At 68.7% G+C, this 57671-nt stretch carries 43 protein-coding genes (2 of these 43 only partly in view); 6 read left to right on the top strand and 37 right to left on the bottom strand.

Going from position 1 to position 57671, the window contains the following annotated elements:
* Together ACP699_RS14250 and ACP699_RS14245 are read left to right on the top strand one after the other, a co-directional pair.
* Positions 1-669, top strand: the 3' portion of a protein-coding gene (locus ACP699_RS14250; RefSeq protein ID WP_151486866.1) for a malate dehydrogenase. It extends 321 nt beyond the left edge of the window; only the last 669 of its 990 coding nucleotides appear in the window; its start codon lies off the left edge, out of view; it ends in the stop codon at positions 667-669.
* A gap of 54 nt (positions 670-723) precedes the next feature.
* Entirely contained in the window at positions 724-1200 is a 477-nt protein-coding gene (locus ACP699_RS14245) for a dehydrogenase (protein ID WP_055869643.1), read from the top strand.
* Positions 1201-1220: 20 nt separating this feature from the next.
* Here the strand turns inward: ACP699_RS14245 and ACP699_RS14240 are convergent, their stop codons facing one another.
* The 28 genes from ACP699_RS14240 to ACP699_RS14105 form a co-directional block, all read right to left on the bottom strand.
* A complete protein-coding gene (locus ACP699_RS14240; protein WP_426171937.1) occupies positions 1221-1862 on the bottom strand; it encodes a hypothetical protein in 642 nt (213 codons plus the stop codon).
* A gap of 33 nt (positions 1863-1895) precedes the next feature.
* Complete coding sequence (locus tag ACP699_RS14235; RefSeq protein ID WP_426171935.1) at positions 1896-3584, bottom strand: alpha/beta hydrolase; 1689 nt, start codon at positions 3582-3584, stop codon at positions 1896-1898.
* Positions 3565-3879: a hypothetical protein gene (locus ACP699_RS14230; RefSeq protein WP_055869634.1), complete on the bottom strand. Its 315-nt coding sequence runs from the start codon at positions 3877-3879 to the stop codon at positions 3565-3567. Before ACP699_RS14230 ends, ACP699_RS14235 begins: the two co-directional genes overlap by 20 nt.
* Before the next feature lie 167 nt (positions 3880-4046).
* Positions 4047-4334 carry a WXG100 family type VII secretion target gene (locus tag ACP699_RS14225; RefSeq protein WP_028501988.1) on the bottom strand — a complete coding sequence of 96 codons (288 nt, stop codon included), beginning with the start codon at positions 4332-4334 and terminating at the stop codon, positions 4047-4049.
* Positions 4335-4443: 109 nt separating this feature from the next.
* Entirely contained in the window at positions 4444-5121 is a 678-nt protein-coding gene (locus ACP699_RS14220) for a hypothetical protein (RefSeq protein WP_055869631.1), read from the bottom strand.
* Positions 5118-6005 (bottom strand): hypothetical protein, encoded by an 888-nt coding sequence (locus tag ACP699_RS14215; RefSeq protein WP_426171933.1) that lies wholly within the window; start codon positions 6003-6005, stop codon positions 5118-5120. The genes ACP699_RS14220 and ACP699_RS14215 overlap by 4 nt, the downstream gene beginning before the upstream one ends.
* Before the next feature lie 54 nt (positions 6006-6059).
* Complete coding sequence (locus tag ACP699_RS14210) at positions 6060-6659, bottom strand: hypothetical protein (RefSeq protein WP_055876746.1); 600 nt, start codon at positions 6657-6659, stop codon at positions 6060-6062.
* Positions 6656-7969: a putative T7SS-secreted protein gene (locus ACP699_RS14205; RefSeq protein ID WP_055876744.1), complete on the bottom strand. Its 1314-nt coding sequence runs from the start codon at positions 7967-7969 to the stop codon at positions 6656-6658. The genes ACP699_RS14210 and ACP699_RS14205 overlap by 4 nt, the downstream gene beginning before the upstream one ends.
* 14 nt (positions 7970-7983) lie before the next feature.
* A complete protein-coding gene (locus tag ACP699_RS14200) occupies positions 7984-8331 on the bottom strand; it encodes a hypothetical protein (RefSeq protein ID WP_055869619.1) in 348 nt (115 codons plus the stop codon).
* Between the two features lie 85 nt (positions 8332-8416).
* Complete coding sequence (locus tag ACP699_RS14195; RefSeq protein WP_288969796.1) at positions 8417-9316, bottom strand: hypothetical protein; 900 nt, start codon at positions 9314-9316, stop codon at positions 8417-8419.
* Positions 9317-9394: 78 nt separating this feature from the next.
* Positions 9395-9682, bottom strand: coding sequence for a WXG100 family type VII secretion target (locus tag ACP699_RS14190; protein ID WP_028501988.1), 288 nt, complete (start codon positions 9680-9682; stop codon positions 9395-9397).
* A gap of 125 nt (positions 9683-9807) precedes the next feature.
* Positions 9808-10683: a hypothetical protein gene (locus ACP699_RS14185; protein WP_426171927.1), complete on the bottom strand. Its 876-nt coding sequence runs from the start codon at positions 10681-10683 to the stop codon at positions 9808-9810.
* On the bottom strand, positions 10680-11297 hold the full coding sequence (locus ACP699_RS14180) for a hypothetical protein (protein ID WP_055869612.1): 618 nt from the start codon (positions 11295-11297) through the stop codon (positions 10680-10682). Before ACP699_RS14180 ends, ACP699_RS14185 begins: the two co-directional genes overlap by 4 nt.
* Positions 11284-11832 carry a hypothetical protein gene (locus tag ACP699_RS14175; protein WP_055876738.1) on the bottom strand — a complete coding sequence of 183 codons (549 nt, stop codon included), beginning with the start codon at positions 11830-11832 and terminating at the stop codon, positions 11284-11286. The genes ACP699_RS14180 and ACP699_RS14175 overlap by 14 nt, the downstream gene beginning before the upstream one ends.
* Positions 11832-13094: a hypothetical protein gene (locus ACP699_RS14170; RefSeq protein ID WP_055869606.1), complete on the bottom strand. Its 1263-nt coding sequence runs from the start codon at positions 13092-13094 to the stop codon at positions 11832-11834. The genes ACP699_RS14175 and ACP699_RS14170 overlap by 1 nt, the downstream gene beginning before the upstream one ends.
* Position 13095: 1 nt before the next feature.
* Positions 13096-13431, bottom strand: coding sequence for a hypothetical protein (locus ACP699_RS14165; protein WP_055869603.1), 336 nt, complete (start codon positions 13429-13431; stop codon positions 13096-13098).
* 124 nt (positions 13432-13555) lie between these two features.
* Positions 13556-18067: an FtsK/SpoIIIE domain-containing protein gene (locus ACP699_RS14160; RefSeq protein ID WP_426171923.1), complete on the bottom strand. Its 4512-nt coding sequence runs from the start codon at positions 18065-18067 to the stop codon at positions 13556-13558.
* 43 nt (positions 18068-18110) lie between these two features.
* Entirely contained in the window at positions 18111-19499 is a 1389-nt protein-coding gene (locus ACP699_RS14155; protein ID WP_426171921.1) for an RDD family protein, read from the bottom strand.
* A complete protein-coding gene (locus ACP699_RS14150) occupies positions 19496-20206 on the bottom strand; it encodes a hypothetical protein (RefSeq protein WP_241244620.1) in 711 nt (236 codons plus the stop codon). Before ACP699_RS14150 ends, ACP699_RS14155 begins: the two co-directional genes overlap by 4 nt.
* Positions 20207-20220: 14 nt before the next feature.
* Complete coding sequence (locus tag ACP699_RS14145) at positions 20221-21849, bottom strand: serine/threonine-protein kinase (protein WP_055869593.1); 1629 nt, start codon at positions 21847-21849, stop codon at positions 20221-20223.
* Positions 21846-23129 (bottom strand): FHA domain-containing protein, encoded by a 1284-nt coding sequence (locus ACP699_RS14140; protein WP_400644045.1) that lies wholly within the window; start codon positions 23127-23129, stop codon positions 21846-21848. Before ACP699_RS14140 ends, ACP699_RS14145 begins: the two co-directional genes overlap by 4 nt.
* The gene (locus tag ACP699_RS14135; RefSeq protein ID WP_055876714.1) at positions 23129-23944 is read right to left on the bottom strand and encodes a PP2C family protein-serine/threonine phosphatase; all 816 of its coding nucleotides are present in this window, start codon (positions 23942-23944) and stop codon (positions 23129-23131) included. Before ACP699_RS14135 ends, ACP699_RS14140 begins: the two co-directional genes overlap by 1 nt.
* Positions 23941-25245: an RDD family protein gene (locus ACP699_RS14130; RefSeq protein ID WP_426171918.1), complete on the bottom strand. Its 1305-nt coding sequence runs from the start codon at positions 25243-25245 to the stop codon at positions 23941-23943. Before ACP699_RS14130 ends, ACP699_RS14135 begins: the two co-directional genes overlap by 4 nt.
* Positions 25242-27638: a transglutaminaseTgpA domain-containing protein gene (locus tag ACP699_RS14125; protein WP_426171916.1), complete on the bottom strand. Its 2397-nt coding sequence runs from the start codon at positions 27636-27638 to the stop codon at positions 25242-25244. The genes ACP699_RS14130 and ACP699_RS14125 overlap by 4 nt, the downstream gene beginning before the upstream one ends.
* Positions 27635-28897, bottom strand: coding sequence for a DUF58 domain-containing protein (locus tag ACP699_RS14120; RefSeq protein ID WP_055869583.1), 1263 nt, complete (start codon positions 28895-28897; stop codon positions 27635-27637). The genes ACP699_RS14125 and ACP699_RS14120 overlap by 4 nt, the downstream gene beginning before the upstream one ends.
* Positions 28897-29868 (bottom strand): AAA family ATPase, encoded by a 972-nt coding sequence (locus ACP699_RS14115; protein ID WP_055869575.1) that lies wholly within the window; start codon positions 29866-29868, stop codon positions 28897-28899. The genes ACP699_RS14120 and ACP699_RS14115 overlap by 1 nt, the downstream gene beginning before the upstream one ends.
* 46 nt (positions 29869-29914) lie before the next feature.
* Positions 29915-35998, bottom strand: coding sequence for an Ig-like domain-containing protein (locus tag ACP699_RS14110; protein WP_426171913.1), 6084 nt, complete (start codon positions 35996-35998; stop codon positions 29915-29917).
* 129 nt (positions 35999-36127) lie between these two features.
* Positions 36128-36697, bottom strand: coding sequence for a DNA-3-methyladenine glycosylase I (locus ACP699_RS14105; RefSeq protein WP_055869567.1), 570 nt, complete (start codon positions 36695-36697; stop codon positions 36128-36130).
* Positions 36698-36816: 119 nt separating this feature from the next.
* Here ACP699_RS14105 and ACP699_RS14100 point away from each other — a divergent pair, with 119 nt between their 5' ends.
* A complete protein-coding gene (locus ACP699_RS14100; protein ID WP_055877871.1) occupies positions 36817-38283 on the top strand; it encodes an alanine/glycine:cation symporter family protein in 1467 nt (488 codons plus the stop codon).
* Positions 38284-38304: 21 nt separating this feature from the next.
* On the opposite strand, the gene ACP699_RS14095 is transcribed toward ACP699_RS14100, so the two are convergent.
* Complete coding sequence (locus tag ACP699_RS14095) at positions 38305-39351, bottom strand: NAD(P)-dependent alcohol dehydrogenase (protein ID WP_141386547.1); 1047 nt, start codon at positions 39349-39351, stop codon at positions 38305-38307.
* A 125-nt stretch (positions 39352-39476) separates the two neighbouring features.
* Between ACP699_RS14095 and ACP699_RS14090 the strand changes: the two genes are divergently transcribed.
* On the top strand, positions 39477-39923 hold the full coding sequence (locus ACP699_RS14090) for a hypothetical protein (protein ID WP_055869560.1): 447 nt from the start codon (positions 39477-39479) through the stop codon (positions 39921-39923).
* Positions 39924-40052: 129 nt separating this feature from the next.
* Here ACP699_RS14090 and ACP699_RS14085 read toward each other — a convergent pair whose 3' ends face one another.
* The 6 genes from ACP699_RS14085 to ACP699_RS14060 form a co-directional block, all read right to left on the bottom strand.
* A complete protein-coding gene (locus ACP699_RS14085; RefSeq protein WP_055869557.1) occupies positions 40053-42119 on the bottom strand; it encodes an acyl-CoA dehydrogenase in 2067 nt (688 codons plus the stop codon).
* 120 nt (positions 42120-42239) lie between these two features.
* On the bottom strand, positions 42240-43475 hold the full coding sequence (locus ACP699_RS14080) for an HTTM domain-containing protein (RefSeq protein WP_426171909.1): 1236 nt from the start codon (positions 43473-43475) through the stop codon (positions 42240-42242).
* Positions 43472-44293, bottom strand: coding sequence for a DUF5819 family protein (locus tag ACP699_RS14075; protein WP_426171907.1), 822 nt, complete (start codon positions 44291-44293; stop codon positions 43472-43474). The genes ACP699_RS14080 and ACP699_RS14075 overlap by 4 nt, the downstream gene beginning before the upstream one ends.
* 78 nt (positions 44294-44371) lie before the next feature.
* Complete coding sequence (locus tag ACP699_RS14070) at positions 44372-49582, bottom strand: choice-of-anchor G family protein (protein ID WP_426171905.1); 5211 nt, start codon at positions 49580-49582, stop codon at positions 44372-44374.
* A gap of 270 nt (positions 49583-49852) precedes the next feature.
* Positions 49853-51622 (bottom strand): glycoside hydrolase family 3 protein, encoded by a 1770-nt coding sequence (locus ACP699_RS14065; RefSeq protein ID WP_426171903.1) that lies wholly within the window; start codon positions 51620-51622, stop codon positions 49853-49855.
* The gene (locus ACP699_RS14060) at positions 51619-52917 is read right to left on the bottom strand and encodes an MFS transporter (RefSeq protein WP_017831396.1); all 1299 of its coding nucleotides are present in this window, start codon (positions 52915-52917) and stop codon (positions 51619-51621) included. Before ACP699_RS14060 ends, ACP699_RS14065 begins: the two co-directional genes overlap by 4 nt.
* A gap of 133 nt (positions 52918-53050) precedes the next feature.
* Between ACP699_RS14060 and ACP699_RS14055 the strand changes: the two genes are divergently transcribed.
* Positions 53051-54325 (top strand): TetR/AcrR family transcriptional regulator, encoded by a 1275-nt coding sequence (locus ACP699_RS14055; RefSeq protein WP_426171900.1) that lies wholly within the window; start codon positions 53051-53053, stop codon positions 54323-54325.
* 39 nt (positions 54326-54364) lie between these two features.
* On the opposite strand, the gene recQ is transcribed toward ACP699_RS14055, so the two are convergent.
* Both recQ and ACP699_RS14045 read right to left on the bottom strand, forming a co-directional pair.
* Positions 54365-56413, bottom strand: coding sequence for a DNA helicase RecQ (gene recQ, locus ACP699_RS14050; RefSeq protein WP_426171898.1), 2049 nt, complete (start codon positions 56411-56413; stop codon positions 54365-54367).
* 62 nt (positions 56414-56475) lie between these two features.
* On the bottom strand, positions 56476-56985 hold the full coding sequence (locus ACP699_RS14045) for a MarR family winged helix-turn-helix transcriptional regulator (protein ID WP_055876677.1): 510 nt from the start codon (positions 56983-56985) through the stop codon (positions 56476-56478).
* A gap of 59 nt (positions 56986-57044) precedes the next feature.
* Between ACP699_RS14045 and ACP699_RS14040 the strand changes: the two genes are divergently transcribed.
* Positions 57045-57671, top strand: the beginning of a protein-coding gene (locus ACP699_RS14040) for an MFS transporter (RefSeq protein ID WP_017831392.1). 816 nt of this gene lie beyond the right edge of the window; 627 of the gene's 1443 nt are visible here — the first part of the coding sequence; its start codon is at positions 57045-57047; the stop codon falls past the right edge of the window.

Raw genomic sequence — 57671 nt, 5'->3', positions numbered from 1 at the left:
GGCCCGCAGGGGGCTGCCATCGCCGCCAATGCCGCAGCAGGCGTACGCGTCACGGTGGTCGGCAACCCCGCCAACACGAACGCCCTGATCGCGGCGGCTGCGGCCGACGGTGTGCCTGCGGAGCGCTTCACCGCGCTGACGCGGCTGGACGAGAACCGCGCGCGGGCCCAGCTCGCACACACACTCGGCGCTCCGGTGCACACCGTTCGCCGCGTGCCCATCTGGGGCAATCACTCGGCGACGCAGTTCCCCGACATCTCGCACGCGACCGTCGGCGGGCGACCGGTCGCAGAAGCGCTCGAGCAGATCGTGGGCGACGTTCCCGCCTGGCTCGACCAGACGTTCATCCCGCGGGTCGCCAAGCGCGGCGCCGAGATCATCGAGGTCCGCGGCTCGTCGTCCGTGGCATCGGCCGCGAGTGCCACCATCGACCACGTACGCGACTGGGTGCAGGGCACCGACGACTGGACCTCGGCCGGCGTCGTCTCGCACGGCGAGTACGGGGTCCCTGAGGGCCTGATCTCGTCGTTCCCGGTGCGCTCCGTCGACGGCGAGTGGCAGATCGTCGACGGGCTCGAGGTGAGCGACTGGGCGCGCACCAGGATCGACGCCTCCGTGGCGGAACTGCTCCAGGAGCGAGAGACGGTTCAGGCGCTCGGTCTCTTGTGAATCCGGTCGCCGCGGCGTCCGACGACAGGGCAGAATGGATGCCGGAGGTGCGCGATGAGCGAGACGATTGATCCCACGAAGACCACGGCATCGGTCGACGAGGCTCTGACGAGCCCCCTGCACCTGCCGCACGATGCTGCGACGTGCCCGAAGTGCTTCACCGAGCTGCAGCAGAACCGCAACTTCTGGACGGCGCGTCCCGACGGATCGCGTCTGGTCGGCCTCGTCGTCGCCCGCGAGGGGATGCCGTCGGTCGTCGAGCAGCGCGAAGACCTCACCCGTTTCGGTGTCCCGATCGAGGGATTCCGCCACCCTGCGCCCGACATCCTGGAGAGCTGGAACGACCGCCTCGCGCGTCTCATCTCGACCCTGCGCACGGGTGATGTGGTCGTGGTCGCGAACATCAAGGCACTCGGCCTCGACGCCGACGAGGGCGCCCGCACCGCGTCGGAGCTCCGTCGGCACGGCATCATCGTGAAGGTGCTCAGCCACGACGCGCGGCATCTGGCCGACGCGGCCGCCGCTCACTGACCGGGGCGACTCCTCCGACGCTACGGCGTCGGTGTGGGCGTCGGGCCGAACGCCGGCTCGCCTGGTGTCACACCGAAGAAGAGCGGATCGCTCGGCGACTCCTCACGCGGCAGGTACCCGTCCGAAAGGTTCGCATCACCGAAAATCAGGTCACCGAGCTCGTAGCGGTCACCGGACCAGCACTTGGTCGTCGCCGTCACGAGCACGTTGCCGTTCGTGATGAACGTCACCGTCAACAACGAGAAGTCGCCCTGCTCGCGCACGATCACATCACTCGACTGAATCTCGCCCGACCCCAAGTCCATGCCGTCGAGCTCATAGCCCGCATCCATGAGGTACTTCTGCACAGCGGCGCTTCGCTCGGCATGCTGCTCCGGGCCCACTTTCGTCGACCTGGCGAGAGAGAATTTGTAAGAACCGTCCGGGCACCCCGCCCCCGAAGGCTCCATGCCGAATGAGCCGCCCGGAGCCTCCCACGGGCCGTCGAAGATCAGCGCCTGGACGCCGTTCGTGACTTCGCGATAGTCAAGGTAGTGCTGCTTCGCCTGGGCGACGAGCTCGTCGCCGGTCGGGGTCGCCATGCCGTCTCCTTCATTCGTGCACCCGGTAAGGCCCAACGCGAGCACCGCCATCGCCGCGGTGATCCGCCAGCGCTTCGCCATCCGCCCGCCCCTTGCTGCCGTTGCCACCACGACTCAGTTCCACGCCTGGCCGTTGGCCACGATGTAGGCAATGTTACGGAAGGATTCCGAATCGCGAGCGAGGTATCCGTTGCCTTCTTCCCACCAGCCCCAGATACTGTTGCCGCCGTCGTGCGCCGCGTGGCCCGGGGTTCCGAGGCCGTCCTCGGTGCCGCCGCCCACCTTCGGCACGGAGCCGCCGTCACTTTCGAAGCTGATCGCTCCCGGCAGCTCTTCGGGGTTGGTGCCGTGTCCGAAGGAGCTGTGCTCACCATAGCGGGCGACCAGATCGCCGGGAGCCCGCGACGCGTAGACCTGCGTGCCGGAATAGTCCATCGGATCATTTCCGGTCCACGTCTGGTGGTAGCCGTCCGGCACCCCCGCCGAGCCGACCGCGATCAGATTGTCGACACCGAGGTTGTCGGGGGATCCACCCACCGCCAGGAAAGCGGTCGTGCTGCCGTACGAGTGCCCGATGACGGAGGTCGTGACGCTCGACGACACCTCGTTGTCGAGCCCTCGCAGCGTGGCGCTGAGAGTGGCGGCCCCCTCAGTAGCGCTGCCCATCGTGTGCTCGGTAAGGAGGTTGGGCGAGTCGTATCCGTACCAGGCGATCGTTGCCGACCTGGTCCCGTCGTTGTACCCGTCGGCGAAGAAGTTCAGGTCGCGTGCGCTCTGCCCCCATGCCTCGAGGTCTCCAAGGCCCGAGAACATCCCGCCGACGAGCACGTTCACGTTGGTGACGCCTTTGAGCGGGTCGACGGGGTCACCGTTCTCATCCTGAATGGTCACGCCGTACATGACAGCGGCGGTGGCTTGCGGCTGCTCGAAGGGGTTGAACATCAGCAACTGCCCCTGGAACCGGTTGATCTCGATCCCGAGGTTCTCGAACTGCGTGTCCAGCGGCTCGCCGTAGGGTCCGGCGTCGATCACTCGTTCATATGCCGCCCTGTTGGCGAGCATGCGATCGAGGTAGGGCACACCTTCGAGGTTCCCGATGAAGCCCGGGTACGTGAGACGGAGCGCATCGCGCTGCGCATCGGTGAGACTGTCCCAGATCTCCGTGACCTCGGCAGGGGTATCGGCGTTCGCCAGCGCGTCGATCGCCGAGAGGGTCGAGTCGCTGAGGGTCGAGCCGTCCGAACGGACGAGTCCGGCGATCGCTGCACCATACGCCTCGTCCCAAAGCGCGTATGCAGCTTCCCAGCTCTCCCAGAGGCCTTCGAGGGCGCTGCGTGTCGTGGCGAGCGAGCTCTGCGCGTCGGTGACGTCCTGTTCCGCGGTCGAACGCGTGCTCGCGTCGTCGTCGGGGGTGCACATCTGCTGCTGGGATCGTGCATTCTCGAGATCGGCGACCGCCGCCTCGTTCGCCGCATGCGCGGTCTCGATGTCGTCGATCAGGTCGTTCGCGGTTCTGGCATGCGTCGCGACAGCCTCACCGTAGGCCCGCACGACGTCGGCGATGCGCCCGAGTGTGGCGATGGTCGGGTTCATCCGAGTGGCGAGCAGCCCCGATTCGCGCTGCACGAGAGTGATGCTCTGGCCCCGCCCCTCGAGGCCACCGTCGATGTTGCGCAGCACGATCTGCGCGTTCCCTCCGGCGTCTGTGAGCTTTCCGAGATCGGCATGGATCCCTTCGAGCTGCCCACTGTCATACTCGATCTCCTCGAGCGTCCACCCGCGGTTAGGAGAGGTCAGCGACATAGTCGACATCCCATCCGCTACCCAGTGAGACGTCGAGGTCTTCGAATGACTCGTTGATGCTCGTCAGCCGATCGGTGATGCCGATCCCCGCGAGATGCTGCGCCCGCGCCTCGAGCATCGCCTGTCCGAGCGCGTTCTCGAGCATGACCCGCAGGCCCGTGCGCCCCGCGGGATTGCCGACGCCCGTGTCGCGCGCGGCGATGTCGTTCGCGTACATGACGTAGTCACCGACCGAGAAGCTGATCTGCAGGACGGCGCCTTCGAGTGCGCGCTTGTCGATCTCGACGTCTGACATGGCTTCCCCCCGGTTCTGCCGTGATCCACCATAGTTGGACGCTCGTACGGCACCGATGGGGAGAACTGCCCATCGGTGGTGATCCGGAGCTCGAGGGCACGAAGAAGGGGCCGACGGCGAACCGTCGACCCCTCCTCGAGACTGTTGTGTCAGCTGGCGCCGCGGTGTCAGCTGCCGGCGAGCTGCTGATCCAGGTCCTGGATCGCCCGCATCATGCCCAGCAGCGACTCCGACATGTCATTGATACCGTCGACCGCGGTCTTCAGACCCGTCGTCAGCTCCGTGTACCCCTCACCGAACTTCCCCGACGCATGCTGCGTCTTGAAGTCCTCACCCAGAAGAGTGTCCACCTGACCCTTCAACGTGTCCAACTGACCCTGAATGTCATCACGAGCCTGCGACAGCGACGACGCCACCTGCTCCATCTCTGCATAAGACGCACCGAAATCGGCCATCGTCCACACCTCCGCAAATCGAAAGAACCGGACCCCTCCGGCCCGAATAAGACCACCCTACGGGGCAGCCGCAAACACCGTCGATGGGGACAAGTCCCCATCGACCGCCTCAACTGCCGGGAGTGGGCGTCTGCCCTGCCATGTCCGGGACCGCGGGCTCCTCGGCCAGCTGCTCCCACGCGAAGGTCGAGATCATGGCGTCGCTCAGCAGCTCGATGCCGTCGAGCACCTCGGCGGGGATCACGTCTCCGTCAGGGATCACGATGGTCGACGTGAACACGAGCGCCTTGCGACGCAGCGTCCCCGGTACCGGAATGATGTACGTCACCGTTCGGCCGCCGACCCCGTCGATCGCGGGCGCACCCGCGGGGCGCTTGGCCTCGGTGGACCAGCGGACGATGTGCTTGAGGTTCTCGTCGAGGAACACCGCGCCACGCGCGCGGAATGCCTCGGTCACCCAGGCGTCGAGGTTCTCGCCGTCGGGCGCATCGAGGGCAGAGGCCGTGATCGACAACGGCAGCAGCTCCTCCATCGGCACGTCCTCCTGCCGATAGATCGCGAACACCTTGGTGCGCCGCATGCCCTGGTTGGCTTGCGCCATCATCGTGCGGAACTCGGCGTCCAGATCGGGGCGCCCGGCCTGCATGAAGATCGCACTCGCCTTGCGCACGTCCTCCTGCTGCCCCGCGTTCGTCGGGAGGTGTGTCGTCCACCCCGGGGGCAGCACGAGACGGAAGGCGGGGATGCCGAAGCGGAATTCCACGCCGAGGTCGTTCATCTCGTTCATCGCGTCTGCGCTCTCTTCGTCATGCGTTCCTTGACTTCTGGATTGCCCTCTCCCAGAGCAACCGCACTCAGCCGGGCGCTCCCCCATCCGGTGCGCTTCCAACGCTTGGCGTCGCCAGCAGGAAACGGTCTCGGGTCGAGGGCTGCGAGGGTAGCCAACTCCTGCCAGGACTTGTCGTCACCCTGCGCCTTCACTTCGCGATGGGCACGGTTCGCTTTCGCGATGCGACCGGAGGCCTTGCGTCGGAGGCTCGCGGCCAGATCGGAGAACCCCTCCATCGGCGAGTTCCTCATGTCGGCGATCCTGTCGAGCAGCGGGTCGAAGATCGCATCGAGTTCACGCGCGAGCTGCGGGGAGCGTTCGAGGAGCCGCTGCTCCTCGAACAGCCAGGCGTCGTTGACACTCATCGCACAGACGAGACACAATCTGCGCGGCACCGCACGAGTCTTCGCGTATCCACAGGTGCACCGGTCGGCCACACGCGCCAGAGCCTCTTCGAGGGACGACGCCTGAGCGGGTTCATCCGGGACGGGTTCCATCGCATCGAGCAGCAACAACGCGCCCGGCACGCCCACCTCGCGCAACAGATCGTTGCGAGCCCCGGCCGGGCGTCGTTCGACCTTCTGCCGCCACGGGCCTGCATCGTCCTCTGCCAGCAGCCCGCGCACACGCAGGGCATAGTCGACGAGAGAGCGCCGCTGCAGTGCGTGCACCTCCCGATTGAACCGTTCCACATCACTGCGCCGCATCGACTCATGCACGCCCATGACCTCAGCGATCGATGCTCGGCCGACTCGCACCGCGTCTTCGTGGATCGTCGCCACTGCCTCGTTGCGGGCGAGCAGTGCTACCTCGTCGGCTTCGAGTGTCGTCTCTCTCTTCATCCCCGCTCCTTCGACGGCATCGTGGCTCCAGTCTGCGTCATCGGCGTGGCCGACTCATCCTCGTACGCTCGCGCTCGGTGCGGGAGGGGGCAGGATGATGCCCGAGATCAGCCGGATGAGCTGCTGCTCGAACAGCACGAAAGCCGGCAGGGCGGTGCCGATCGTGTCGACGAGGATCGCCCACGATCCGTTGTTCAGACGCACCGTCCATTGCTCTACGAGAGTCGAGCCCTCGCCGTCGGCGACGCCGTTGCGACGAAACAGATAGCCGGCGCCATGCGTCTCCGTGCGCAGCGGCGTCGCGTCAGCAGCCGTGGAAAGACTCGCGCCATCGAAGAGCTCCTCTGTGGTGCCGGCGTCTTCCGAACGGGCGACGGAGATCGAGACGAGCAGGTCGCTGTAGATGCCGCGCGGAGCGAACCAGAGCTGAGTCTGCGACGGCCGCGCCTGGGCTACCAGCGCCTCGGCTGTCGCTCGAATGGCCGGCAGCTGATCCGGTCCGAAGATCGCCTGATCAGCAAAATGCTCGAGACAGGCTCGCACCCAGCGTTCAGGCGTTGCCGGATCGCGGGCCAGGTCGCTCGCGCCGGGAAGAGGAATGAACCAAGAGGCGTCGTAGTCGAGATCCCATGTGAAGGCTGCGGCCACGGTCATCGCGTGACGCCGTTGACCAGCCCTGCCGGCGAGAGTCCGCCGGACGGCGACCCGTTGCTGCCGACAGCGACGGTGCGGTCGGCCCATTTATAGCTGTTCCAGATGGCCTCCCATGTGGAATTCGACGGGGCATCGGCAATGGCCTGAAGTCCCTTGGGCAGGCTGTCGGTGAGGACCTGCTGGAACCTCGGCCCGGTCGAGGCCACGGCATCGCTGAACGCCACGCTGAACGAGCGGTTGGGTCCGAAGAGGAACCTCTCGGCCAGGCCGCTCTGCCAGTTCACGCCGTGCTGGCGAATACCGGAAACGCGGGATGCATAGTTGCCGAAGTTGTTGGCGACAGCACCGGACCACGGACTCGCGGTGCCACCGAGGCCACGCAGTCTCGTCATCTGCTGCACGGGATTGCGGAACTGCGCGACGAACTCATCGACGAACTTCGCGTTCCCCTTGAAGATCTTGCCGAGCTTCCCGATCGGGAGGATCCCGATGATCGACATCGCGAGATCGCCCCAGCCCTTGCGCCCATCGAACATCAGGGCGACCGTGAGTGCGAGTGCGATGACGCCGACCACCAGAGCAGCGATAGCGAAGAAGGGCCCGCCGATGATGAGTCCGAGCACGGCGATGGCGAGGCCGATCCAGCTCACCCACTCGGCCACCACGGCGAGGACACCGGCGATGTTCTCCCAGGTGGAGTCCTCGCCGATCTTGTTCGCGTCGGTGAGCCCCGAGACGGCGGTCTCATAGGCCGTGTGCCAGGTGTCGTACTCGCCGTCGAACGCGTCGAGGTTGTCGTTGTGGGTGGTCTCCGCGGTGTTGAGGGTCGATGCCGCGCCGGAGGCGGCGTTCGCGAGATTCGTGCCGGCCGTCGTGCTCGCCGATGTGTCTTCGGGTGCCGGTGGGTTCAGCCGCGTCGACGTGTTGTGCGCCTGGAGCGCATCGGCGGCGTCGGCGGCATTCGACTGCGCGGTCTGCAGCTCGGTGAGGCTGGTCTGGCAGTCGGCCACGATGGTGCGCATGCGGCTCTGCGCGGTCTCGAGCGCCGCGGCGTAGTTGTTCAGCGTGGTCCCTGCCGGCTTGTAGCGGCGACCCGCCTCGTCGAGATCCTTGTGGACGTCGTCGACGACATCCTTGATCTTGTCCATCGCGTAGCCCTCGCCTTCGATGGAGCCGTCCTTGATCCCCTTGAGCGTCGCGGCGGCACTGACCATGCTGTCACCGAGCTCGACGATCTTCGTCCCCCTGTCGGCGATCGCCACGGCATCTCCGGCCACGACCTCGACGTCACGCCCCTTGTTCGTCTGCATCTGCTTCTCTCCCCCTAGACCGCGGCCGGCTGACGGCCGGCGCCCGGCGCGTTCCCCGAACCCGACTGCTCCATCGACGTCGCCATCTCGGTGTCGAGGCTCGTGACCTCGTCGACCGTGCCCTTGACGCGATCGGCGACCTCTTTGAGCTTGGTGAGCAGTTTGTCGCGGCTGTCGTTCCAGCTGCCCTCGAAGTCGTGGCAGCGATCCTTCAGACGTCCGTCGCCGTAGGGCCTGCCGACGGCGTTCTCGACGTCATCCTGCTTCGCCGCGGCCGACTCCAGCTCGGCCACGATCGCCGTGAGCTTCTCGCTGGTCGTCTGCAGATCACTGATCGGCACGAGCATGCGTTCGCCTGCCATGACCCCCTCCTTCTTTCCCGGACGCTATGACGTTACTGGGAAGCACCGCGCGACGCGATGGGGAGTAGTCCCCATCCGCGACACCTCAGACCTTCCAGCTGCTGTTCCTGCGCTTCTCCAGAATGCGCTCAGCGACCTTGATCACGTCGGCCATCGAGAGGAGCGAGAGTTCAGTGAGAGCCGCCGCACCGGGGCCGCGCTTCTGCGCCTTCGCAGCGGTGGTCCGAACCGCGGGGCGCGCGTCTCGGGAGAGCATCTCGACGAAGCTCGACCAACGCCGGAGGTCGAGTTTCGCCAGCTCGACGCGGTGCGCGCGGCGAAGACGTGAGAGTCGACGTCCGCCAGCTCTGCGCGTCGCGCTCGCCTCGTCGGCCGTGTAGTCGCCGCGACTCTGCGCCACTTTGGCCTGCTTCTGCGCAGTCACCTCGATGACTCGCGCAACCTCTTCCGCGTACGCAGGCATGGCCCGCAGGAGTCGCCGTTCCTCGGCCACCCAGCGCCGCAGGAGCACGTCACCGCACTCCGGACACAGCTTCTGCGGCATGACGCCATCGACCGCATAGCCGCATGCGCAGTCGATACCGCCGCGCTGCTGCGCCCGATGCGGACGTCCGCCGAGCTTCGCCCGCAGGAGCGAGGCTCCCACCGCGCTGCGCCCGAGCTCGTCCGCGAGGAATCCCTCGCCGCTCCTGCGCTGCATGTCGGCGACCAGCAGCTCCCAGCGCTCCTGGTCTGCCGGTCGGATCAGCGGGCGAGCGGAGGCCGCATATTCGTCCAACACCGCGGTGATCTCCGCCTCCTGAGCGGCGCGCTTCAACGCCGTCGCCGACGTCGCTCCCGGCCAGGACGGGAACGCGATGTGGGCCGCGAGTTCCCGCATCCGAGCGTCACCCGAGACTCCCGCCGCCTCATGCAGCGCGGCCAGGGGCGCATTCGCCTCCAGCACACCGCGTTCGAACTCCTCGACAGCCTCAGACGCACTCATGCTCCCAGAGTAAACGCCTGCGAACGACGAAGAGGGCCGACCGTCATGGTCGTCCCTCTTCGTGAAACCGTGCTGCTGTCAGCTGCCGGCGAGCTGCTGATCCAGGTCCTGGATCGCCCGCATCATGCCCAGCAGCGACTCCGACATGTCGTTGATACCGTCGACCGCGGTCTTCAGACCCGTCGTCAGCTCCGTGTACCCCTCACCGAACTTCCCCGACGCATGCTGCGTCTTGAAGTCCTCACCCAGAAGCGTGTCCACCTGACCCTTCAACGTGTCCAACTGACCCTGAATGTCATCACGAGCCTGCGACAGCGACGACGCCACCTGCTCCATCTCTGCATAAGACGCACCGAAATCGGCCATCGTCCACACCTCCGGAAATCGATTGAACCAGACCACTCCGGCCCGGATAACTCCACCCTACGGACAAACCATCAGGGCCGTCGATGGGGACAACTCCCCATCCCCACTGCAGCGCCCGACGAGCGTCAGGGGCGCGGGATGACGCCGGCGATGTCGATCTCGCCGTCATAGGCGAGCCACGTGAGCCATGCGGCCGGTGTCATCGTCCGCGCCTGGGCGACACTGCCGGCATCGACACCGCGCTCCGCCAGCTGATCGAGCCGCGCCAGCCAGTCGGCCTTCGTCGACGCGTCCTGTCGGGTGGACGATGCCGCCCATTCCGCCTCCCGACGCATCTCCCGAACGGAGTCCGTCTGCGGTCGCGACGGCCCGACAGATGCAGGAACCGCGGAGCGCCGGCGCACCAGGTCGCTGCGCACGGCGATGCCGATGATCAACAGCACGCTCACCGCGGTCATCGGCAGCCAGACCGCGAGGTCCTGCGGGGCGAAGCCACGCCCGTCACCGCCGCCGACCGCCAGGCGGAAGATCAGGATGCCCGCGCAGATCACGCCGACCAGCACCGCGAGGGTCTCGCCCGTCCGCGCGCTCTTCGGATCGGGCACGCGCAGCATCAGCACGATCAGCAGTACAGGGAGCGCGATCACGCCGGCGACGAGAGCAACCGAGAGCGCGGTGCTCGGGTCTGTGAACGAGTTCCTTCGATCAGCAGGTCCGAGCATCACGGCCTGCACCAGAGCGGCGACGAGTCCGATACCGAGCAGCACTCCCCAGATCACGCGATAGGCCGTGCCGGACTCGCGCTCCGGTGATGCCCCCGCCGCCGACACCGGTGGCGCACCCGCACTGGTCACGAACCGCGCGCGACGCAGATGCAGCTTCCAGAGCCGACTGAACAGCGCGGCCGCGGTCTGCGGATCCGCACGAAGCGCCTTCACGGCTTCCGTTCCGACCACCCGAACCGCGGCGTCGTCTCCGGAGAGACGGATCACAGGCTTCACTCGTCGGTATCCACGTCGTCGGCCACCCAGGTCACGGTTGATGCCATCGCATCGAAGATCATTCGCACGGCGACAGCGTACTCGTCGTCGTCCGCCGTCTCGGCACCGACGATCGTGCTGCCCGTGAGCATGAGCGCCTTCCGGCGGTTCGTGCCCGGCACCGAAATCACGTAGATGCTCTGCGCGCGATGCGTCTCATCGTCGAGTCCGGCCCTGCGGTCCCGCCAGTAGACGATCCGCCCCTCCGTGTCGAGCAGCTCGGCACCGTCGCGGATCCGCGACGTGACCCATGCGTCGAGAGGGCCGTCGGGCGAATCGATGAACGTCGCGATCATCGACAGCGCGAGCGGGTCCTTTCCTGGAGTCCTTTCCGAAGGGAGGAACACGTACTTCGCACCCGCTTCGGCCAGCCCCTTCATCGCACTGTTGAGCTGCGAGGTGAACATGCCGTCGAGGTCAGGCCGACCTGCTCGGGCGAAGGCCGGCCGGGTGCGCTGCTCGAGCTGTGCTCCCAGCTCCGGGGTCACCGGCCAACTCGCCCACTCCGCAGGGAGCAGGATCCGGAAGCGCGGCGTTCCCGAGGAGAGACCGAGCAGTTCCTCACGCAGCGACATGCTGACCCGATCCGATCGGTGCGACGACGATCCGCTCGATGAGCTCTTCGAACACCGGCATCCCCACACCGAGGTGGGGCAGACTCGGACTGGTCACGACGACCTCCAGCAGTGCGCCGTCGCGCAGCAGTTCGTAGTGCAGCGTTCCCAGGATGCCGACGTCCGGCACCTGGGTGATCGTGGAGATGACCCGACCCACTGCGGGATCGTGCTCGCGCAACGGCAGGACCTGCCGCGGAAGCGCGGCGGGTGCGAGCTCCGGCAGATCGTCGAGGGAGGCGAGATCGCTCTCCGTGGCGTAGATCGCCACGAGTGCGCGTCCTGGCAGGCCGTCAGGGCAGAACAGCAGCGTGGCGAACGCTGTCGGATCCGCGCTCGCGGTGAGGGAGATGAGTGCCTCGACGGTCTCCTCGGGGTCGCGCTCCGGCTCGGACTGCAGCGTCGCGACCTTCTCGCGCGCCCAGACTCCCGGATCCACGTCGGAGGGAACCGGCAGCAACCAGCGATCGTCGATGTCGACCTCGATGCTCCGCATCAGAATCCCCACCCGCTCGTCGTCCTGTCATAGGCGAAGCCCGCTCCGGCCTTACCCAGGTTGTCGAGGAAGTCGAGCGCGGCATTGCCGCCGGACAGCATGTCATCCATGACGCTGCCGTTCGGCGTGTTGCCGAGGAACGACCGAAGGTTGTTGAAGGCCGCGTTCGAGAGACCGGAGGCGCCGTCGCCGATCGCACCGGCCCACGAACCTTCGCTGCCGCGGAGCAGCCGGCTGAGCATCGACGGCGACTCGAGTCCGTTGAAGAAGTTCCGCATGACTGCGGTGCCGTTGCGGTTGACGGCACCACCGGCATGGAAGACCTGACCGAGGTTGCCTTCGGCGAGCACACCCGTCAATCTCGACCCGCCACGCCATCCGGCACCGACCATGTCGCCACCCATGCCGAGCAGCCCCCGACCGAGCGACGCCAGTCCCGGAGCAGCCTTGAAGCCCTTGACGAGCGCGAACGCCTTGCCGAACGGGAACACGCCGACGGCCGCCATCGCGATGTCCCATCCGTTGCCGCGGCCGCAGCTGACCTTCCACACCGTGACGGCGAGTGCGGCCAGGCCGATGATCGCCGCCGCGAGGATGAAAGGACCGCCGATGATGCACGCCGCCACCGCGAGCACGATGCCCGCGTAGGAGAGGATCGTGCCGAGAGCCTCCAGCCAGGGCAGCTGGTCATCCCACCACGAGTCCTTGACGCCCTCGTCGTTCGCGGTCTGAATGCCCGCCCTGGCCCGCTCGTAGGCCTCCCACCACGTGTCGTACACGCCCTCGTATTCGACGGCCTTGGCCTTCCAGGCATCGTGGTCGCCGTCGACGTCGGCGAGCGACGTGCGGTCATCCGTGGATTCGCCCTCTGCGGGCTCCGGGAGCTTCGAGTCGTCCTCGTAGCTGCCGGCGGTGGTCTGATAGGCGTTCCAGAGATCCTCGAGGTCGGGGATCAGCGTGCTCAGAGTCGACTTCACGCCTTCGAGTGTCCGTGCGTACTCGATGATGTGCGTGCCGCTCGGCTGGTAACGCTCGCCCGCCTTGCGCAGATCATCCTTGACGTCGGTGACGTCGCCCTTCAAGGCATCGAGGCTCTTCCCCCGGCACTCGGCGCCCAGGTCGATCGTGGCGAGCAGATCTGCGGCGGCCAGCATCTGGTCGCCGAGACTCTCGATCTCGATCCCACGGAGCTCGATCGCGGGGGCCTCCCCCTCGATCGGGATGATCTCGTACTGCTTGCCTGCGGTGGGTGTCCTGTCCATGTCAGCGTGCCCCGTTCGGTTCGACCTGCGGCGGGTTCTCGGTGGTGTCGAGGTTCTTCGCCGCCTCGAGGTCGAAGTCCGTCCACGCCGTGGCGAAGTCGACGACCCGCTCCTTCGCGCTCTCGAGCTTCGACTTCAGGGTGTCGCGCTTGTCGTTCCAGTCGCTTTCGAAGCGGCTGATCTCGCTGCGCAGGGCCGTCTCGCCGTGCGGGGCGCCGATCGCGGATTCCAGGGCGTCGCTGCGTGTACCGGCGCTCTCGAACTCCTTGATGATGTTGCCCAACGACGTGTTCAACTGCTCCAGCTGCGACATGGGGATGTTGATGTCAGTTCCCACGACGATACCTCCTCGATTCCACCGATCGACTTCTGACCACTGCGTGCGCGTCGGCTCTCATCACGACCCTCCCCACCCTAAGGAGAACCGGCGGGTTCCACGATGGGCACAACTCCCCATCGGGTCATGCCTTCCTCTCCGCCTCCACCAACGGCAGCTGGACCGTGACCTGACGGCCCGCCTGCACGAAGATCCCTCGCCCCTCCGGGAAGTCCGTGCGCTTGACCTTCGGGAACGGCACTTTGAACACGGCATCGCCGTCGAAGGCATCCGGTTTGAGGATGATGCCCTTGCGGCCGGCCTTGAAGTCCGCGATGAAACCGAACCCGCTGGTCACCTGAGTCACGTCGGCGTCGCCGATGAGAAGGTGGTCGCTGCGGTTGATCGCCTGGAACAGAGCCTTCATCTCGCGCTCCGCCGGGCTGTCCGCGAACTGCGGGACATCCTCGACGACGACGAGCAGACGCACGCCCAACGTCTCGTCGGTGGCGATCTCGGTGATCTCCTTGGCCAGTTCCTTGGCGTCCTCCGGGGTCACCGCACTGCGGGTCCACTCGACGTAGTCCTTGAGCTGCGCCCGCCGCCCGCCGAAGTGGAAGAGCTTGATCTGCGGGTCGAGCCGACGCATCGAGGTGATGATGGCCTTCAGGGCGTTGGTCTTGCCCGACGACGGCGGCCCGGCCACGACGAACGTGCCGACCGGGTCGAAGTCGCGCGCGGCCAGGGTGTCCTCCGCGACGCCGAGCACCGGGAACTCACCCAGACGATCGGGAAGGTCGCGCACCGACAGACGAGTGGGCAGGGCGCCGATCTCCGGCACCTCCCTCGCACCCGACGCGCGCAGCTGCTCCGCGAGCCGTTCCAGCAGCTTGGTCTGCTCGGCGACGTTCGGGGTGCCGCCGAGCGTCGCGATCTGGGTCTCCCGACCATCGACGATGGCGCGGCCGGGCGCCGAACGCTCGTCCAGCACGTCCTTGGGAGCGTTGAGCATCGCGTACCCGGATTCGTCGGAGAGCCGCAGGACCACGCGCCGCGACACGTTGGCGCTGACCGCGGTGGGCACGGAGCCCGAACGGTCGGCGCTCGCGATCACGTGCACGCCCAGCGGGCGCCCCTCCCCGAGGATGCGCATGAACGTCTGATAGAACGGCATGCGCGCGGTAGTGGACTCCCACTCGCTGCGGAACTGCGGGAAACCGTCGATCAGGAGCAGGATGCGCGCCTCGTCCTTACCGGTGATCTCGCGGTACTCGGTCAGGCTGGAGGCATTGGCGGCGCTGAAGCGCTTTCCACGGTCATCGAGCACCTTGGCGAGCGAGCGGAGAACGCGCTGCACACGCTCGGAATCGTCGCCCGAGATGATCGACCCGACATGCGGCAGCATCTCCAGGCTCTTGAGCGAGCCGGAACCGAAGTCGAGGCCGTACACCTCGACGTTCGAATGCGCGGAGTCGAACCCGGCGGCGATCGCGATCGTGCGCAGCACGGTCGACTTGCCCGATCCACTCGTGCCGTAGACGAGCAGCGACCCGTCCTTGTCGGGATGGAAGTAGGCCGGCTCCTGCAGCTGACGCTCCGGGACATCCATCTTGCCGAGCAGCACCTGTCCGTCGCCGAGCACGGGGAGGTCGCGCATGTCGACGGCGCCCTCCAGATCGTCGAGCCACGGGCGTCGGGGCGCCGGGATGCGCGCCTGTCGCGCCGCGTTCACGAGCGTCGCCACGATGCGCTTCTGGTCGTTGGGTCCGAGGTCTTCGTCGTGGGAGTCGGACTCCGGAGCCTGCTCGGCCTCCCAGGTCTGGATCGAGCCGAACCGGAGCTCGGCGACCTTGACCTCGGCGACCTGCACCTCATCGGTCGTCCACCCGCCCGCGTAGGCGGACTGGAAGGGCACGAGACGCCCGGGACCGGTCTTCGCGATACCGCGCCCGGGTAGCGACGGCGAGAACGTCGCCGCCACCGGATCATCGACGACGTCCTTGGAATCGGATTCGTCGGCCATACGCAGCGCGACGCGGAGGTTGGTGTTCGCGCGGAGGTTGTCCTTGATGACGCCGGCGGGGCGCTGCGTCGCCATGATCAGGTGGATGCCGAGGGAGCGACCGCGCTGAGCGATGTCGACGACGCCGTCCACGAACTCCGGCACCTCTCCGGCGAGCGCGGCGAACTCGTCGATCACGAGCACCAGCGCGGGCGGGGTCTCCGGGTCGCGGCGCTTCTCGAGCTCGAGCAGGTCCTTCGCCTTCTTGCGGTTGAAGAGGTGCTCGCGGTGATGCAGCTCCGCGCGCAAGCTAGTGAGCGCACGCCGCACGAGGTGCGGGCTGAGGTCGGTGACGAGCCCCACCGTGTGCGGGAGGTCGACGCAGTCGGCGAAGGCGGAACCGCCCTTGTAGTCGACGAAGAGGAATGTGACACGGTCAGGGCTGTGGGCGGCCGCCATGCCGAGCACCCACGCCTGCAGGAACTCGCTCTTGCCGGCACCGGTCGTGCCGCCGACGAGCGCATGCGGACCCTGCGTGCGCAGATCGAGGGTCATCGCATCGGTCTGCGACTGGCCGATGATGGCGCGCAGGTTCCCGGCCTTCTTGAGACGGGACTGGGGCGCGCCGGAGCGGTCGATGATGGTGTTGTTCTGCCGCCAGCGGTCGATCACGGCGTTCGCATCCTCAGCGACCTCGTTCCCCACGAGCGAGAGGAAGCTGACCGAGTTCGGGATGTCGGAGGAATCCTCGATCACGGTGCTCGAATCGACGACCGGAGCCAGACGCTTCGCGAACATCATCATGTACGCGTGCGAGACGCCCTCTACCTGCACCCCGTGGTAGTCCACGCCGCTGCGGACGGTGCCGACCACGGCGTCGCCGAGCCCGGCGCTCACATCCACGAAGGTGCGGCACGCCGCGGGCAGCGCTTCGACGACCGGGGCGACGAAGAGGGCGTAGACGCCGACGTCGGCACCACGCTCCAGGATCTGGGTCAGGCGGGCCCGGTCCACGGGGGCGTCATTGGTCACGATGACCAGGATCGCGGTCTGCCCGGGGAACGTGGCGTCCTCGGCCGCGCGCTTGACGTCGGTGCCGTAGCGCATCGGATCCCAGTCGGCGCCGTACGGAGGACGCGCCGACTTCGACTCCCGCGAGCGACGCAGCACGATCTCCTCGAGACCGCTGAGCAGGGCCGTGCCGGTCGAGGCGGAATCCGCGAGCGGCATCTCCTTGAACGGGTTGCGCTCGCTCGAGGTGTGCGGCAGCCACTTGAGCCAGTCGAGCTCGTTCGCCCACCCCGGCTCGGTGAGGGCGACCGTGACCAGTTCGTTCGGCGAGTGCGTTCCGAACAGCTGGACCGCGATGCCGCGCAGCGCATCGCTGGCGAGCGAGGTCGGCCCCGCGACACCGATGGACCCCACACTCTGCAGGGATTCCAGGATGGGTACGTCGGCGATCATCCGGTACCGCTCCTCGAGACGGTCGACACGTTCGACGTACTCGACGAGCGCCTCCGGAGTCTCGGTGCGCTTGATGCGGGTGCGCGCCTCGCTCTCGCACACCCCGAGCCGCATGGCGAGGAAGTTCCAGTGCTCCGGTCGGCGCGTCCACAGCAGGGGGCCGAGGCGCATCGCCTCGTCGAACACCACCGCGACGGCCGGCACCTCGTTCTGCCGCACCTCCCGCTCCTTCGGGTGCGAGTGGTAGAGCGTCTCCTCGAGTCGCTCGAACTGCTCCTCGAACGACTCCGCCTCCTTGCGCAGGCGCTGGCCGATGTTGGTCTTCTGCGAGATGAAGTTGCCGAACATCATCATCGGTGATGCGGCGGCGATCAACAGGGACGCGGGGCGCTGCGTGATGCTGAACATCGTGACGGCCAGCAGGATCGGCGCGACGAGCATGGGCCAGGGGAAGAGTCTCGACGGCTGGTCGCGCGGGTAACGCGGTTCGTCCAGCTCCTGACCTGTGAAGCGTTCCTCGACCCGGGGGCTGCGGTTGAACATCAATGCTCCCCCGCGCTCGAGCACGGGATCGCCCGACGCCGAACCGTCGAAGTCGCTGACCATGTGCACGACGAACTCGCAGTCGCCGAGCACGAACATCTGACCGGGAATGACCCGAAGGCGTTGGACCAGACCGCCGTCCACGAGGATGCCGTTGGCCGAGTTCAGGTCGACCAGCTCGACGAACGTGGTCGCGACCTCGATCCTGGCGTGGCGCTTGGAGACGAGCGGATCGGCGATGGTGACATCGTTGGCGGCGTCTCGCCCGATCAGGAAGTGCCCGATGGGCAGCGGGAACTCCTGACCGGCGGCGGGTCCGGCGACGACCGTGAGCACCGCGGCAGGACGCGCACCGGCGCCTCCCGTCGAGGCCCGGTGGGGTCCGACGTTGACCACCTCGGCGAGGAATCCGGAGCCGATCGGGGCGTCACCCACGAGCAGGTCGGGGTTGAGCATCGTGAGCTGCTCGCTGGTCGGCGGCGCCACGGAGAGGGTGAGCACATCGGCCGCTCCCGCCGCGATGCTGCGCGCCGGGTCGGTCGTGGCGATCTGTCGCGCGACATCGGCGATCGTCGCGGTCGAGTCCGCCATCACGACCACATCGGTCAGAGGTGCTGCAGGTCGACGCAGGGTCAGCTTGACTCTCATAGCTCGTCCTCACCGCGCCGAGGGCGCATCTCACTGCTCAGGGTCATACCCACTCCACCTGGAGGGACCTGTCGCCGAAGCGGACCGTGTCCCCGGTCTTCAGCTCGGCGGGGTGGCCGGCCGGCAGAGCGGTCTCGGCGCCGCCCCGCACGACCGCACTGCCGTTGGTCGACGCGCGGTCGACGACGAAGACGCCCCGTCGAGCGGGCATCACCGCGATGTGCGTCTTGGACACCGATCGCGTGTCGTCGACCACCGGAACCAGGAGCGCCTCACCCTCGCCGGGAGCCGCGCTCGGGGACCGCCCGAACAGCGTCGTCCCGCGCACCTCGATGCGCTCCCCGGTGTCGAGCACCAGAATCGCGCGGACGCCCGCAGGAGCGACGACGGGCGCTGCCGGGGCGTCGGCCGGTGCCGGCGTCGCCGCAACAGGCCCAGCCGCTGGAACAGGCTCAGCCACCGGAACAGGCTCAGCCACCGGAACAGGCGGCATCGGCGAAGCCGCCGGAGGCGCCACGTACGCCGGGGCCGGGTCCGATGCCGGAGCAGGAGCAGGAGCCGGAGCCGGAGCCGGAGCGAACGATGCCGGCCCCGGGGCTCCCGTCGCCAGCGACGGCGGCGTCGACGAGACCAAGGCCCCCGGAGCAGGAGCCTGCGCCGGCTCGACCGCCGGCCCCGACGCGGCGCGGTGCGCACCGATGACACCGCCGGAGAGACGCGCACTGGGGACGTACTCGGCCGGTGCATCGCGATGCACCGGGGTCGCCAGTGACGGCAGCGGGGCCTTCTCCTCGTGTTCGGGCGTCTTCACGCGCTTGCGCGCGATGCGCATGCGCTTCTGGTCATAGGGGTTCAGTCCGCCGCGCACGTCGACGAACCAGGTCGCCGCGGCGAGGTCGAGCCATCCGCGTCCTCGCCGCTCGATGTCGAAGAGCGGGGAGAGCATGATCACCAGCACCGGGCCGATGAGCGGCACGATGAACGAGGCGTAGGCGACGAGGTAGCGGACCACGGCGCCGCGCCAGAAGCCGGGGCGTTCGAGGGTGCGCACGTTCACGGAGCGGATCCCGCAGATCGCCTTGCCGAGCGTCACACCTTTGCGGCCGTGCAGCACGAGCTGGACCACGACGTAGGCGATCATCAGGCCTTGCGAGACGGCCGCCGCGACGATGAGCCACACCAGGTCACCGCGGGCGAAGAACTTCTCGGGGTCGAACTGCCCGGCCACCGCCTGGGCGAGAACCGGGGTGAGCGCGATGATGGCCGGGAGCGCGATGAGCACGGCCACCGTCCACTCGATCACCGCGGCGAGCACGCGCGCCCCGCGCCCTGCTGCCCGCAGGCCCAGCGACTCCGCATACGCGGGATCGGGACGCCCGTGCGCGTCGAGTCCTTCGACCTCCGGTGCGTGGTCGTCGATCTCCCAGATCACTCCTGCTCTCCCTCGACTTCATCGACGGTGTGCGCGGTGTCGAGAAGGGGCAGGTCGCTCTTGCCGACCAGGCGCGACGCGATCACGTGCTCGACCAGACGCGCACGTCGGTTGGTCGCGAAGCTGCGCTGACCGCCGCGCATACCGGGCACACCGATCCGGTCGAACTTGTCGCACACGTTGTCGAGCTTGCGGTTGAACCGGGTGACGGTCCATCCGAGTCTCTCCGCCGCCTTCGCCGAGGTCGGGATCTCACTCATGCCGGTGCCGTCCCTGCGCAGCTGCGGCTCGGCCAGCGCGAGGATGAGGAGCTTCTGGCTGAGGGTCAACGGGACGTCGCCGATGGTGGAGGCGCCACCGTCGTCGTGCTCGCGCCTGGTCGCGCGGAACGCCGGCTCTGCCGCGTGCAGCGTGAGCTCGTACGTCGTCGGACCCGCACTGAACACGACCGTGGTCGTCTCGAAGACCACGGGAAGACGTGCGCCGGGAGCAAGCCACGCCTGCACGCCGCCCGCCGAGTCGGTGACGGTCGCCGTGAGCCGCGTGCCGACGTTCGACAGCCACCACAGCCCGTCGGCGTCGGTGATCTCCAGGAAGTGGCGGTGCAGGAACAGGTTGTCATCCAGCTCGAGGTCGCCCTCGCGGCCGACGATGAACCGTCCGCCCGGACGGACGGGGAAGTACTCCCCCGCGAACTCGACGGTCACTCCGCCTTCGCCACTCACTCGACGCACCCCCGCACGGTCTCGGACGCGCGACCGTCGTCACGTCGCAGCATCACGTCGATGCAGACGGTGCCCGCACCGGCGGTGACCGCCGCGGTCGGGTCCGGCGTCTGCTGCGGAGCGACCTCGCCGGAGACGACCACCGGCGTCCAGATGTACGAGTCGCCGTCGAGCGGGCTCGGGTTCGTCCAGGTGAAGACCACCTGATCGCCCTGCCGCGTCCCGGCGAGCTCGGTCACCTTCGGCACGACATCCGTTCCGACATCCTTCGGATCGACGGCCTCCGCCGTCTCTTGCGGTTCAGGAGTGATTCCCGCGACCAGGAGGTTCAGGCCGACGATCCCACCGATCACGAGCACCACGCCCGCTGCGGCGAGCGCGATCCACAGGCCCTTGCGGCTGCGAGCCGGCTCGGCGGCGACCGGGGCAGGGGCGGGGGTGCCCGGAACCGACGGCGGCGGCACGGCGGCATCGGGCGCGACCACCATCGGTGCGCGGGCGATGGTCCGGTCATCGGCGCCCGGCGCCATCGGAGCGGCGGGAGCCGGGGTCGGCGCACGCAGCTGTGTCTGCTCGACGGACGATTCCTCGGCGACCGGCGCGTCGAAGCGCGGCATCCCCGGCAACATGGCCGGAGGGTCCTTCCGCTGCGTCGTCGCCGACGGACGGGTGAACGACGCCATGTCGGGATCGATGCTGACGATCTCCCGCACCCGGGTGAGACCGTCGCCGTCGTCATCCAGGTCTTCCGCGGGCGGGTGGTCGTCGACGATGTCGATCGGCGTCACCGAATGCGAGAGCTCGATCTGCACCTTCTGCAGCGCTCGCGCGAACGCCACCGCACTCGGGAAACGGTCGTCGGGGTTCTTCGCCATCGAGCGCTCGAGCAGCCGTTGCAGACTCTCCGGGGAGTCCGGCCGCTTCAGCGAGGGGAGCGCAGCGCGCTCGATGCGCTCGATGAGGTCGGCGCTGGAGTTGCGCTCTCCCGGTCGCTCGAACGGCGATCGTCCGGCGAGCAGTGTGTACAGCGTCGCCCCGAGTGCCCACACATCCGTGCGGGGTCCGCTCTGCGGCGGCTCGGCGAACGACTCAGGAGGCGACCACGGGATCGACATCCCCGACGCCTCGCCGGTGGCCCCCGTCGTCGACGCGATGCCGAAGTCGGTGAGCGCCGGCCGGTTGTATTCGGTGACGAGGATGTTGGCGGGTTTGATGTCGCGATGCAGCACGCCGGCACGGTGGGCCGTCTCGACGGCGCCGGCCACCTGCACGCCGACCCGGAGTGCCTCGGCGACCGAGAACGGGTCCTTCCGTGCACGGAGCTGGAGGTTGGGCCGCGGGCAGTACTCCATCACGAGATAGGGGCGGCCGTCGCCGGCGACCCCCGCCTGGTAGATCGTGACGATCGCGGGATGCGTGGACAGCATCGCCATGACGTTCGCCTCATCGGCGAACTCCTGCGCCGCACCGCTCGAGATGCGATCGGCGAGCAGGACCTTCACCGCGACTCGGCGCCGAGGCATCTCCTGCTCGTACAGGAAGACATCGGCGAAGCCACCGGTGCCCAGCGGCTCCACATACGTGAAGCCGGGGAGATCCGGCGGCGGTGAGGGGCGACGCGTCACGGGAGGTCCTCGAAGGCCACGGTGACGCCGTCGCCCAGGTCGACCACGTCGCCGGAGAGCACCAGCGTCTGCTCGCCCGGGTGCAGCCGCACGGGGTCGGCCCCCGGACGCAGCAGAGTGGACCCGTTCGTGGTGTGCAGGTCGATGACCACGACGGTGTCGCCTTCGGGTCTGACCTCGAGGTGGCTGCGCGAGATGTCCTGCTGGGGACTCTCGACCGCGATCAGGTGCGGAAGGTTCGCACCGCTCGCACGGGTCGACCGCGGACGGCGTCCGATGATCACGGTGCGGTCGAGGGCGGTCACCTGCCCCGTGGAGAGCCGGATACGACCGACGGACACCGTGGTCGGCGCCGGAGCGACTTCGAGCACCTCGGTCGGCGCGTCGTTCGCGACCGGCGGCTCCTGGCGGAGAGCACGGAGGTCTGCGGCCGAGATCGTCGCACCGTCATGGTCGCCCTCCACGACGACCGGGGCGACCGGTGCCGCCGCCGGTGCCGCTGCGCCGACGGAATGCACGGTGGCTCCCCACAGCTGGTCGAAGTCGTCATCGACGGGCGGAGCGAGCGTCACCTCCGTCGGCGGCAGGAAGGCGTCGTCGATGACGGGGAGCGGCTCCTCCGGCTCCGGCTCCACATCCGACTGCGGCTCGGGCTCGGGCTCCGGCTCCGGTGCCGCGACGGGCTCCGGGATCGGGACGACGACAGGCTCCGGTGCAGCGACAGGCTCCGGTGCAGCGACAGGCTCCGGCACCGCGACGGGCTCAGATGCGGGTGCGTCCGCTGCCGCGTCTCCGACGACCGGTGCCGGACCGAGCGCGGAGGTCAGCGGATCGGCGTCGCTCGGTTCGAGCTCGGCGCTCACCGCCGCGGCCCGCACGATGCCGCCCTGCACGGGCAGACCCACGGCGTCGGCGGGAGCCTCGACCGTGATGTCGATCTTCGTGGCACCGCCGAGGAATCGCTCGTTCCAGGTCGTGACCTCGGCGCCCGAGAGCTCGAGCGACTCCGTCCCGGTCTCCACCTGCGCGGAGACCGCCCCCCGCAGGGCGATGCGCACATCGGCGCCTTCGGCGACGGCTGCGACGAACGACGGCAGCGATGTGAACGACCCGCCCGCGTGCGTGGTGAGCACGTCGACGACGGTCGCGAGGGTCTTGTCCTCCGGCAGACGCTCCCACAGCCGGGCGACGACATCGCCGGGGACGTCGGGCGGCAGGGCGACGAGCGCTCCCGGGATGACGATCAGGTACCACTGTCCCGGTCGGTAGATGGTCTGCATCAGCGAACCCCTCCTGCTGCGGCTTCTCGTGGACGTGTGTCCTGGTCGATGTCCGTATCGGTGGCCATGAGCGTCCCCGGACGTGAGGCGACGGAGACGGCGTCGATGACGAGGACCGTGATGTTGTCCCTGCCCCCGGCGCTGACAGCCTCGTCGATGAGCACATCTGCGGCTCGCTGGGGGTCCGACTCGGCTTTCAGAACCTCGCGGATGCGCGCGTCCGGCACCTCGGAGGTGAGTCCGTCGGAGCACACCAGGATGCGGTCGCCCAGTTCGGCGGGGAACATCCAATAGTCGGCGTCGCCGGTGCTGCTCGCCCCGATCGCGCGCGTGATGATGTTGCGGCGCCGATCGGAGACGGCGTCTTCGGTCGTGAGCTCACCCGACTCGATCAGTTCCTGCACCACGGAGTGGTCGACGCTGATCTGCTCGAGCTCGCCGTCGGCGAAACGGTAGGTGCGCGAGTCTCCGATGTTGAGCGCGAGCCAGTAGCCCATGCCGTCGACCGAGGCGATGACCACACCGCTCAGCGTCGTGCCGGCACGGCCGTTGCCGGAGGTGGACAGCTCCTCCACGCTCTCCCTGGACAGGGACAGTGCATGGCGCACATCGTCGAGGGCGAGAGAAGAGCGTCCGATGTACCGCGCGAACTCGGCGATCACTGCGGCGCTCGCGCGCTCCCCGGCCTCGTGCCCGCCCATCCCGTCGGCGACGACGAAGATAGGAGCGGCCGCGAGATGGGCGTCCTCATTCAGTGCACGCCGAAGACCCGGATGCGTCGCCGATCCGGTCGAGACGATGAGTCCCGGCCTCACGCGTATCCGCCGATCGTGACGATGCGGTCGCCGATCTCGATGGCATCGCCCAGACGCACCGGCACGCGCTGCCCGGCGGGGCAGGCGATCCGCTGGCCTTCGCGGACGATGGTCATGCCGTTCGTGGAGTGCCGATCCATCACCCAACCGCCCGAGGTCTCCGCCGCCGCCTCGAAGTGCGTCTTCGAGAGCGACAGCGTCTCGTCGCGCACCGGCACGAGCGTCGCTCCCTCTTCCGGTGCGGGGTTGCGGCCGAAGACCGTGCGTCGCGACACGGACACACGAGTGCCGTCGTCCCAGGTGAATACCAGACGGTGTCCGGGAACGCTGATCCTGGTGTCTTCGAGGTCGTCCTCATCGGCGGAGACCTGAGCACTCGAGGCGGCCGGAGCCGCGGACGCGAGCGGAGGTTCCGGGGTCGCGGGCGCAGCTGCGGGGGTCTCGACGGCGAGGGGCGTCGGCGGAACGGGCGGCGCCGGGCTGACGATCGGTGCCGCGGGAGGTGCTGCGACGGGAGGCGCCGGCTGCTGCTGGATCGTCGCGTCGAGTGCGGGCTCCGGCTCCAGCGACGGAGCGGGCCGTCCGGGCGCATCCTGTGTGATCCCGGGGACGAAGGCGATGAGCGATCCCGCTTCGGCGACCGGTGCCGCGGGTGCGGCCGGGCGCGGCGGGACGGAGGCCGGTGCCGCGGGTGCCGGGGGCAGGACCGGGGTCGCGGCCACTGCCTCCGTCGGCTGCGGGAGCCCCGGGATCGCCGGTGCGGGTGCGGGCGTCGAGTTCGCCGAAGCCGTGGTCGGAGCAGGTACCGCCGGCGCCGCGGGCGATGCGGCGGCAGACCCGACGGGTGCGGGCACCTTGGCGTCCAGCATCAGGGAGCCGGCGACCTTGTCGTGCCAGCCCTGGAACCGTCCGGAGCCGTCGAAGAGCGGCGTGAAATACCCCACCACCACGGAGGCGGCGAGGCCGAAGATGATGTTGCGCAGCAGCGCGCGCCCGAAGCCCAGCGGGCTCGCGTCGGCCGCAGAGACGAGCCGCAGCCCTTGGGCGCGCATGCCGATCGAGCCGTTACCTGCCTGCATCACCGTGTAGACGACGAACCAGCCCAGGAGCACCAGGCTCACCACGGGACCGCCGACCAGCAGGACCCCGATGCTGCCTTCGATGCTGCCGGTGAGAGAGGCGGCGATGAGGAGTCCGCCGCCGAGCACGATCGCGAGCCCGCCGGCGATCAGGGCATCGATGATGTAGGCGACGGCGCGACGGGCGACGGGCGCGATCTGGTCGGGCGCGGGCTGCGTCATGGGGTCTCGCTCTCGGAGGACGGGGGCGTCGTGCTGTTCTTGATGGTGCCAGGTTCGCTGCGAACGCGCACGGCCGCAGCTTCCTTCAGATTCTGGAATCCGTTCGAGATCGCGGTGCCGCCGATCAGCGAGCGGACGCTCAGTCGTGCCTTGAGGCGCTTCCAGAAGCCGGCGTCCTTCCCGAGGCCACCGACGATGTCATCGACCTCCTGCCAGAAGGACTCGACGTCCGCCGGGCTCGGCTCCGCGGGGCCGAACACCTCGGAGTCCGCGCGCTCGGCGAGGGTCGTGACCTGCGGCACCGTGAGCGAGGACGCCACGACGGCGGCCTCCTCGATGCGGGTACCGCCGGGCGGGATGCGGGCGCCGTAGTCGACCGCGCGGTCGGTCAGCTCGTCCCACCCCCCGCTGATGCGGTCTGCGGTGCGTGCGGCGGCGCGACGCGAGCGACGCTTCGCGGCCTTCCAGGCGCCGATCACGATGAAGGGCGAGGCGAGCAGGGCGATCACCCCGAGGGAGATGCCGCCGATCACCAGGATCGCCCCGATGATGCCCGCGATGTTCAGGCTCTCGTCTTCGGCCTCGCGGTCGTCGGGCAGGGTGGGCGGCAGGTCGACGGGCTCCTGCGGCGGAGGCGGAGGCTGCAGCACCTGCGGCTTCGGGTCGACCCGGGGCTTGGTGTTCTGGTCGTTGGGCACCTGGTCTTCGGGCGGAGTCGGGTTGAAGCTCACCCATCCGATGCCCTCGAAGTTGACCTCGACCCAGGCGTGCACGTCGTCGCCGGTCGCGGCGAACACGGCCTCGCCCTCCCGCGTCTCGTCGGGGTAATAGCCCATGACCACGCGAGCGGGGATGTCGATCTGGCCCGCGAGCAGTGCCATGGCGACGGCGTACTGCTCATCGTCACCGATCATCTGCTCGCCGCCGATGAGAGTCGAGATGCGCTCGGCCGTGTGCCCGGCACGGGAGATGACCTCCCCCTCCAGGCCGTGACTGAAGAAGCCGTCTTTGGCGAGCAGGTTCTCGAGAGCGCGCACACGCTCGATCGGCGTCTCGGCGCCCGCGACGGTCTCGGCCGCGAGGGCGGTGAGCTCCTCCGGCACGTTGCTCGGCTTCGGCATCGCGACCTTGCCGAACGGCACCTCGGCGAGCTGCTCGTCGTCGGGCACGTTCGGCAGCACGGCATCCACCGTGTACTCGTCGCCCGTGGTCAGCTTCGTCGTGGCGACGGCCGTGCCCGTCTCGGTGTTCACGTAGGTGCCGCGGCGCAGCTGTTCGGCGTCGTCGCCCGAGAAGCTGATCTCGGACAGCTCTCCCGCGGTCGGCACCCACACCCCGCGATACTCGTCGATCTCGATCTTGAGCGTCACCGGGACGCCCTCGGCATCGGGCGACATGTTCGAACGCAGCGGCGTGAAGGCGCTCGACGAGGTGGGGCCACCGTCGGTGACGTTGTAGACCATGCCGTCGAACTGGTCCATGACGGCGGTGCGGACACGCGCGCCCTTGGGCAGACCCTGCACCGTGAAGAGGGTCTCATCCGCCTCGTCGCGCACGTTCTTGCGGAAGGCCTGCAACGGGCTCGGATAGTCCCGGATGTCGAACGGCGGGATGATCACATCGCGGAACACGTGCCGTGGCTGCGCCGGGTTCGCTATCGCGCTCGTGGCGACTCCGGCTCCTCCGGCGATGGCCAGCACGGCGACACCCGCGAGCAGGCGGCGGGTGCGCATGTGCGACGCCCGCGACGGATCGACCTCGCTCACGGAGACGGCGGTGTTCTGCGGTGCCCAGAGCTGGCGCAGCGCGAGCCACGACATGCTCACGACGGCGAAGACGAGTCCCTGCACGAGAGGGAACGCGGGTTCGGGCGTCCCGAGCGCGATCACCAGCATGAGCAGGACGCCGGCGGGGATCAGCGCCCAGGCCACCTGCGAGAGGCGCAGCGCGAGGGAGGCGGTCACGGTGGTGATCACGAGGGCCAGCAGGAACGGGACGACGAGGTGTCCGTCGGCGGCCGCGACGGGGGCGACCGTGGTGAGCATCTGCTTCCAGGCGGTCACCGTGCCCAGCGCCAGCTTCTGCAGTGTCTCCAGTGTGGGGATGAATCCGAGGATCGAGGTCTGCGGCAGGGCGAAGGCGCCGCCGAACACGAAGTACGCGGCGACCGTGAGACCCGTGATGATCAGGATTCCCCAGCGGCGCCAGGTCGCGACCACCGCGATCGCGAGGCCGACCAGGATGCCGCCGGCGACGGCGGGCAGGAAGGACCCACCGGCGAACGTGGGCCAGAAGCCGATGAGCGCGGTGAGGACCAGGAGCGCCGTCGCTGTCAGGTCGAGGACCCAGCGGCGCAGGGGAAGATCGCCGAACGCGGCGGAGGATGCGGTCATGCGAGCACCTTCTGCAGGGCGAGCGGGATCTGTTCGAGTGCTCCGACCGTCACCACGTCGGCATCGCCGATGCGACGCAGAGCCGGGGCGGACGCGGTGGTGTCGGCGACGACCACGAGCACCCTGGCGCCGAACGGCAGGCGCGCACACGCGAGGCGGAGGTCGTCGGACTTCACGCGAGCCCCGCACACCAGCACGACCACGCTCGCCAGCGGCATGGTGGCCGACACGACGCCGGCGAGCTCGGCGATGCCGCCCTCCTTCGGCTTGCTGTTCTCGACGGCCGAGAGCGAGTCGAGCAGCTGCTTGCCGGTGCCGGCGGGCAGCTCCCGGCCCTGCACGCGCATGTCGACGCGCTGCGAGTCGCGGAGCGCGCGCAGGCCGATCGATCCCGCAGCCGAGACGCCGAGCTCGAAGTCGTCTTCGGTGGCGTAGTCGGCGAGAGAGCGCGAGAGACCGATCACGAAGTGCGAGCGCCGGGTCTCCTCGTACTGCCGCACCATCATCGTGCCGGTGCGGGCCGTCGAACGCCAGTGCACGTGACGCAGGTCATCGCCCGGCTGGTACTCCAGGAGAGCGTGGAAGGACACATCGTCGCGAGAGAGATCGGCGGCGGGCAGCCCCTCCAGGTCGCGCAGATAGCCGAGCGACTGGCCGTCGAACAGTACGGTGCGCGGATGCACGAAGAGGTCGACGGGATCATCCCGCCGGTGCGCCCGCTCGAACAGGCCGAGCGGGTCGCCGCGCACGACGCTGACCGGTCCCACCTTGACCACGCCGCGCTTCTGGGTGGGGATGGCGAAGAGCTCCTCCGCCTCCTCCCCCGGGGCGAGCCGCTGGATGCCGAACTCGCCGCGGCCGGAGCCGACCGGGAGCACGACGCGCGAGGGCAGGATCGCCCTGGTGCCGCGGTTGGCGAGGGTCAGGGCGCCGACAGCGCGCTCTCCCACGACAACGCGGGTGCGGGCGAGGTCGAGCGCCACGTCGTAGGCGGTGCGCCCGATCAGGAACAGCGCGCACAGGGCCACGGCGATCGCGATGACCACGGCCGCGATCGTGAACTCCGACCAGCCGGCGATCTGCCCGAGCACCCAGAAGCCGACGGCGAGGGCCATCAGCACCCAGGCCAGCGGACGGATCGCCGACGTGATCTTCCGGAGGCGCGTCAGGATGCGCGCGCCGATGACGGCCGCGATGTCACGCCAACCGGCGTCGCGCTCCGTCTGCGGCGGCGATGCCTGAAGGGCCTCCGCGGTCATCAGGCCGCCACTCGGGCCTGGGGTGCCGCCACCGCGTCGAGCACGCGGGCGATCACGGTGTCGCTGCTGGTGCCGGCGAACTCGGCCTCGGCGTCGAGCAGCAGACGGTGCTGCCACACCGGGCGGGCGAGAAGCTTGATGTCGTCGGGGAGCACGAAGTGGCGCCCCTGAGCGGCCGCCCACACCTTGGCCATGCGGACCATCGCGATCGCCCCGCGCACCGAGACACCGAGCCGGATAGCCCCGTCCTCGCGCGTGGCCTCGGCGAGCTCGGCCACATAGCGGAGCACGGCGGGCTCGACATGCACCGTCGCTGCGAGGTCGGCCATGTCGGCGACGGCGCTCGTCGTGATGATCGCGGACAGGCCGGCCGACGGGTTGCGGTCGGAGGCACCGGCGAGGATGCTCTCGGTCACGGCCAAGTCGGGGTAGCCGATCGACGTCTTGATCAGGAAGCGGTCGAGTTGGGCCTCGGGCAGCTTGTACGTGCCCGCCTGCTCGATGGGGTTCTGCGTCGCGATCACGAGGAACGGACGCCCGGCCTCGTGCGTGACGCCGTCGACCGTGACCCGCGATTCCTCCATGACCTCGAGCAGCGCCGACTGGGTCTTCGGCGACGCACGGTTGATCTCGTCGGCGAGCACGATCGATGCGAAGATCGGCCCCTTGTGGAACTCGAAGCGGTGCGACTGCTGGTCGTAGATCGTCACACCGGTGACATCGGACGGCAGCAGGTCGGGCGTGAACTGGATGCGTGCGCTGGTGCCCTGCACGGTCGCGGCCAGCGCCTTGGCGAGGCTGGTCTTGCCCGTTCCCGGTGCGTCCTCGAGGAGCACATGGCCCTCGGCGAGCATCGAGGCCAGCACGAGGCCGACGATCTCCTGCTTGCCCTGCACGGCCTTGTCGATGTTCTCGACGAGGCGCTGGAAAGTGCCCTGGAACCAGGCGGCCTGCTCGGGAGTCATTGTCATGAGTGTGTCGTTCCTTGTTCTTCGGATGTCGAGAAGAGAGAGCGCATCATTGCCAGACGCGGTGTTCGAAGGCGTTGCCGTTGACCATCACCCAGGCTTCGATCACGCCGCGGCGGTTGCCGAGATAGCAGCTCAGTCGACCGCCGTAGTTGCCGTTGCCGTCCATCGTGATCGAGTACGGACCGCCCCAGACCCCGCCGTAGGTCGGGTCGTTGTTGTTGCACCGCACCGAGATGGTCTGACCGGGATCGAAGTCCTGCGCGTTGAGGTAGAAGTACGCGCATGTGCCGTCGTTGCAGTTCGGCTGGCCGTTGGCATTGCCCGTGGAGGTGACCCAGGCCCGGGGGTTGGGCTTCGGTCCGGATGTTCCAGCCTCGGACCGGGTGATCTTCTGCCCCGCCTCATCCGTGACCTCGACATCGATCGTGTGGCGCTGGCTGTAGCCGTTGCCGACGGTGGTGCTTCCGGTCGCTCCGACGTTGGACCATCCACCGCCGTCGATGCGGATGCGCACCGTCTTGATGCCGCGCCCATTGGCCGAGACGTTCGCGTTCCAGCCGAACGTCACGCTCGTGGGGTTCTGCGCTGCGGTGACCGACGGCTGCTTCAGCGGACCGTACGGGTTGCCCGACATCTGGCCGGACGCGTCGCTGGCATACGTCTGCCCATCGACCGTCGAGACGGCGCGGACCCGCACGTTGTAGTTGGTGCCGTTCGAGAGTCCGGTGATGACGTTGTTGCCCGGCATCGCCGCCCAGTTGCCTCCGACGGAGTACTCGTATCGCACCTCGGTCGATCTGGCGCCATTCAGCGCGCCGGGAGACCAGGTGAGCGTGAGGGACCGGTCGCCCTCGGCGACGTTCGACAGAGAGGGCGCACCCGGCTTGTTCACGCCGCGGCGCGGTGCCGACATCGGGCTCCACTCGCCCCAACCTGCCTTGTTGTGCGCGCGGATGCGGTAGGTGTACGGCGTCTCGGATGTCGGCACCTTGACCGCCTGCTCCCTGGCTCCTGCTCCGGGGAAGACCGTGTTGCGGAGGGTTCCCCCCTCCCACACCTGCAGCTCGAAGGAGTCGATCGGGTCGCCGTTGGCGTTCCCCGGCATCCACTTCACCTGCATCTGAGCCTCGTTACCGACACCTGCGAGTTGCGTCACGGTGGGCGCGGCGGCGGGCATCGGCGGGCCCGCGGGGACCTCGGATGCCGACCAGGCGCTCCAGCTCGACGGCTCGGGTGCGCGGTTGTGGGCCTGCACGCGGATCTGGTAGTTCGAGCCGTTCTCGAGGCCGTCCCAGGTCATCGAGTTGCCCGTGGCCTGCTTCTGCGACACGCCGGACGGCGGAGCGGGCGAGATCTCGAGTGTGTAGCTCTCGACCGGGGATCCGGGCGTGGTCGGGGTGGCCCAGGAGACCTTGAGCGACTTGTCGCCGAAGGCGAGGGTCGGCGGGTTCGGGGTGTCGGGCCGAGCGTCCGGACGGGCGACCGCCGAGGTACCGGACGGCTTCGACTCGCCGACGCGGTTCGTCGCCGTGACCTGGAAGGTGTACTCGACGTTGTTGGTCAGCCCGTCGAGCGTGCAGGTCGTGGACCGGCACTCTTTCGAATACGGGTTGCCGCTGACCGATTTGACCGTGTACTTGGTGATCTCGGCACCGTTGTTCGACGGCGCTCCGTACGAGACCACAACGGTGCGATCCTGCACGCTCGAGACGAGCGGGGCTCCCGGTGCATCCGGAACGCCCTGCACCGTGACGATGATCTGTCCGTTGGCCTCGCGGTCGGCATCCTTCGTCGCATCCTGGATGCGGTAGCGCACGACCATGGTGCCGACGAAGCTCGCATCCGGGGTCACGACCACCTGATCGCCCTTGACCGTGGCGCCTCCGGAGCCCGATTCGGTCACGGCGGTCATGAGCTTGAGCGGCGTCTCGGGGAACGGGTTGTAGTCGTTCGCGAGCACGGGCACCGTGATGCTCTTGCCCTGGTCGGCTTCCGAGATCGTGTCGGTGTTGGCGGCGGGCAGCGGTCGGGTCGAGGCCCCGACGCGCACGGTCACCGTGCCGTCGACCGGCTCGGTCGTCCCGTCGGTGATCTCGAGCTTCAGCGTCGCGACGGTGCCCTTCTCGACGTCGGACGAAGCTTCCACGAGCAGGTCGGAGCCGTCGATCTTGGCCGTGATGCCCTTGCCGGCACCGCTGACGTACTTGTACTTGTGCGTGCCCTCGTCTTCGGGGTCGGGATCGGTCGTCAACGCGGCGAGGTCGAGCGTCGAGGCCTTCTCACCGGGGGCGACGATGACCTCTGCGCCGATGAACTCGGGCTGCTGGTTCTCGGGCGGCAGCACGTTGATCGGGATGCTGAGCGTGGCCTTGCGTCCCTCGGGGTCATCCGGGCCCGTGCCGTCGGTCACCTCGAAGGTCAGCGAGTCCTGTCCGAAGTACCCCTCGGCCGAGGTGTACACGAGCGTCGTCTCGTCCTTCACGAGGTCGTCGCCGTTCGCGTACACCGCGTTCACCTTGGCGTGCTCGGTGATCCGCGCGGTTCCTCCGCCGGCGACGGTGACGAACTTGGAGAGCGGGATCTCCTTGGTCTCCCCGCTCATGACTTCGAGCGGTTTGGTCGAGTCGAGGATCGGGCGCAGATCCGATTCGGCCGGGACGAAGATGAACGCCGATGCGGACAGATCGTCCTGATCGGTGAGGGTGTAGCGGATGAGCTGCAGGTTCTCGGTCACGGTGACGCGCACCTTGCCGTTCTCGAGCTGCGTCGCCCCCTCGCCGAGAGAGACCTTCAGGCGGTCGGTCGTACCGTCGGGGTCTTCATCGTTCTTGAGGATGTCGAGATCGGCGCTCATCGTGCCGTCGGTGAGATCGGTCGGGCGCACGCGATCGTCGCGAGCGACCGGCGCCTGCAACGGCACGTTCTCGTCGACGGTGATCTGCAGCGCCGCGGTGGCCTCTGCTCCGCGCGCATCGCGGATCGTGTACTGCAGCGACGTCTCGAGCTCACGGTTCGGCGCCTGAACCAGCACCCGGTCTCCCGAGACGCGGGCCGTGATGCCCGTGTCGGTCGGGACCTCCAGGCCGTCCTTGACGAGCGCGATCTTGTCGCCCTCGGGGTCGGAGTCGTTCGCCATCACCGGCACCGAGATCTCTCGACCCGGCCGCACGACCACGGCATCCTTGACGGCGAAGGGCCTCTGGTTGACCTGCTCGCCCGGGGCGATACCCACGCGGATCGTGGCGATGCCCTCCTTGCCGAGGCGGTCGCGCACGCGGTAGCGGAACACGTCGACACCCGAGGATCCGTCGAACGCCTCATAGGTGAAGTAGTTCTGCGCGGTCTCGGTGATGCGGCCCTTCGTGGGGCTGGAGGCGATGTCGATCAGCTCGACCGAGTCGCCGTCGGCGTCGATGCCGTCCAGCGGCACGGCGATGTTCGCCGTCGACCCGGCGAGCACGCGAGCCACGAGGTCCTGCGGGCGCGGCGCGGCGTTCGTCTCGGGGTCGACGGGCAGGATCTGGATCGTGACGTAGCCGGCGTCCTTCTGCTGGCGGGAGTCGACGGCCTCGTAGGTGAGGTACACCGTCTTCGCGACCGGGCCCGCCTTGAAGCGGATCGTGTCCTGCGAGACGAAGGCCTCGCCGTCCTCCGGATCGATGAGCGGCTCGACCAGCTCGGGGACGACGTGCATGACGTCGTCGTTCGGGTGCGTGTCGTTGTCGAGCACCGGGATGGTGACGACGTCGCCCGCCCGCACGATCGCGGTGTCGTCGTTCACGACCGGCTGGAGGAGCTGGTCGGGCGCGGGGATCGGGATCACCACGACCTCGCCCTCGGCCGACTTCGAGCCGTTCGAGATGCGGTACTTGATGCGGGCCTGATCGGTGAGCGAGCCCTGGTCGGTGATGCGGAGGGTCTCATGGTTGATGACCGACACCGAGACACCGGAGTCGTCCTCGATCGAGACGGACTGCACGACGAGGATGCCGCCGGCGGGGTCGACATCGTTCGCGAGCACGCCGAGGAGCACATCTCCGCCCGTGGGCAGCAGCGCGACGTCACGGACGGCGACCGGCGGCAGATCCGTCTCGCTCGCCTCCAGCACGTCGACGCGCACGATTCCCTGGCTGCTCTCGGGACCCGCGGTCGCGAGATACAGCACGTAGTAGGTGCCGGGGGCGTCGGCGGTGAAGGTGAAGGTCTTGTTGGGTCCGTCCGGCAGCACGGTCGCGCCGGGTACCTCGTTCACACGACCGAGGCGCAGCAGCTCTCGTCCCGAGCTGGTGTCGTTGGCGAGCGGGGCCACCGTCACCTGCTCGCCGACGCGGGTCACGACATGGTCGGCGTTGGTCTTGGGCTTGGTCGATCCTTCGGGCCGCACGTCGAGCGTCACGGTCGCTGTGGCGGTCTCGCCGTATCCGTCGGCGACCGTGACCTGCACCTCTTTGAGACCCTGCTGGCTCGCCGTGGCCTTGTACGTGATCTGGCCGTCGGTGCTGAAGTCGACCTCGTCGCCCGGCGCGGGCACCACGTCTTTGAGGTAGACGTCGTCGCCTTCCGGGTCGATCCAGTCGGGGAGGATGTTGTACGAGATCGTGCCGCCGGTCTCGACCGTCAGCGTCGTCCTGCGCTTGGGCGCCGGAGCGGTGTTGATGCTCTTGTCGTAGACGGTCAGTGTGACGGCCGCCGTGTCCTTGCCGCCGCGGCCGTCGTCGGCCTCATACGTGAACGTGGTCGACCCGGAGGCGCCTTCCTCCACCGCGATCTGCAACGATCCACCGTTCTGCACCTGCTGGATCGTCCCGACCGCGGGCTGGGCCTCGGCGAGCGCCGCCACCAGGACGTCGCCGTCGGGGTCGTTGTCGTTGTCGAGCACCGGGAGCATGGTCGTGACACCGGGGCGCACGCCGAACGTGTCATCCTCGGCGATCGGAGGAGTGTTCTCCTCCTTGCGTTCGGGGAGCGTGGTCTCGACGGTCTCCTCGGTGGAGTCGTCCTCGTTCTCGGTCTCGCCCTCCGGCGGGGTGAGGTCGTTCCAGTTGTCGACGCGCTGGAGGCTCTCGTTGGCCAGCCAGGCCGCGCCGCCGACGGCGTCGTTGAGGATGATGACGTCGCGGTTGACGCGGAACACGAGGCTCTTCGCGTCTTCGGCGCCGTCGACCTGGGCGTTGACGTCGTTGCCGGTGCCCGGGCACTCGCGGATGAACGTGGCGGTGCCCGCCCACGCGCCGTAGGTGCATCCGCGCAGCCAGACCGGAGCGGCCGCGGTGCCGGTGCCGCCGGCGTCGACCTCGGTCGGCTCGCCGCCGTCGAGGGGAACGCTCACCAGGGCGTTCGTGGTCGCGATCGCCACTGCGTCGGTGTTCTCGGACGCCTGCTGCAGGACCGCCTTGTCGGCGCCGGGGATCTCGGTGCGGATGCCACCGGGCGAGGTCACGACGCCTGCCGAGCGGTCGAGCACGACCGGCGTGCGGCCGACCGCCGTGATCGTCGGCTTCGCGGACGCGTCGAGCTCGCCGACGGATGCGGCCAAGGCGTCGAGGGCTTCGCCCTCGTTGTCCACGGGCACAGTGACGACCTCGCCGCGCTCCGGGGCGAGTCCGAACACCGTGCCGTCCTTGGCGACCGCGACATCGGCTCCGGCGCCGAGTTCTGCGGCGGGCTCGTTCACCTCTGCCTCGAACGACGAGACGCCCTGGGCGGGGACGACCCAGAGCTCGCCGGTCTTCTGATCGAGGATCGCGGCCGTGCGGTTGCCCAGCGCGACCTTCGCCGAGGAGGGGATGCCTGCGGAGTCGCCGAGAGATACGCGTGCGGGATCGACGGCGGTGAGGGTGGAGGCGTTCTCATCGACGACGAGGATGTTGCTCGTGTCCTGAAGGATGTCGTAGTTCTCGCCCGTGGTGCGCAGGCCACCGTCGAGGACCGTCGACTCGTTGTTGAAGTGCCCGACCAGCAGGCTCGACGTCTTCGTGATCCAGACGCCGCCGTCGTTCAGGTCGACCTTGGTGGTCGGGAAGCCCTCATAGGTGAAGGCCATCGTGGTGATAGCGATGACGCCGACGGTGACACCGGCGGCGGACGCCAGTGTTTTGGGCCGCGCGCGTATCCAAGACAACGCCTTCATTCCCGGTTCCCCCCCAGGTGACACTCTTCGTTAGCTCCTGGGCGGTCCCTCCGGGCCCACCGAGCACCCGTTCATCCTAACCGCGTCTCGGAATACCGCTCGATGGGGAGTTCTGCCCATCCGCGATGATCAGGCCCGCCAGCAGCCCGCGATGTGATCGTCGACCATGCCGCCCGATTGCATCAGGGCGTACATGGTGGTCGGCCCCACGAATCGGAACCCACGACGACGCAGTTCCTTGCTCAACGCCGTGGACTCCGGCGTGACGGCGGGGACGTCGGCGAAGGATGCGGGACGGGCGCCGGGGGCCGCCGGGGCGAACGACCACATCAGCTCGTCGAACTCCCCCTCGGCCATGCCGCGCACGATGCGGGCGTTGCCGATGGTCGCCTCGATCTTCGCGCGGTTGCGGATGATCCCGGCGTCGCCCATCAGGCGCTCGACATCGGACTCGTCGTACTCGGAGACGATCTCGGGCTCGAAACCCGCGAACACCTCGCGGAACCGCGGTCGCTTGCGCAGGATCGTGATCCAGGAGAGGCCTGCCTGGAACCCTTCGAGCGCCATCTTCTCGAACAGCGCGCGGTCGCCGTGCAGAGGCGTGCCCCACTCTTCATCGTGATAGCGACGGTACTCGTCGTCGTCGCCCACCCAGGCGCAGCGGTCGCGGGCATCGGGGCCCGTGAGAAGAGAGGTCATCCGGTCAGGCTATCCGCGGCGACCGACACCGAGCGCCGACACGGAGGCGGACGCGTCCCACCGGAATGCTGTGCGCGCGAAAGCTGGTGTCATCGGAGCAGTTCCACCAGACTGTGCGCATGGATTCTGTGAACGAGTGGCTGCTGACGTGGGGCGACAACCTGTGGACGTGGATCGTCCTCCCCCTGGTCGTCCTCCTCGGCCTGTACTTCACGATCCGCTCCGGCGTCGTGCAGTTCCGGTTGATCCCGGAGATGTTTCGCACGTTGACGGATCGCACCCCGCGCACCGAGAGCGGCGAGCCGCAATCCGTCTCGGCGTTCCAGGCGTTCACCATCTCCGCGGCCTCGCGCGTCGGCGTCGGCAACATCGCCGGTGTCGGCACGGCGATCGCGATCGGCGGACCCGGTGCGATCTTCTGGATGTGGCTGATGGCGTTCATCGGCGGGGCGTCCTCGTTCATCGAGTCCTCGCTCGCGCAGCTGTACAAGACGCGGGACAAGGACGGGTTCCTCGGAGGTCCGGCGTACTACATGCAGCGCGGACTCGGCGCGCGTTGGATGGGAGTCCTGTTCGCCGTCATCCTCATCGTGTGCTTCCCGATCGCGTTCAGCTCGCTGCAGGCCAACACCATCCAGGCCACCATCGCGGGGAGCCTGGGCGGCGGGGCCCCCGCATGGCTGCCGTGGGCCATCGGCGCGGCGCTCGCGGTCCTCATGGGCCTGGTGATCTTCGGAGGCGTGCGCCGCATCGCCTCCGTCACCCAGACCCTGGTCCCGGTCATGGCGCTGCTGTACCTGCTCCTCGGGCTCGTCATCGTGGTGATTCACATCGAGCGCCTCCCCGAGGTCTTCGCCATGATCTTCACGCAGGCGTTCGGGCCGAACGAGATCGTGGGCGCCGCGCTCGGCTACATCATCCTCACCGGCGTCAAGCGGGGCATGTTCTCCAACGAGGCCGGGCTCGGTTCCGCGCCCAACGCGGGCGCGAGTGCCGCGGTGACGCACCCGGTCAAGCAGGGTCTCGTGCAGACCCTCGGCGTCTACTTCGACACGTTCCTGGTGTGCTCGATCACCGCGTTCATCATCCTCGTCTCGGTCCCCGACCTCGCGAACGCCGAGCGGGGCATCGGGCTGACGCAGGGAGCGGTGGTCGGTGCGCTCGGCAGCTGGTCGAACATCCTGCTGATCGTGATCATCTTTCTGCTCGCATTCAGCTCGATCCTCGGCAACTACTACTACGGGCAGACGAACATCGAGTTCATCACGTCGACACCCGCCGTCCTGCTCGGCTACCGGCTCTTCGCCATCGGGGCGGTGTTCGTCGGATCGATCGTGTCGGCCGATGTCGTGTGGAACTTCGCCGACGGCGCGATGGGCTTCATGGCGATCGTGAACCTCGTGGCGATCGCGCTGCTCTCCGGAGTCGCCTTCAAGCTCCTCAAGGACTACACGCAGCAGCGACGCGAAGGACTCGATCCGGTCTTCACCAAGGCCCGACTCCCCGAGGTCCGAGGAATCGAGGTGTGGGAGGACGAGCTCTCGGTCACCGGACCGATCGACCTGCCGACGTCTCGCCGCCGCTGAGTCGCCGCCACGGCCGCGACGTCAGGAGCCGAAGGTCGCCGCGTCGATGACGAACCGGTACCGCACGTCGGATGCGAGCACGCGCTCGTAGGCGGCGTTGATGTCGGAAGCGGGGATGGTCTCGATCTCGGCGGCGATACCGTGCTCGGCGCAGAAGTCGAGCATCTCCTGCGTCTCCTGGATGCCGCCGATGTTGCTGCCGGCGAGCGAGCGACGGCCGCCGATCAGCGACATCACCCCGACCGAGAGCGGTTCGCCGGGAGCCCCGACGCACACCATGGCGCCGCCGACGTCGAGCAGGCTCAGATAGGAGCGCAGATCGATCACCGCGCTGACGGTGTTGAGAATCACGTCGAACGACGACCGCAGCTCACGGAAGGTCTCCTGGTCGCTCGTCGCGCGATAGTGGTCGGCGCCGAGCCGCAGCCCGTCGTCCTTCTTGCTCAGGGTCTGCGAGAGCACGGTCACCTCGGCACCGAGTGCGTGCGCGATCTGCACGCCCATGTGCCCGAGGCCCCCGAGTCCCACGACGGCGACGCGGGTGCCCGGTCCGACGTTCCAGTGCCGCAGCGGTGAGTATGTCGTGATGCCGGCGCACAGCAGGGGAGCTGCGACATCCAGGGGCAGCGCGTCGGGGATCTTCAGGACGAACGCTTCGGTGACCACGACCTGCTCGGAGTATCCGCCCTGCGTGACGGTGCCGTCACGATCCGTGCTGCCATAGGTGAGGACGGCCCCCTGGGTGCAGAACTGCTCCTCCCCCCGCAGGCAGTTGCGGCACTCACCGCACGAGTTCACCAGGCATCCGACGCCGACGCGATCGCCGACGGCATGCCGGGTGACGCCCTCGCCGACCGCGGCGACGGTGCCGGTGATCTCGTGACCGGGAGCGAGCGGGTACTGCTGAGGCCCCCAGTCGCCGCGCACGGTATGGATGTCGGAGTGGCAGATGCCCGCGAACGCGATGTCGATCAGCACGTCGAGCGGGCCGAGCTCGCGTCGCTCGATGACGGTCTTCTCCAGCGGGGCCCCTTCACGGGGTGCGGCATAGGCGTTCACAGCAGACATCTCGGACTCCTCGGATCGGGTACCTGCCGAGACTACCCAGCACCGGATGAGAATCGGCCGTCCCGGCCGAATCGGCGATTGTCAAGGCCGGGTGCGCTCCGCTCGGCCACGCTTAGGCTCACGCCATGACCACCTCCGACGACACGATCTCCCGGTACCTCACCCGCTATGCGGACAGCCTGACCGCATTCGATGCCGAGACCGCGGCGAGTCTGTGGTCGACGCCGGGGACGATCGTGAACGACCGCTCCTCCGGTGTGCTGGAATCCCGCGACGCCATGATCGACGGTCTGCGGCATTCCTATCCGATCTACCAGCGGCTGGGCCTGGCCTCCGTCGGATTCGAGCTGCTCGAGCGTCGCGATCTCTCCGACCGGCTCGTGCTCGTGCGCGTGCGCTGGCTGTTCTTCGACGCCGGCGGCGTGCAGCTGACCGACACCGACAGCTACTACCTCCTGCGCGACGAAGACGAGGCGGGTCTGCAGGCGTGCGTGTGCGTCGAGACCGACGCGGCGCAGAAGCTCCAGGCCCTGGCCACCGAACGCGGAGTGGATCTCACAGCGGCACCCTGACACCCGATCCGCATCTCCCCGAACACCTGTCGGGAGGATGCGCACCTGTCGGGAGAATCGCGCGGATTCGCCGTGCGCTCGTCACTAACTCCCGACAGGTGGATCAGGTCCGGGCTGAACCGCAGACGGTCAGCGCTGCTTCTTCTTCAGCGCCTTCTCCTGGATCGGCGCCTGACCGGTCGCTGCGAGGTCGGCGTAGTAGGCGCGGGCCTCATCCTGACGCTGCTTCTCCAGGCCGCTGGCGATGGGCGCGCGCACGTGCTCGGGCTCGTAGCCGAACGCGTTCACGAGGTCGAGCGCATACGGACGAAGACGAGCGCACAGGCGGTCGATGTAACTCGACACGGCCGCAGCGCGCTGCGTCGACAGGCGTCCGTTGATCAGGTGCCAGGCGAGATGCTTCTCGATGAGCTGCAGGCCGAAGAGATCGCGCAGCCAGGTGAGCACCTTCCGCGTGTCCTCATCGTCGATCTGGTGGACGGCGTCGGTGAACGCCTCCCACTGCAGCAGCTCGCCGTGCGCGCGGGCCGCCTCGATGAGCTCGGCCTGGTTCTCGTTGAACAGGCGGGCGCCGAGGGCCTTGTCCTTCGCGCCGGGGCGCAGGCGGGAGGCGATGTCGGCCACCATCTGCTGCACGCGTCCGGCGAGCAGGTCGTGCTGCTGCTCCTCACGCAGGCCCCGCTCGACCGAGCGGCTCACCTGACCGAAGTCGGAGACGGCCTGACCGAGCTGGCGGAGACCGGCGCCGTGGAACAGCTTGCCCGCGGTCATGCCGACGGCGAACTTCGCGAGCGCCGCCGCATCCTTGCCCTGGAACTGCTTGGCGTAGTCGGTCAGCAGACGCTTGCCGACGAGCTGCAGCAGCACGTTGTTGTCGCCCTCGAAGGTGACGTAGATGTCGAGGTCGGCGCGGAGTCCGACCAGACGGTTCTCGAACATGAAGCCGGCGCCACCGGTGGCCTCGCGGGCCTCCTGCAGCGTGTCGAGCGCGTGCCATGTCGACAGCGGCTTGAGGGCGGCGGCCAGGGTCTCGAGGTCTTCACGGTCGGCCGGGGTGTCGGTGCGACCGGAGAAGACGCCGTCGAACTTCTGCAGGAACTCGTCGTGCGCGAAGATCTGCGCGTACGTGGTCGCCAGGCGCGGGAGCAGACGGCGCTGGTGCTTGCCGTAGTCCATGAGCACGACCTCCTGCCCGTCCGCACCGTCGAACTGGCGGCGCTGGGTGGCGTAGGTGATCGCGATGTGCAGGCCGAGCGCCGAGGCCCAGGATGCCGCACCGTCGAGCGACACACGTCCCTGCACCAGAGTGCCGAGCATCGTGAAGAAGCGGCGGCCGGGGCTGTCGATCGCGCTGGAGTACGTGCCGTCCGCTGCGACGTCGCCGTAGCGGTTGAGCAGGTTGGTGCGCGGGATGCGCACGTGGTCGAACGAGAGGCGCCCGTTGTCGATGCCGTTGAGTCCGCCCTTGAGGCCGTCGTCCTCGCGGCCGATGCCGGGAAGGTCGACGCCGTCCTCGCCGCGCAGCGGCACATAGAAGCAGTGAACGCCGTGGTTGACGCCGTTCGTGATCAGCTGCGCGAAGACGGTCGCCGCGACGCCGTGCAGCGCCGCGTTGCCGAGGTACTCCTTCGTCGCCCCGCGGAACGGGGTGTTGATCACGAACTCCTCCGTCGCCGGATCGTACGTCGCGGTCGTACCGACGGCCGCGACGTCGGAGCCGTGGCCGATCTCGGTCATCGCGAAGGCGCCAGGGATCGAGAGGTCCATCACACCGGGGAGCCACTTCGCGTGGTGCTGCTCGGTGCCGAGCTGAAGGATCGCGGAGCCGAAGAGTCCCCACTGCACGCCCGACTTGATCTGCAGGCTGGGGTCGGCCACCACCAGCTCCTCGAAGCCCGCGATGTTCGCGCCGTTGTTCTCCTCGCCGCCGAGCGACTTGGGGAACGCGCGGTGCACGGCCTTGTTCTCGACCAGGAGGTGCAGCTGGCTGAGCACGCGCTCGCGGTGCTCGTCCTTGCCGAGCTCATCCTTGCGCCAGAACGCCGAGTCCTTGATCATCTCGCGGGCCTGGCGACGCACGTCTGCCCACGTGCCCATCAGGGCGTCGTTGACGCGGGCGACATCGATGTGCAGGTTCGCATCCGCGGTGTCGGTGGAGGTGCGAGTCGTCTTCGGACGGACGGCGGCGTCGACCATGTGCGTTCCTCTCAGAGGGAAGTGGGATTACAGCCATGGTAGGTCTGCCACAACCAGAGACGAACTGCCCTGTCCACATCCTCCAACGCCCGACGGGCACATCTCGCCGCCGCGTTGTCGTCAGACCACAGTCCGGACTGGCGGAACCGCTTCGGGCGTCGCGGGCGGCGGTGCGGCGCCCGCTTCCTGCCAACGCCGCTTCGTCCCCGCGCTCAACCGCCCCCATGTGCGGTCGCGGATGAAGATCGCGTCGATAGCGATCATGGTGAGCGAGAACCACGGGAGCCCCATGAGCACCGCGATGCCGATGTGGAAGGAGAGGATGCCCAGCAGGCCGATCAGCCGGGTGGGACGCGTCAGCAGCATGAGGGGGAAGGCGACCTGCAGGAGGATCGACCCCCAGCTCGCGATCGTGACCATCGGCCCCCACGCGGTGACGAGGTCGCTCAACACCGGCCAGGTGCCGAACCGCGCGGTCTGCAGCGGGTTGTAGACCGCATACCCCTCTTCCCACGGCGCACCACCCGCCTTGTAGAGCGCACCGGACGCGTAGACGAAGAACACCTGGGCGGCGAGTGCCACGAGGGCGAGATTGTGGAACATCGTTCCCAGCAGCGCCGGCTGGCTGTTCGGGGCGAACCACTCCCCCGACTTCGCCCGACGCCTGGCATCCAGCGACCACCGGGCTGCGGGGTCGGCGAAGAGCAGCAGCAGCAGCGCGATGCGGAACATGTTGTCGCCCTGGTCGCCCACCATGTCGTTGGCCTCGATGAAGCCCACCCAGAGGCAGAAGAATACCGGGAGCACGATCCGGAAGCGCCACCCGAGGACGAACAGCACGGCGAGCACCCCGAGAAGAAGGTAGAGCGCCGTGTAGAGGACGTCGTTGCCCATCGCGGCATGGAACGCGCTGAACACCCAGATCTTCGGGAACTCGCTCACCGGCTCCGCGAGCTCGCCGTTCCAGGCCGAGCCCGATCCGAAGGTGTACAGGCGGGTGCCGAAGTTCGAGGCCAGGAGGCCGACCGCGGTGACGCCGAAGAGGATGCGTGTGACCGCGAGCCCGTAGAGAGCCTTCTTACCGTTGAAGAGCCAGTCGCCGATGAACGCCGAGATGCGATCGACGGCCGAGAGCACCATCGCCCAGAGCCCGGCGATCATCGACGACACGAAGCTCAGCAACCGGGTCACGAACGACCTCGGCACGGTGTTCGCCGTCGCGGGCGCCGGATCACGGGGAGCAGCGGGAGGGGCGGTCGCCGGGGCGGGTGCCGACGTGGTCGTGCCCTGCGGCGCAGGATCCTTCCTCTTCTTCGCGTCGGACTTCCGCGCCGAGGTCTTGACCGGCGCGCTCACGGCTGGATCCTCTCGAACTGGCCACGGAAGGTGTTCGCGAAGTTCTCTCGACTCTGCCCTTCCTCTTCTAAAGGGAGTCGCCATCCGGTGGTCGAGAACGTGGGGTCCGGCCGCTGGGCGCTCGGATCGTTGCGATCCTTGTAGGGGATCACGTTCTGACGGCTCACGCGGTACTGCACCTTGACCACGGCATCCGCACCCCAGATCGCATAGGCCACCTGGGTCGCATATGCGGTGGAGAGATGCTCCTCGGCCATGTAGGCCGCCGTCGACGGGTTCTCGTCTCCGGGGAGTTCCTCGAAGGAGCGCACCATCCACTCCTCCCACCCCTCCTTCGCGAAGTCGAGACCGACCACCGCCTGCTGGTCGGCGTTGAGCTTGTTGTAGGCGTTCATCTGTCCGCTCGCCACCTCACTCGACTGGATGCCGGCCCGCGGCGGGAAGAGGTTGTACCGGATCATCGACAGCTCGACGTCTGTGGCACTCACCCAGCCGGTCTCGACCTCCTCGCCGTCCTTCTCGATGACGGCGCGGACGTTGAAGTGGTAGTCGCCGTTGATGGGCTCGGGTGCGAAGACGCTCCACGATTGGCCGAACATCGGCAGCATGTATCCCGCCAGCACCTCCTGCGTGGGGATCTCCCGCAGCGCCGAATAGGGAGCGATCCACAGGAACGACGCGCTGATGTGCCACAGCGTCAGGAGGCAGGCGGCGAAGGCGATGAGCTTCACCCACCAGGTCGGGCGCGGATGCACCGCGGCCGTCTGCGGTGACACGGAAACGTCCGCCTCCGGCGAGGACTCGACTCTGGTGCTCATCCACTTCCCTCCCACCGCCGAGGGTCGGGACCGCCGTGGGGAAACGGCCCCGACCACTCAGCGTTCCTGCATCGCGATCTACTCCGTCTGAACCAGGGGCCGGCGGGATCTCGCGAGTCTCATCGTCCCCAGCCCGAGCGTGAGGAGCAGCGCGGCCAGCGCGATCCACCCGCTCTGGAGCTGCCCGCCGGTCGTGGCCAGGCCCGATGCCACCAGCTGGAACGTCGCCGACACACTGCCGGAGGTCGCCCCGGTCAGTGTCACGGTGTGGGTCCCCAGATCGGTGGCCGTGGGGACCGTCCAGGTGAAGGTGACCGTGCCCTGGGCGTTCGCGACCTGGCTGCCCAGCGCGAGCGGGTCGGAGGTCATCACACCGGTGACCGTCTCTCCGGGCGTGAAGCCCGTGCCGACTGCGGTCTGCTGCTTGCCGCGCTCCAGCACAGGGGACTTGATCGTGATGGCGATGTTCCCGGTGGGATCGGCCGCCGCATCCGCCGAGGAGCTGGCAGTGGCAGTGGCGGAGGCGGTTGCGGAGGCCGCAGCCGTGGCTTCGGCAGAGGAGTCCGCCGCAGCCGACGCCGAGGCCGTGGCCGAAGACGACGCGTTCGCCGCCGCTGCCGCCGAGGCGTTCGGATCCGCATCGGCCGAGGCCGAGGCGTCGGCCGCGCTCGTCGAGGTCGCATCGTTCTGCGCCGCCGCCTGAGCCGCGGCCGCTGCCGAGGCGTTCGCCGCCGTGGTGGCCGTGGTGGAGGCATCCGTGGAGGCATCGGTGGTCGCTGCGGCCTGGGCCGCGGCGCTGGCCGACACGTCCGCCGCGGCGGATGCCTGGCTGGTCGCGTCGGCGAGTGCCGCAGCCACAGCGGCTGCCTCGACCGAGGCGTTGCTGTCATCATCCGCCTGGGCAGACGCCGAGGCCGATGCCGAGGCGTTCGTGTTGATCTCCGCCGAGGCGTCCGCCGAGCCGACCGCATCCGAGGAGGCATCGGTCGAGGCGCTCGCGATCGCCGCTGCGCTCGCGTTCGCCGCTGCACTCGTGCTGGCATCGTCCGTGGCCGAGGCTTCGGCCGCCGTGTCCGTCGTGGCGTCGGCCAGTGCTGCCGCCTGCGCGGCGATCGCCGCACCGGCGTTCGCCTCGGAGGTGGCATCCGCGGTCGCCGCCGTGGACGAGGTCGCCGTCGCCGCGGCCTCCGATGCCGCCTCGGCTGCCGGATCCGCTGCAGCCGATCCCTCCGCCGTCGCGTCGGAGAAGGCCGCCGCCTGCGCGGAGGCTTCGGCGACCGCAGCGGTGGAGGCGTCGGCATTGGCCGAAGCGGATGCCGAGGCCGCCGCGTTCGCGTTGGCCGCGGCCTCCGACGACGCGTCCGCCGAGGATGTCGCCGTCGCTGCGGATTCGGACGATGCCGCGGAGTTCGAATCGGCTGCTGTCGAAGCCGCGGCATTCACGTCGCTCGAGGCGTCTGCCTGGGCCGCGGCCTGGGCAGCGACAGCCGCTGCGGCGTTGGCCGTCGACGTCGCGTCGGTCGATGCCGTCGTGGACGCCGTGGTCGTCGCCGCGGATTCCGCGGCGGAGGTGGCATCGGCCGTCGCCGCCGCCGATGCGGTGGAGGTCGCATCAGCGAGAGCAGCGGCTTCCGCAGCTGCCTGGGCCGAGGGATCGCCGTCGGCGGTCGCATCGGCCGACGCCGAGGCCGAGGCCGCCGCGTTGGTGTTGACATCGCCGGGATCGCCCGCGGTCACCTCGGTGGTGTCCGAGCCGGTGACCGCACCCGCGGTCGCCGTGAGCGTGTAGCCCGTACCCAGGGTGGTGTCGATGGGCACCGGATAGTTCGCCGCGAAGGCCCCGGACGCGTCGGTGGTCACCGTCACCGGACCACCGACGTCCGCACCACCGCCGGGAGCGGTCAGCTGCAACGAGACCGAGGTGCTCACCGGCCACCCGGTGCCGGTGACGGCGAGGTTGGTGCCCGCAGCAACCGTCGCCGCCGCATCGACGACGACCGGAGCCGCAGTGACCTCTGTCGTGTCGGTCGCGGTCTGAGCGCCGGCCGAGGCCGTGACCGTGTACCCGGTTCCCGCGGGAGTACCGGCCGGCACCGGGTAGTCGAGCGTGAACGCGCCGAGCCCGCCCGTCGTCACCGTCTGCGGTGTACCGATGGCCCCGCCTCCCGGTGCCGAGAGCTGCACGATCACATCGGTGTCGGCCGGCCAGTTGGTGCCGGATACGGCCAGGTCGCTGCCCGCCTGCACCGTCGCCGCCGCATCCACGGTCGCCGCGGCCGTCACCTCGGTCGTGTCGGAAGCCGTCTGGGCGCCGACGGTCGCCGTCACCGTGTAGCCGGTGCCGGGTGTGGCCGATCCGGGCACCGGGTAGTCGAGCGTGAACGCACCGGTGCCATCGGTGGTGACCGTCTCAGGGCCGCCGATGTCCGCGCCGCCACCGGGAGCGGTCAGCTGCACCGACACCTCGGTGTTCGCCGGCCAGTTCGATCCCGTGACAGGGAGACTCGTCCCCGCCTGCACCGTCGCCGCCGCGTCGATCGCGACCGCGGCGGTCACCTCGGTCGTGTCCGTGGCCGTCTGGGCGCCGACGGTCGCCGTCACCGTGTAGCCGGTGCCGGGTGTGGCCGAGGCGGGCACCGGATAGTCGAGCGTGAACGCACCGGTGCCATCGGTGGTGACCGTCTCAGGGCCGCCGATGTCCGCGCCGCCACCGGGAGCCGTCAGCTGCACCGACACCTCGGTGTTCGCCGGCCAGTTCGATCCCGTGACAGGGAGCGTCGTTCCCGCCTGCACCGTCGCCGCCGCGTCGATCGCCACCGCGGCGGTCACCTCGGTCGTATCGATCGCCGTGACGGCTCCGGCCGTCGCGGTCACGGTGTAGGCGGCACCCGGTGTCGCAGACGCCGGCACCGGATAGTCGAGCGTGAACGCACCGGACCCATCGGTCGTGACCGTCTCAGGGCCGCCGATGTCCGCGCCGCCGCCGGGAGCGGTCAGCTGCACCGACACCTCGGTGTTCGCCGGCCAGTTGGATCCTGCGACCGGAAGACTCGTCCCCGCCTGCACCGTCGCGGCCGCATCGATCGCCGCGACCGGAGCGTCGGTCACCTCGGTGGTATCGGTGGCGGTCTGCGTACCCGCCGTGGCCGTCACCTCATAGCCGGTGGCGGCCGGGGTTCCCGCTGGGACGGGGTAGTCGAGGGTGAAGGTCCCCGCGGCGTCGGTGGTCACCAGCTCGGGACCGCCGATGTTCGCGCCGCCTCCCGGCGCCTGCAGCTGCACCGACACCTGGGTGTTCGCGGGCCAGTTGGTTCCGGAGATGCCGAGGTTCGTGCCCGCCTGCACAGCCGGTGCGGCATCGACCGCTGCTGCTGCGGTGACCTCGGTGGTGTCCGTTGCAGTGCTCGTGCCGTCGGTCGCGGTGACGATGTAGCCCGCGCCGGGAGGTGTCGCAGCGGGGATCCCGTAGCCGAAGGTGAAGGCTCCGTTGATATCTGTCGTCACCGGCAACGGGTCGTTGACGATCCCTCCACCGGGAGTCGTCACCTGCACCGAGACCTGGGTGTTCGCAGGCCAGCCGGATCCGGTGACGGGAAGGCTTGTTCCCGCCTGCACCGTGGTAGCCGCATCGATCGCCGCGACGGCCGCAGCCGCAGACTTCACCGTCGAAGACCCGAGGTCGAGGGAGACTCCGCCGCCGACCGCAGGGAGCAGGTTCACCGCGAGGGCGCGCACCGTGAAGCTGTCTCCGGGGATGTCCCCCGTGGCGGGCTGCTCGTTGATCGTGATGTCGACGAGATCGGAGAGCACGCCCTGGAGCACAGGATCGAGCGTCGTGAGCACAGGGCCCGTCAACGCGGCGAGCGCCGGCTGCACGAGCGGGATCACGCTGTTCAGGGCGGTGTTCACGAGCGGACCCGTCGTGGTGGCGACCGCATTCGTGACGGCCGAGACCACCGGGTCGAGGAGGACGCCGATGTTGAGGCCGGCGAGCGTGATGTCCGTCGTGACCGTGGGCACGGGGGTCGCGGTGCCGGCGAACTGCGCCAGCGAGCCCTTGACCGTCACATCCCCCGACACCAGTGCCGTTCCGGTGAGCGGAACAGTGAGGTCGACGCCGACCGTCAGCGTCACCTGGAGCGCGTCGAGCGTGGACTTCAGGATCGTGGAGACCTTGCCGTTGAGGCTGTTCGGGTGCGTACCCGTCAGCGCGGAGGTGACCCCCTGCTGGATCGCGGAGATGGTCGTGGCCGAGAGCACCGGGGTGTTCGCCGGCAGGGTGTTGAGGTTCGCTCCTGCGCCGGTCTCGACGAGGATCTTGGCGAGATCGACGGAGACCGTCCCGGTGCTCAGGTCGACGAGCACCGATCCCGTCGTGTTCTCGATCGGGGTCTCCAGCACTTGGGTGGTCACGGTCTGTCCTACCGTGTCGAGTCCGGCGATCCCGACCGTTCCTCCGGTCGCGGTGAAGGCTGCGAGCAGCGGCACATCGGGGATCGCGTTGATCGTGCTGACGAGGGTCGTGACGAGAGCGGTCAGCGCTCCACCGGGGCCTGCGAGATCGCTCACCGGAGTGACGGTGCCCTGGATCGCCGAGGCCAGCGTTCCCGACAGCCCGGCGACCAGGTTGCTGTGCAGGTCGAGGTTCAGATCCGCGATGCGGTACTGAGATGTGGCCGCCGCAGCGTTCGATTCGGCGCGCGACGCGAGGGCACCGATGCCGACCGAGGCCTGATCGAGGACCGCGTCGGTGAGGCCGGCGACGGCGAGCTGGTCGAAGAGGTCGGTGAGCTCGAGCGTGCCGGGATTCACACCGCCGTCGATGGCGCCCGTGTCGATCGCCCCGCCCGTGGTGATCGTGCCCGACGACGCGATCGACTGCGTCTGCGTCGGCGACGAGCTGAAGCTCTGCGCCGCACCCAGATCGCCGAGCCGCAGCAGACCCGGCCCGGTGCCGTCGGTCAGCAGCGGCACGTTCAGGGTGCCGACGTCGATGTTGAGCGCCTCGAGCAGACCCACGTCCAGCCCGCCGAGCTCAGAGCCCGGGGCTGCGGGGTTGCTGGTGAGCGTGTGACCGAGAGCCGCGATGTCCAGGCCCCCGAGCAGAGCGGCGGGCAGCTGGATGATCTGCCCCTGCGCGACTGCCGGATCGTTCGGATTCGCCGTGTCCAGCGCATTCGCCGCAGTCGGCACCAGCGCACTCGCGAGGATCACCGCGCCGACGGTGACGCCGGCGATGCCTCCTCCAACTGCTCTGCGTCGCCGCAGAACCCTCTCCTGCATTTCCATCCGCTACTCCCGTGTGATGCGATCTTCCGCGTCACATGGCCCCCCCACGGGTCGACTTCAGTCGGCCGAGCGATGTTGCGCCCATTCTTACGGGATCGCAAAGGGGATGTCCAGCATTCGTCCAGAAATCGTCCTGATTCCGGCATCCTGCGAGACATTGCGCCCCCGAGGATGCGTGCGGCGAGACAGGGCACCGCCGTCACGACCTCGGAGACGAAGAAACCGCCCCGCGGACCGGGGGTCTGCGGGGCGGTTCCAGATCGGAAACGGTCAGAGCGAAAGCCCGTGGCCGAAGCGGAACAGCGGATCAGCGGTGTCGAACGGCACGTCGGGACGCGAAGCCTCGACCGCGGCCATCGACCGCGGCAGGTCGAACGGCAGCGCGCCCTGCGCGGGGAACGCGCCGCTGAGCACATCGAGCAGCGCCGCACCCGAAGCACCCCAGTTCACGGTCACCGCGGCGGCAGCTTCCACGATCGGCGTCAGGATCGGCGGACGATCGGCGAGCACGTCGACAACGGTCGGCACGGCGTCCGCGACCTCGCGCACATGCGCGACCACCTGCTCCGAGAACGCGAGGGAGCCGGCGTGGAAGAAGTTCTCGAACATCGTCTCGCGCTCCTCGAACGGGGCGTGCAGGCGGATGATCGCCAGATCGGCCTCGCCCGGCGTCTCCACGACCTCCCCGAAGGATGCTGCGACCTCGGCGTCGATGCCCTCGACGTAGAGCTTTCGGCCGCGCGCGAAGGGCAGAGCACCGTCGTTCGAGAGCACCGTGATCGAGGCGCGCTGGGCGTCCTCCCCCGCGGCACGGAACTCCGCGCGCCCGACGATGTCGTCGGCCGCGTCCTCGTCGACGTACGGGTTCTCGAACAGACCGAGCTCGAACTTCTCGCGCAGGATGCGTCGCGCCGAGACGTCGAGACGGGCCTCGGTCACCTCGCCCTCGGCGACGAGCTCGAGCAGGAGTTCCGGATTCGCCTCACCGCCGAACTGATCGGCGCCGGCGTCCAGCACCTTCTTCATGCGCTCGCGCGGCGTGAGGTGCTCCACACCCCAAGCACGTGCAGGGAAGGGCTGACCGAAGATCTCGGAGTCGCTGATCAGACCCCAGTCGGTGCACACGACACCGTCGAAGCGGTACCGCTCACGCAGCAGGCCGGTGATCACGGACTTGTTGAACCCGAATCCCACCTCCTCGTACTCCGTGCCGACGGGCATCCCGTAGTACGGCATCATCTGCCGGGTGCCCGCGGCGAGCGCGTCTTCGAACGGCTTCAGGTGAAGCTCGAACTCGCCGCCAGGGTAGACCTGCTCACGACCGTAGGGGAAGTGCGGGTCCTCTCCGTCCTTCTGCGGCCCCCCTCCGGGGAAGTGCTTGGTCATGGTCGACACCGAGCCAGGGCCGAACGATGCGCCCTGGAAGCCGCGGATGTAGGCCGCGCCGAGCCTGCCCGACAGCTCTGCATCCTCACCGAAGGTCGCCGTCTGCCGGGCCCACCGCGGCTCCGTCGCAAGGTCGACCTGGGGGTGCAGGGCCACGCGCAGCCCGACCGCCGTGTACTCCTGACGGGCGATATCGGCGAAGCGCTCGACCAGTGCCTCATCGCGGGTCGCCGCGAGGCCGAGGGTCTCGGGCCACTGCGAGAAGGGGCCGGCGAGGATCGAGGCCCCGGGGTTCTCACTGAACGAGTGGCGCGGATCGGTCGACAGCGTCACGGGGATGCCGAGGCGGGTGGATGCCGCCAGGCGCTGCAGCGCGTTCTGCCACGCCGCGATCTCCCGCCCGGTGGGCGCGGCGCCGAGCAGGTTGAAGTGGGTCATCCGCTTGGTCTCGAGGAACTCGCGGGCCGACGGAGTCGCGAAGACGGGGTTCGGCTCTTCGAGATCGCCGATCGCGATCATCGTGTGGAAGAACAGCCCCGCCTTCTCCTCGATCGTCATGGCGTCGAGGAGCAGCTGCACGCGTTCGTCGACGGGCAGATCGGCGTCCAGCCAGGGGCGGACGATGGATGTGGCCGTGGTGTCGGAGATGGTCACTTGACTCCCTTGATGCGGTAGACGAGAACGGCGCCGGCGAGCGCGACGAGCGCACCGAACAGGTACCAGGTGGTGTAGCCGCCGAGCGGGGTGGCCGCTCCCAGCGCGATGATGCCGGGGGCGATGGCCGGGGCGATCGACTGCGGAAGGGCGTTGGCGATGTTCAGCACACCGAGGTCTTTCGCCACGTCGTCGGGGTTGGGCAGCACCTCGGTCGCGAGGGCGAGGTCGACGGAGAGGAAGGAGCCGGCACCCAGACCGATGATCGACTGCGCGATGATGACGGTCGTGACATCGGGAGCGATCGCGAGGATGACCAGGCCGACGACCATGACGATCCCGGCGATGGCGACGAACGGGCGACGCTTGCCGATCTTGTCGGAGAGGAATCCACCGAGCGGGGAAGAGATCGCCATCGCCGCCATCGAGGCCAGGTTGGCGGCGAGGATGACGCCGACGGCACCCTGCTCGTCGAGCCCGAACTTGGTGACGAGGTAGAGCGGCAGGAACGTGGCGATGCCGGCGTATCCGAACATCACGAAGAACTTGGTGAGCCAGGTCCAGCCGAAGTCGGGGTGCTTACGCGGGTTGAACACGAACGAGCCGAAGAACATCGCGACGGTGAACTTCTCTGCGGGCTTCTCGGTGAGACGCCGGTCCTTGAGGGTCAGGACGAACACGATCACGAGGATCAGCGCGATCACGCCGGGAACGACGAAGCGCTCGAAGTCACCGGGGAGGAAGTTCACCAGGAAACTCCCGGCGAGGATGCCGATCGGAGTCGTGATGCCGATGATGCCGGAAACCTTGCCGCGGCTGGTGACCGGTACCTGATCGGGCAGGGTCGCATTGGCGGCGGCGAGCACGGCGTTCATCGCGGTCTGCACGAGGCACCAGGCGAGCAGGACCATCCACACCGAGGTCGCCGACCCGATGAGGACGAAGCCGCCGAGGCCGATGATCGCACCACCGAGGATCCACGGACGACGCATGCCCCAGCGCGACGTGGTGCGGTCGGAGAGCCGACCGACGAGCGGGTTCGCGATGAGGGCGAAGATCGCGCCGACGCCCATCACGAGCCCGAGGCTGCCCTCGGTGTTCACGGGGTCGATGTGCTGGACCTTGAACGCCATCGACACCATGACCGGGGTGAGCAGGGCCAGGTAGACGCCGAAGTTCACGGCGGCGAGGCCCGGCGTGTACCCGCGCGGGGTCTTCAGCGGCGTGGTCCCCGGGGCCTTGAACCCGGTGGTGCCGACCGCGGCCGCGGAAGCGGCGGATGACAACTCTGTCATGACAGTCCTTTCGATTCACCGCACGTCTTCGGTGACGCGGTTCTGGGTTGACCATACACCAATCTCGACCGGTTGGTAACTGAAACCAGACCGCTTGGTAATGAGCGAGGATAGGATGCACAAGGAGGATGCGATGACGACCAAAGCGACCGGCTCGCGACATGCCCGCGCTGCCGCCACGCGCCAGCGCATCCTGTCTGCTGCGCACGACCTGTTCGTCGCACACGGCTATCGGTCGACATCCCTCCGCGACATCGCCGCCGCCGCCGCCGTCAGCCACCCGGGCCTGCTGGGCCATTTCGCCTCGAAGGACGACCTTCTCGGCGAGGTCGTCGCCGCACTGGAAGCCGACAACGAGAGCGTGTTCAGCGCGATCGCGGCGGCTGCCGAACCCGGCGAGCTGGTCTTCTCCAGCATCGCCGAGCGAAACGCACGCACTCCGGGCTACCTCGAGCTGTTCGCGGCGCTCACCGGCGAGGCCTCGGCCGCCGGTCACCCCGCGCACGCGCGGATGCGTGAGCGCTACTGCCGGCTGCGCTCGCTGAGCGTCGACGTCCTGGAAGACGCGAAGTACCACGGAGTCATCGCGGCTGATCGCGACGTCGACGGCGAGACCGTTAGGCATACGGCCGGGTGGGACGGCCTGCAACTGCTCTCGCAGTACCTTCCGGATCGAGTCGACGTGGTGGAGATGCTCGAGGAACGCGAGAACCTCTGGGCGCTGCCGGTCGCATGGCGCGATCCCGACGACGACCCCTCATCCGACGCGGACGCCGCCGGCCCCCTGCCCGAGCTGCGCACGACGGCGACGCCGGACACCGAACCCGGTTATGCGGTCGGCCGTCGCCGCCGCACGCAGATCCTCGCCGATGCGACGCGCCTGTTCGCACGCGACGGCTACGGCGACACCAGCCTGCAGGACATCGCCACCGCGGTCGGGGTGTCGAAGTCGACCCTGCTGCACCACTACCCGTCGAAGGAGCTGCTGCTCAGCGCCGTCCTCACCGAACGGGACAGCGCCATCAACGAGAACCAGGGGTTCACCGGCGCAGCGTCCGCCGGAGAAGTGCTCCGCAGCATCCCCGATGGCGCCGCGCGGAGCTCACAGGATGAGCCGGGCCTGATCGAGGTGTATGCGGTGCTGTCCTGCGAGGCGGTTCCCGCCGCCCACCCCGCGCACGACTACTTCGCGACGCGGTTCGCGAACGCGCTGGAGTACTTCACCGAGCTCTTCCGCCTCGCCCAGGTCGACGGCGACCTGCCGACGGATCGCGACCCGGTGCACGAAGCCACGTGGCTCATCGCGATGTGGGACGGACTGCAGTACCAGTGGCTGTACGACAGGGAGCGGCTCGACATCGCCACGCACCTGCGCGCCCACCTCGACGACGTGCTGCCTCCGCGCTGAGTGCTGCGGCCTCGGATCAAGCGCTGACTCCGCGTCGGATCAGGCGGCGGCGATGACCGCCAGCACGCCCTCGCCGTAGGCCTCGCGCTTCTTCGCCCCGATGCCGGTGATGCCGTCGAGGTCGGCGAGGGAGGCCGGACGATGCTCGGCGAGCGCACGGAGGGTGGCATCGCCGAAGACGATGTACGCGGGAACGCCCTGCTCGCGCGCAGTCTCGGCCCGCCAGGCGCGCAGTGCTTCGAAGAGTCCGCGATCCCCCGCGTCCAAGGCGTCGGCGGCACTGGCCTTGCGAGCACGGCCGGAGGAGGTGGGGCGCCCGATCGTGTCCTTGCGCAACGGCACGGCCGTCTCCCCTCGGAGCACACCTGCCGCCTGCTCTCCGGGCGCGAGAGTGCCGTAGTCTCCCTGCGCGACCACGATGCCGCGAGCGAGGAGCTGCCGCACGACACTTCTCCAGTCCTGGTCGGAGAGGTCGTTGCCGATGCCGTAGGTGGCGAGCTTGTCGTGGCCCTGCTGCCGGATGCGCTCGGTCGAGGCCCCGCGGAGGATGTCGATCAGATGCCCGGCGCCGAACGCCTGATTGCGCTCGCGCTTGAGCCGCACGATCGTCGAGAGCAGCTTCTGCGCGGGGACGAGGCCGTCGAACGTCTCGGTGTCTTCCAGGCACGTGTCGCAGTTGCCGCACGGCTGCGACTCCTGACCGAAATAGCCGAGAAGGTTCTGGCGTCGGCACTCCACGGTCTCGCACAGGGCGAGCATGGCGTCGAGGTGCTGACCCATCCGCATCTTGAACGTGCGGTCGCCGGGGCTCTGGTCGATGAGCCTGCGCTGCTGCACGACGTCGCCGAGGCCGTACGCCATCCAGGCCACAGAGGGCTCGCCATCGCGACCAGCGCGACCGGTCTCCTGGTAGTAACCCTCGACCGACTTCGGCAGGTCGATGTGCGCGACGAAGCGCACGTCGGGCTTGTCGATGCCCATGCCGAAAGCGATCGTGGCGACCATGACCACGCCGTCTTCGCGAAGGAAGCGCGCCTGGTTCGCCGCCCGCACCTCGGCGGGCAGACCCGCGTGGTACGGCAGCGCATCGAGCCCCTGCGCGGCGAGGTAGGTCGCCGTCTGCTCGACCGACTTGCGGCTGAGCGCGTACACGATGCCCGCGGGCTGCGCGCCGTCGTCGCTCGCCGGCGTCTGGGATCTGATGAACGCGACCAGCTGCTTGCGCGGGTCGACCTTGGGCACGATCCGATACTGGATGTTCGGGCGGTCGAAGCTCGCGACGAAGTGCTTCGCGGCGCCGAGCTGCAGTCGCTCGGTGATCTCCTTGTGCGTCGCCGCGGTCGCCGTGGCCGTGAGAGCCATGCGCGGCACTCCGGGGAACCGCTCGCCCAAGTCGCCCAAGGCGAGGTAGTCGGGGCGGAAGTCGTGACCCCACTGCGACACGCAGTGCGCCTCGTCGATCGCGATCACGCTGAGCGTTCCGCGCTGAAGAAGAGCAGTGGTCTGCGCGCTGGAAAGACGCTCCGGTGCGACGTAGATGAGGTCGAGCTCGCCGGCGATGTACGCCCTCTCGACCTCGCGACGCTCATCGATGGCCTGCGTGGAGTTGAGATAGGCGGCGTTGACGCCGTTGGCTCGCAGCGCATCGACCTGGTCGTGCATGAGCGCGATCAACGGGCTGATCACGAGCCCGGTGCCCTCGCGCACGAGAGCCGGCACCTGGTACGTGATGCTCTTTCCGCCACCGGTCGGCATCAGCACGACGGCGTCGCCGCCCGCGATGACCTGCTCGACGATGTCGGCCTGATCGCCGCGGAACTCGTCGTACCCGAAGACCGTGTGCAGCGCCTCGCGCGCGGTCGGATAGCGGCTCGGGGCGGCGGTGCGCACAGCCGACGGCGCGGCCGCGGCAGACCGCGGAGCCACCGGGGTGACCGGTCCCTGCCCCCAGTCGAGCGGGGGCTCGAAGCCCGCGCCCTGCGGCTCCCAATCCATCGGCTCCGGCGGGACGGACGACTCCCACCCGTCGTCGTAGGGCTCGTCGGCGTACGGCAGATCCGCGTACGGGTCACGGGGAGTCTGCGGCATCCCTCCAGCGTAACCACCCCCGCCGACGCGGGCGGCGCGTCCTCCACAGACGAGGGGCGCGATCAGCTCAGGGTCGACCGATCGTAGGCGCCGATGAGGCCATCGAGGAAGGTCGCGACCGTCGCCCGTTCCTGGGCGCTCATGGCCGCGATCTGCGCCTCGACCTCGTCGATCAGCGGCGCCACGAGGCGCTCAGCATCGGCAGCGGCATCTTCGGAGGCGGTCACGATGAGTTTGCGCCCGTCGGAAGGGTGACGATCTCGGCGCACATGACCGCGGTCTTCGAGACGGTTGAGGACGAGGGTCATGGCCGCGGTCGAGATCTCGATGCGATGCGCCAGCTCGGTGGGCGTCGCGGGTCCGCGCGAGATCAGATGGTCGAGCACCTCGAGACCCGGGGCATCGAGTTCGAGCTGCTTCGCGACCGACCGTTCGAAACGCTGCTGTCGCATCGTGAGCTGCTGCACACGGGACCGGATGTCGCCGTCATCGATCTCGCCGGCGTCGTGCCGACGCGACGGGTCGTACCCCGAAGCGGCTTTCGACACCCGCTCGGCTCGTTTGACATCCATGCCCGCAATGGTAATACTCCATATTGCTAATTTGATTGATAATCAAGAATTGAGATGACATGAGCGACGTGACCGAGGCCCCATACCGCTGGCGTTGGGCGATTCTGGGGGTGATGCTGGCTGCCGAGGTCATGGACATGCTCGATGCGACGATCGTCAACGTCGCCGGCCCGTCCCTGGAGGCATCGCTGGGAACGAACGCCCTGGGCCTGCAGTGGGTGATCGGCGGCTACGCGCTCGCGCTGGGAGCCGGGTTGATCCTCGGCGGCCGTCTGGGCGATCGCTTCGGACGTCGACGGATGTTCCTCCTCGGGCTCACCGCCTTCACGATCGCCTCCCTGCTGTGCTCCCTCGCCCCGACCGCCGAACTGCTGATCGCGTTCCGCCTGATCCAGGGCGCCGCCGGCGCACTGCTGCTCCCCCAGGGCCTCGGACTGCTGCGCGAGAACCTCTCGGGTGCCGAACTCGCGGTCGCCTTCGGCATCTTCGGCCCGGCACTCGGCCTGGGCGGCATCCTGGGCCCGATCATCGGCGGCGGACTCATCGAGGCCGACATCCTCGGTCTCGGATGGCGCTCGGTCTTCCTCGTGAACATCCCGATCGGAATCATCGCCCTGGCCGTCGCATGGCGCATCCTGCCGCGACGATCCGGCGATCGAGCCGTCCGCATCGACCTCCTCGGCGCC

This window comes from Microbacterium sp. DWRC1-3 (assembly GCF_049896645.1).
GTDB lineage: Bacteria > Actinomycetota > Actinomycetes > Actinomycetales > Microbacteriaceae > Microbacterium > Microbacterium maritypicum.
Note: the sequence above shows the minus strand (reverse complement) of the source record. Positions and strands in the feature narration are given on the sequence as shown.

Excerpts from the sequence above, each read along its gene's own strand:
- ACP699_RS14245 (WP_055869643.1), top strand. The coding sequence starts at position 724 with ATGAGCGAGACGATTGATCCCACGAAGACCACGGCATCGGTCGACGAG.
- ACP699_RS14240 (WP_426171937.1), bottom strand. The coding sequence starts at position 1,862 with ATGGCGAAGCGCTGGCGGATCACCGCGGCGATGGCGGTGCTCGCGTTG.
- ACP699_RS14235 (WP_426171935.1), bottom strand. The coding sequence starts at position 3,584 with ATGTCGCTGACCTCTCCTAACCGCGGGTGGACGCTCGAGGAGATCGAG.
- ACP699_RS14230 (WP_055869634.1), bottom strand. The coding sequence starts at position 3,879 with ATGTCAGACGTCGAGATCGACAAGCGCGCACTCGAAGGCGCCGTCCTG.
- ACP699_RS14225 (WP_028501988.1), bottom strand. The coding sequence starts at position 4,334 with ATGGCCGATTTCGGTGCGTCTTATGCAGAGATGGAGCAGGTGGCGTCG.
- ACP699_RS14220 (WP_055869631.1), bottom strand. The coding sequence starts at position 5,121 with ATGAACGAGATGAACGACCTCGGCGTGGAATTCCGCTTCGGCATCCCC.
- ACP699_RS14215 (WP_426171933.1), bottom strand. The coding sequence starts at position 6,005 with ATGAAGAGAGAGACGACACTCGAAGCCGACGAGGTAGCACTGCTCGCC.
- ACP699_RS14210 (WP_055876746.1), bottom strand. The coding sequence starts at position 6,659 with ATGACCGTGGCCGCAGCCTTCACATGGGATCTCGACTACGACGCCTCT.
- ACP699_RS14205 (WP_055876744.1), bottom strand. The coding sequence starts at position 7,969 with ATGCAGACGAACAAGGGGCGTGACGTCGAGGTCGTGGCCGGAGATGCC.
- ACP699_RS14200 (WP_055869619.1), bottom strand. The coding sequence starts at position 8,331 with ATGGCAGGCGAACGCATGCTCGTGCCGATCAGTGATCTGCAGACGACC.
- ACP699_RS14195 (WP_288969796.1), bottom strand. The coding sequence starts at position 9,316 with ATGAGTGCGTCTGAGGCTGTCGAGGAGTTCGAACGCGGTGTGCTGGAG.
- ACP699_RS14190 (WP_028501988.1), bottom strand. The coding sequence starts at position 9,682 with ATGGCCGATTTCGGTGCGTCTTATGCAGAGATGGAGCAGGTGGCGTCG.
- ACP699_RS14180 (WP_055869612.1), bottom strand. The coding sequence starts at position 11,297 with ATGTCGCTGCGTGAGGAACTGCTCGGTCTCTCCTCGGGAACGCCGCGC.
- ACP699_RS14175 (WP_055876738.1), bottom strand. The coding sequence starts at position 11,832 with ATGCGGAGCATCGAGGTCGACATCGACGATCGCTGGTTGCTGCCGGTT.
- ACP699_RS14170 (WP_055869606.1), bottom strand. The coding sequence starts at position 13,094 with ATGGACAGGACACCCACCGCAGGCAAGCAGTACGAGATCATCCCGATC.
- ACP699_RS14160 (WP_426171923.1), bottom strand. The coding sequence starts at position 18,067 with ATGAGAGTCAAGCTGACCCTGCGTCGACCTGCAGCACCTCTGACCGAT.
- ACP699_RS14140 (WP_400644045.1), bottom strand. The coding sequence starts at position 23,129 with ATGCAGACCATCTACCGACCGGGACAGTGGTACCTGATCGTCATCCCG.
- ACP699_RS14130 (WP_426171918.1), bottom strand. The coding sequence starts at position 25,245 with ATGACGCAGCCCGCGCCCGACCAGATCGCGCCCGTCGCCCGTCGCGCC.
- ACP699_RS14125 (WP_426171916.1), bottom strand. The coding sequence starts at position 27,638 with ATGACCGCATCCTCCGCCGCGTTCGGCGATCTTCCCCTGCGCCGCTGG.
- ACP699_RS14120 (WP_055869583.1), bottom strand. The coding sequence starts at position 28,897 with ATGACCGCGGAGGCCCTTCAGGCATCGCCGCCGCAGACGGAGCGCGAC.
- ACP699_RS14115 (WP_055869575.1), bottom strand. The coding sequence starts at position 29,868 with ATGACAATGACTCCCGAGCAGGCCGCCTGGTTCCAGGGCACTTTCCAG.
- ACP699_RS14110 (WP_426171913.1), bottom strand. The coding sequence starts at position 35,998 with ATGAAGGCGTTGTCTTGGATACGCGCGCGGCCCAAAACACTGGCGTCC.
- ACP699_RS14105 (WP_055869567.1), bottom strand. The coding sequence starts at position 36,697 with ATGACCTCTCTTCTCACGGGCCCCGATGCCCGCGACCGCTGCGCCTGG.
- ACP699_RS14100 (WP_055877871.1), top strand. The coding sequence starts at position 36,817 with ATGGATTCTGTGAACGAGTGGCTGCTGACGTGGGGCGACAACCTGTGG.
- ACP699_RS14095 (WP_141386547.1), bottom strand. The coding sequence starts at position 39,351 with ATGTCTGCTGTGAACGCCTATGCCGCACCCCGTGAAGGGGCCCCGCTG.
- ACP699_RS14090 (WP_055869560.1), top strand. The coding sequence starts at position 39,477 with ATGACCACCTCCGACGACACGATCTCCCGGTACCTCACCCGCTATGCG.
- ACP699_RS14085 (WP_055869557.1), bottom strand. The coding sequence starts at position 42,119 with ATGGTCGACGCCGCCGTCCGTCCGAAGACGACTCGCACCTCCACCGAC.
- ACP699_RS14075 (WP_426171907.1), bottom strand. The coding sequence starts at position 44,293 with ATGAGCACCAGAGTCGAGTCCTCGCCGGAGGCGGACGTTTCCGTGTCA.
- ACP699_RS14070 (WP_426171905.1), bottom strand. The coding sequence starts at position 49,582 with ATGGAAATGCAGGAGAGGGTTCTGCGGCGACGCAGAGCAGTTGGAGGA.
- ACP699_RS14060 (WP_017831396.1), bottom strand. The coding sequence starts at position 52,917 with ATGACAGAGTTGTCATCCGCCGCTTCCGCGGCCGCGGTCGGCACCACC.
- ACP699_RS14055 (WP_426171900.1), top strand. The coding sequence starts at position 53,051 with ATGACGACCAAAGCGACCGGCTCGCGACATGCCCGCGCTGCCGCCACG.
- recQ (WP_426171898.1), bottom strand. The coding sequence starts at position 56,413 with ATGCCGCAGACTCCCCGTGACCCGTACGCGGATCTGCCGTACGCCGAC.
- ACP699_RS14045 (WP_055876677.1), bottom strand. The coding sequence starts at position 56,985 with ATGGATGTCAAACGAGCCGAGCGGGTGTCGAAAGCCGCTTCGGGGTAC.